Source organism: Streptomyces sp. NPDC001980 (assembly GCF_040296885.1).
Lineage (GTDB): Bacteria > Actinomycetota > Actinomycetes > Streptomycetales > Streptomycetaceae > Streptomyces.
Window position 1 is genome coordinate 1 of the sequence record NZ_JBEOYD010000060.1, and the last position, 50062, is coordinate 50062.

Below are 50062 nucleotides of genomic sequence, written 5' to 3' on the forward strand. Positions count from 1 at the left end.
ACCAACAATCCCACCATATAAAAAACCACTAACAATCGGGATTGGGTGAAAGTTATACCCACAAATGTCACCAAAACAAATAGAGTATGTCATGGCGGGGGCACCCTGTGCTTCGGTTGTACTTCGGCTGTTACTCGCCGCCCTCCTCCACCTGCACCTTCTGCGACGTCGGGGCCGTGACCCCGTTGAGGACCGGTGAAGTCCCGCCCGGCGCCTGCCCGTTCTGGTTCATCGACGCGAGGAGCTGACGGGCGAGACCGAGCCCCGTGCCGCCCATGGTGAGCGCCTTGGCGAACAACTCGGACATGCCGTCGGCGCCGTTGAGCAGCACCATGTTGTCGACGTTGCCGAAGGCGGAGGCACCCGCCTTGACGATCTCCGGCCAGTTCTCGGCGAGTTGCTGGGCGACGACCGCCTCCTGGTTCTCCGCGAGGGCGGCGGCACGGGCCTTGATGGCCTCCGCCTCCGCGAGCCCCTTCGCCTTGGCCGCCTCGGCCTCCGCCAGCCCCTTGGCCTGTGCGGCGGCCGCCTCGGCCTCACCGGTGGCCCGGGTCGCCGCCGCGGTGGCCGTACCCCGGGACTTGGTCGCCTCGGCCTCGGCACCCGCGGCCGCCTTGACCCGGGTCGCCTCGGCCGCGGCCGCCAGCTCCGTCTCCTTCGCCTTGGCCTGGGCCGCCGAGATACGCGCGTCACGCTCGGCCTCGGCCAGTGTCCGCTTCTCGTAGGCCTTGGCGTCGGCCGGCTTGCGGACGTCCGCCTGGAGCTGCTGCTCGCGCCGGTGCGCCTCCAGTTCGGCGACCCGTGTCTCCTGGACGACGACCTCCTGCCGGGCGGCCGCGTCGGCGAGCGGACCGGCCTGACGGGACTGGGCGGCCGCCTTGTCCCGCTCGGCCTGGTAGCCGGCCTGGAGGATCTCGCTGTCCCGGGTGGCCTCCGCCATCCGGGCGAACGACGCCTGCTCCGCCTCCGTGGCGAGCCGGTTCGCCTCCGCCTGCGCGATCCGTGCGTCCCGCTGCACGGCCGCCGCGTGCGGCATCGCCAGGTTCTGGATGTACCCCGTCGGGTCCTCGATCTCGTGGATCTGCAGGGAGTCCACGATGAGCCCCAGCTTCTCCATCTCCGTGCCGCAGGCGGCCCGGGTCTGCCCGGTGAGCTTGTCCCGGTCGCGGATCATGTCCTCGACCGTCAACCCGCCCACGATGGACCGCAGATGACCCGCGAACACGTTGTGCACCCGCTCGGACATCATCTTCTGCTGGTCCAGGAAACGGCGGCCCGCGTTGGCGATCGACACGAAGTCGTCGCCCACCTTGAAGATGACCACACCCCGCACCTTCAGCGGAATGCCCTGCTGGGTCACGCAGTCCACCGACAACTCGGTCTCGTTGAGATCCAGGGAGAGCTTGCGCACCGCCTGCACGCCTGGCAGCACCAGCGTGCCGCGCCCCGTGACGATCCGGAACCCCATGCCCTCTTCGAGCCCCTCGGTCCGATGCTTCGAACCGGAGATGATGAGAGCCTCGTTCGGCTCGGCGACCCGCCACATCATCTTGAACACACCGATCAGCACGAGAACGGCGAGAACCGCCACCCCCGCAACGACGCCGACAACCATCGGCATACGCCCCCTTTGAATGGTGCCCTTTCGGCACCGAACGAAGGGAGTGTGCGCCCGCGTGAGCGCCGGGTGAAGACGCTGACGATTCCTTGTTGCAATCTTGACGCATACGCCCCTCACCTGGGGCTATGGTCGCTCAACTGTCGTACGCGGGTGTGACGTAGACCGTCCGCGGCGGCAGGTACTCGACCACCATCACCACCGTGCCCCGCTCGATCCGGCCGGTGCCGTCGGCGGCGTACGCGAGGAAGTGCTCGGCGCCCCCGCGCACCCGGACGATCACCTCGCCGACGAGCCCGGGCCCGATCGTTCCGCTGACCCGACCCACGAGCCCGACCATCGACGCATCGTCCATGGTCAGAGGGTACGGGCAGGTCAAGCGCGGGGAAAGTGGCCTGCTCCTACGCCGCCGGGGCGTCGACGGTCGCGGCGCGCGGCGGCCAGAGCTCGTGCCAGCGCAGTGCGGCCTCCAGCTGGGCGGCGACGGAGACCAGCAACGGCTCGCTCTCCGCCGGCCCGAGCAACTGCGCGCCCACCGGCAGCCCGTCCCCGACGAACCCGGCCGGCACGTTGACCCCCGGCCACCCCAGCACGTTCCACGGCCAGGCGTAGGGGCAGGCGGCGATCATCGCCCGGTCGGTGGCGAACTGTCCCAGGCCGAGCAGCGCGCCGACGCGGGGCGGGGGAGCGGCGGTGGTCGGCGCGAGGACGACGTCGTACGACGTGAAGAAGGCGCCGATCCTGGCCCGCAGGGCGGCCTCCGCGCGCCGGGCGGCCCGCAGCGGGGCCCCGCCGAGCAGCCGGCCCAGGCGGGCCGCCTCCAGGGTGCGCCGGTCGAGGAGGTCCGGGTGCGGCGCCTCGCGGACGCGTTCGGCGATCCCGACCGTGGCGCGGGGGACGAAGGTGAGTCCGATCTGGCCGTAGGGCGGGTCGGCCTCCTCGACCGTGTGGCCCAACGCGGCGAGCTTCTGGGCGAGTTCGAGGACCCGGGTGCGCACCTCCGGCCGGAGGCGGGCGGGGAGCGCGGTGAACGGCGGCTTGAGGGAGAGGGCGATGCGCAGCCGCCCCGGGTCGCGGCGGACCGCGTCGAGGAGGGTCAACTGGGCGGGCCGGTGCGGGTCTTGCGGATGATTCCCGCTCGCCGCGTCCAGCAGCAGGGCCGCGTCGGCGACCGTGCGGGCCAGAGTGCCGTTGACCGTGATGCCCTGGAACGACTCGCCGCGCGGCCAGGTGGAGATGCGGCCGCGCTGCGGTTTGATGCCGACGAGGTGGGTCCAGGCGGCCGGGATGCGCACGGATCCGGCGCCGTCCGAGCCGAGCGCGGCCGGCACCAGACCCGCCGCGACGGCGGCCGCCGACCCGCCCGAGGACCCGCCCGGAGTGTGCTCGGGCTGCCACGGGTTGCGGGTGGCACCGAAGGCCGGCCCCTCGGTGAACGGCCACTGCCCGAGCTCACACGTATTGGTCTTGCCGACGATCACGGCCCCGGCCGCGCGCAGCCGCCGTACCGCCTCCCCGTCCTCGGCCACCGGCGGGAACTCGCCCGGGCAGCCGAAGGCGGTCGGCTCGCCGGCCACGTCCGTGTCGTCCTTCACCGCGACCGGCACCCCGAGCAGCGGCCGGCGCACCCCGGCGGCCAACTCCCGGTCGGCGGCGTCCGCTTCGGCGAGGGCGGCCGTACGGCGCACGATCCGGAAGGCGTTGAGGGAGCCCTGGGTGGCCTCGATGCGCGCGAGACTCTCCTCGGTGAGCTGACGCGAGGTCAATTCTCCGGCGGCCAGGGCACGTACGCACTCGGCGAGCCCTGCGGAACGGTCGTACGACATACGGTGCCCCACCTCCGGGGCGCAGCGTTTACCGGAGAGTAACGTCGATCCGGCTCCCGCAGGACAGGTTTCGCACAGCCGGCGTCCAGCTGCGCCCCAGTCCTGCCCAAAGCATTGACGTGCACCTGGCGCAACTTCTACTTTCTGCGACGACTTATCGAACTCAGTTCGAAATACCGGACGCATTGCAGTGCCCGCGTCTGCACGAGCCCCGGAGAGCCGCCGTGACCACACGTCCCCCCGCCCCGTCCCGTCGCACCCTGCTCCGCGCGCTGGCCGCCCTGCCCGCGACGGCCCTGGCCCTGGGCGAACTGCCCGGCCTGCTCGGCACGGCCGAGGCCGCCGCCCCCGCGAGCGGCTACGCCACCCGCTACACCATCGTCCCGTTCCTCAACAGCGACGACGGCACGGTGAACGTCTATCAGTCCGACGACGCCAGGGACTTCCGCCTCCTGCAGTCCTCCGCCTACACCCCGCCCAGCAACCGCATCCGCGACGCGAGCATCTTCAAGCACACGGACGGCTACTACTACCTCACGTACACCACCCACACCTGGGAGGACGAGAGCACCACGATCGGCTTCGCCCGCAGCGCCGACCGGGTCAACTGGACGTTCCTGTACGACTACACGATCCCCATCACCGACCTGTCCCGGGCCTGGGCGCCCGAGTGGTTCGTCGACAGCGACGGCAGCGTCAACGTCATCGTGTCCTGCTCGACGACCGACGACGAGTGGATCTTCACGCCGTACGTCCTGACCGCGACCAACTCCGCCCTCACGGCGTGGACTTCACCGACCGCCCTCTCCGGCATCGGCTCCAACCACATCGACACGTACATCGTGAAGGTCGGCTCGACGTACCACGCCTTCACGAAGAACGAGACGGCGAAGTACATCGAGTACGGCACGGCCGCCAGCCTCAAGGGCCCCTACACGATCTCCAGGACCGGCGACTGGGCGGGCTGGGGCAGCTACCGCGAGGGCCCCTCCGTGATCCAGCTCGACAACGGCGGCTGGCGGATCTTCTTCGACGGCTACGGCGACGGCACCTACTACTACAGCGACAGCTACGACACGTTCGCCACGTGGTCCGCGCCGACCGCCCTGCCGACACTCTCGGGCACGGCCCGGCACTTCACGGTGATCAAGGAGACGGTGTCGGGCGGCACCTCGGTGACGAAGAACGCGACCCGCTCCTTCCAGTCGGCCAACTACACCACCAGGTACTGGGAAGAGGTGTCCGCCCTCCTCAACCTCCCGGTGGTGACAAGCTCCAGCGCGACCGCCGACAAGCAGGCGGCCACCTTCACCGTGGTCGCGGGCCTCGCCGACGCCAACGGCTACTCCTTCCGCGACGCCTCCGGCAACTACCTGCGCCACTACGACTTCCGGGGCCGCTTCGACGCCAACGACGGCACGACGACGTTCGCCCAGGACGCCACGTTCATCGCCCGCACGGGCTCGACCAGCGGCTCGGTCCGCTTCGAGTCGTACAACTACCCGGGTTACTACCTGCGCCACTACAACTACCAGCTCCGCGTGGACATCTCGAACGGCACCGACCTGTTCCGGCAGGACAGTTCGTTCGTGCCGGTGACGTCCTGGGCCTGACCTGCACCGCTGCTGACCTGTGTTGTGCACTGGGCGCGGGGCGGGGGGGCAGGGTGACCTGGTGGGAAGGGCCCGGCGAGGCCCTCGACGTCCGGGCATGGGTGCGGCCCCTGTGCGAACCAGGCGTACCGGGCCACTCTCGACTGCGCAATGCTCCGGGTGGACAACCTCCTTGACCTGGTGACCCTCCTGGAGTTCCCTCGCCCCCGTCAGTCGGGAGACCTCGCCGGCAGCCATGGTTCGTACCATCGCGGATATCCGGCGACGAGCTTGCTCGCGCCCGCCGGGCCCCAGGTCCCCTGCCGGTAGAGCTCGGGGTCGCCGGGCGCCTCCAGCAGTGGCTGGACGATTCGCCACGTCTCCTCCACCGAGTCCTCCCGGGTGAACAGGCTCGCGTTGCCCTGCATCGCATCACTGAGCAGGCGCTCGTACGGCTCGGGTGCCTCACCGAGCTCGGCCGCGAAGAGGAGGTCGAGATCCACCAGCTGCGTGTCCTGCTTGCCCGGCTGCTTGGCCTGGATGCGGAAGTTCATGCCAGGGCTCGGATCGATCCGCAGGATCCACTGGTCGGGCTCGGGCGCGAACCGCTCCGCGAACGCAAGCCGCGGCGGGCGCTTGAACACGATCCGGATCTCGGTCACTCGCTCGGGGAGCGACTTGCCGGCGCGGATGAAGAACGGCACCCCGGACCAGCGCCAGTTCTCGACCTCCAGCCGCAACCCGACGAAGGTCTCGGTACGCGAGCGCGGCCGCACGCCGGGGACCTGCAGGTACCCCTCGTACTGCCCGCGGACGTAGTGGGCCGGGTCGGCGTCGGGGATCGCCCGGAACACATCAACCCGGCGGTCTCGGAGCGCGTCCGCATCGGCGGCTGATGGCGGCTCGGACGCCACCAGGGCGAGCAGCTGCAGCAGATGGTTCTGCACGACGTCGCGGAGCGCGCCGACCGGGTCGTAGAAGTGGCCGCGGTCCTCGACCCCGAAGTCCTCGGCCATGGTGATCTGTACGCAGGAGACGTGGTCGCGGTTCCACACCGGCTCGAACACGGAGTTGGCGAACCGCAGGAACAGGATGTCCATCGCCGGCTCTTTGCCGAGGAAGTGGTCGATCCTCAGCAGCTGATCCTCGTCGAGCAGCTGACGCAACTCGGCGTTGAGGGCGCGCGCCGACGCGAGGTCATGCCCGAACGGTTTCTCCACGACAACCCGGGCGTCCTTGGTCAGCCCGGCGCCTGCCAGGCCCCCGACCACCCGGGCAAACAGCGACGGTGGGATCTCCAGATAGAAGACGGGGCGCCGACTGCCGTTGACCGCCCGGGCGAGACGATGGAACGTCTCCTCGTCGGCGTAATCGCCCTGCACATAGCTGAGTCGGGCGGCGAACCGGGCAAAGACGCTCTCGTCGAGCGGCTCGCCCGCTGCCTTGATCGCCGCGCGGGCGTGGTCACGCAGCGCGTCGTCGGACCAGCCGTCGCGCGCCAGTCCGACGATCGGGCAGGTCAGCAGCTTGCGCCGCTCAAGCCGATAGAGCGAGCGAAACGTCATCTTTCGCGCGAGATCGCCAGTGATCCCGAAAATGACCAGCACGTCTGCGGGAAGGTTCGACGAGTTCAAAGCCATCTGATCCCCCTTACGGGGCCGGAACGGCAACAGGGTTGGGCGTCATGGTCATGCTGGCGACTGGGCGTCGGCGCGAGCCGGGCCCTGGCCGGCCGCCGCGTCCGCGAGGATGAGCGACGCCGCCGCCTCGACCCGGCCGGCGGGAATCGACCGGTCTCCCGCAACGAGCCTTGAGAGCGGTTCGCGCTTGTCCGCTCCGGTGATGAGCCAGAGCACCTGCTGGGCGCGAGCGAGCGCAGGGTAGGTGAGTGTCATGCGCTGGTGGCCCATGTAGGGCGCCGTCAGGGCCACCAGCCGGTCCGAGACTTCGAGCACCGGGTCCCGTGGCACCAGCGAGGCGGTGTGCCCGTCCGGGCCGAGGCCCAGGTGAACGAGGTCGAAACGCTCGGGCAGCGACCGCCCGTAGGCGGCGGCCGCCGCGTCGAGGTCGGCGTCGTTCACGGGCATCGCGATGACCTCGGCCGGGGCCGCACCGAGGCTCTCCCGCAGGTGGGTGAGGTTGCGGTCCGGGCCGCCGTCGGGCGCGACGCGTTCGTCGACCTGGAACACCGCCACGTGCTCCCAGGGGACGTGCTCATGTGCGAGCCGCGCGAACATCGCCCAGGGCGTGTGTCCCCCGCTGACGGCGAACGTGAATCGGCCGTGGGCTTGCACGCAGGCCCGGGCCAGCCGCGCCACGAACGCCGCCGCGGCGCCGGCGACCGCATCGGGGTCGGCGACGACTTGGAGTTCGTGATGCACAGCCCTCAGCCCTTCTTTTCGGCGTGCCCGCCGAACTCCGAGCGCATCGCCGAGAGGATCTTGTCGGTGAACTCCCCGGCCTGCCTGGACTCGAAGCGCTCGAAGAGCGAGGTGGTGATGACCGGTGCCGGTACGCCTTCGTCCACCGCGGCGAGGACGGTCCAGCGGCCTTCCCCGGAGTCGGAGACCCGCCCGGCGAAGCCGTCGAGGGAGGGCGAGCGGGCGAAGGCGTCGGCGATCAGGTCGACCAGCCACGAGCCGACGACCGAGCCGCGCCGCCAGACCTCGGCCACTTCTCCGACGTCGATGTCGTACTGGTAGGCCCACGCATCGCGCAGGGGCGTCGTCTCCGCGTCGACCTCTTGCCGGCTTGCGCCGGCGTCCGCTCGCTTGATGATGCTCAGGCCCTCGGCGATCGCGGCCATCATCCCGTACTCGACCCCGTTGTGGACCATCTTCACGAAGTGCCCCGCGCCGTTCGGCCCGCAGTGCAGGTACCCGAGCGGGGCGGTGCCGTCGGTCCGGGTCCGGCTCGGCGTCGGCTCGGCGCTGCCCTCGCCGGGAGCGATCGTCTTGAAGATCGGGTCCAGATGGGCCACGACCTCGTCCTCGCCGCCGATCATCAGGCAGTAGCCGCGCTCCAGGCCCCAGACTCCACCGCTGGTCCCGCAGTCGACATAGTGCAGCGACTTGTCGGCAAGACGCTTGGCGCGTGTGATGTCGTCGCGGTAGTAGGAATTGCCGCCGTCGATGAGGATGTCGCCGGGCTCCAGCAACGGCTCGAGCTGGTCGAGGATGGAGTCGACGATCGCAGCCGGAAGCATGAGCCATACGGCCCGTGGCTTGTCCAGTTTCGCAACGAGATCCCGGAGTGAGTCTGCGCCCGTGGCGCCCTCGCCGGCCAGTTCGGCGACTGCGTCCGCGTTGACGTCGGACACGACGCATTGGTGGCCGTCCCGCATCAGCCGACGCACCAGGTTCGCCCCCATCCGGCCGAGCCCGATCATCCCGAGCTGCATGGGCTTGTCTGTCGCCATGTGGTGCCTCCTAGTCCTTGAGCGTGCGGTAGTGCCGGATCAGCGCGTTCGTGGACGAGTCGTGGCGGAGCTCAGGTTCGGTGTGTCGATGCCGAACTCGGTGACCCGTTGCGCGTTCGTGGACGCCGCCACGAAATGCCGGGCTACCGCCGCCTCGTCACCGAGCTGCGCCAGGACCCATTCACGCGCGGAGAGGGCATTGGTCATCGTCTCCAGCGTCCCGAACGTCTTCGAGGCGACGATGAACAGCGTCTCTTCGGCGGCCAGATCACGGGTCGCCTCGACGATGTCCGTCGAGTCGACGTTGGACACGAACCTGAACGTGAGATCGCGCCGGCATTCTCCAGCCGCTGGAAGCGCTGCGAGCCCATCACTTCGCGGTAGGCCCGGTACACGTCGAGGCCGACGGCGAGGGCGAGGGTGTCGGTGAGGCCGGCTGGTGCGGCGTCCTTGACCGCCACGTCCCAGCGTGACATGAACACCGACGCGACCGAGCCGACAGCGGGGTCGTGGCCGGCCTGTACCCGGCGCTCGACGCCACGCAGGTAGGCGTCAGCCGCGGCCCGGTAGTGGTCTGCCGAGAACAGCAGCGTCACGTTCACCGGAACGCCCGAGGCGATGGCCTCCTCGATCGCCGGCAGCCCCTCGGGCGTCCCGGGGATCTTGATGAAGAGGTTGCGCCGGTCGGCCCTGGCGTGCAGCGCCTTGGCGGCCGCCACCGTTCGCTGCGTGTCGTAGGCGAGCAGCGGCGAGACCTCCAGCGAGACCCAGCCGTCGACGCCGTCGGTGCGTTCGTGGATGGGCAGGAACAGGTCGGCGGCCCGCTGCAGGTCTTCGACGGCCAGCTCGAAGAACAGCTCCTCGCCCTTGTGCCCGCCCGCCGCCTTCGCGCGGATCGCGTCGTCGTAGTCACCGGAGCCGATCGCCTTGTCGAAGATCGAGGGGTTGGAGGTGAGCCCTGTCACCGAGTACTGGTCGATGTAGTGCTGGATCTGGCCCGTATCGAGCATCGAACGGGTGATGTTGTCCAGCCAGATGCTCTGGCCCTGCTCATGGAGCGCCTGGGTCACGTTCACGCCTGCTCCCTACCGGCGGCCACGCACTCGCGGGCAACCTGGGTGACCTTCTCGGGAGTGAAGCCGAATTTGGTCAGCAGCATCTTGAGCGGCGCCGATGCCCCGAACGTGTGCATGCCGACGACCGCGCCGCCGTCGCCGACGTAACGGTCCCAGCCGAGGGTCGCCGCCTGCTCGATGGCGACCCGGGCCCTGACCCCGGGCGGGATGACCGAGTCGCGGTATTCCTTGGGCTGGCGGTCGAACAATTCCCAGCAGGGCATGCTGACCACGCGAGCCGCGAGGCCCTCGGCGGCGAGCTCGTCACGGGCCGCGAGCGCGAGTTGCACCTCCGACCCCGTGGCGAGCAGGATGACGTCGGGCTTGCCGTCCACCGCGTCGACCAGAACATAGGCTCCCCTGGCCACCCCGGATGCGGCCCCCATCTCGGAGCGGTCGAGGGTCGGCAGTGCCTGACGGGAAAGGACCAGCACCGCCGGCTCGTGCCTGAGCGGGGCGACGACCCGCCAGGTCTCGACGACCTCGTTCGCGTCGGCCGGGCGGAACACCAGCAGCCCCGGCATCGCGCGCAGCGACGCGAGCTGCTCGACCGGCTGATGGGTGGGACCGTCCTCGCCGACCCCGATCGAGTCGTGGGTGAAGATGTGCACGACCGGGATCTCCATCAGCGCTGAAAGCCGGATCGCGCCGCGTGCGTAGTCCGAGAAGATCAGGAACCCCGACCAGTACGGGCGCAGCTTGGTCAGCGCCATTCCGTTCGTGATCGCGGTTGCGGCGTGCTCGCGGATCCCGAAGTGGAGGTTGCGCCCCGAGCGGTCATCGGCCTGGAAGTCGCCGGCGCCGGAGAACGTGAGGTTGGTCTTGGTCGACGGTGAGAGGTCCGCCGACCCGCCGAGCATCCACGGCACGGCTTGGGCAAGCGCGTTGAGCACCCGGCCGTTGGAGTCACGGCCGGCGATGCCCTTCGGGTCGGCCGGGAAGGTCGGCAGCGCCGACTCCCAGCCCTCCGGCAGGTCACGCCGCTGCATGCGCTCCAGCTCGTCGGCGAGGTCGGGATGGGTGGTTCGGTAGGCCTCGAATCGAGCCTCCCAGCTCGTCCGGGCTTCGCGACCGCGCGCGCCCATGCCTGCGGCGAAGTGCTCGTAGACGCCGTCGGGAACGAAGAAGTCCTTGTCCTCCGGCATCCCGAGGAATCGCTTGGCCGACTTGACGCCCTCCACGCCGAACGGAGCGCCGTGCGCCTTCGGGGTGTCCTCGACCGGTGACCCGTAGCCGATGTGGCTGTGCACCACGATGAGCGTGGGGCGCTCGTTCTCGGACTTGAAGGTGTGCAGCGCGCGGGCCACGGCGTCGAGGTCGTTGGCGTCGGCCACGGTGGTGACGTTCCAGCCGTAGCCGATGAACCGGGCCGCCACATCCTCGGTGAACGTGATGTCGGTGTGGCCCTCGATCGTCACCCGGTTGGAGTCGTAGATCCAGCAGAGGTTCGACAGCCGCTGGTGGGCCGCGACCGAGGCGGCCTCCGAGGAGACCCCCTCCATCATGCAGCCGTCGCCGGCCATCGCGTACACGTCGAAGTCGAAGGCGGTGAAGTCGTCGCGGTTGTACCGGGCGGCGAGCCACTGCCCGGCGATCGCCATCCCGACCGAGGTCGCAACGCCCTGGCCGAGCGGGCCGGTGGTGGTCTCCACGCCGCTGGTCCACCGGTACTCCGGGTGCCCGGGGCAGCGCGAGCCGAGCTGGCGGAACGTCCTGAGGTCGTCGAGGGTCACGGAGGGTCGGCCGAGGACTTCGTAGTCGGGGTCGACAGCCCGCACGCCGGTGAGGTGGAGCAGCGACCAGAGCAACGCGGAGGCGTGTCCTTCCGACAGCACGAAGCGGTCGCGGTTGGGCCAGATCGGGTCGGCCGGGTCGAAGCGCAGGAAGCGTTGCCAGAGCGTGTACGCGACCGGGGCGATTCCCATCGGTGTCCCCGGATGGCCGGAGTCGGCCGCCTGGATGGCGTCCATGCACAGAGTGCGGATCGTGTTGACGGAAAGTGTTTCCAGGTCGTTGCTGCTCAATGCGAGCCTCCCTGAAGGTGCTGCCCCTGCGCTCATATCGAGCGCGGCAGACTAGGGTTGAGCTTTCCCGGCCGGGGCGAAGAGCGCCGCGCCGACAATGCCCGCATCGTTCAACAGCTGCGCCGGCACGATCTCGGTCCTGAGCTGGATGTACGGCAGGAACTTGTCGGCCTTCTTGCTGACGCCGCCGCCGATGACAATCAGGTCGGGCCACAGCAGCCGCTGGACGAGGTCGAGATACGTCTCCAGACGGTGCGCCCATTTCTTCCAGGACAGGTCGTCGTGCTCGCGCACCGACTCCGCGGCCCAGTCTTCGGCATCCTCGTGGTGCAGCGGCAGGTGCCCCAACTCACTGTTGGGCACCAGGTACCCGTCGGAGAAGACGGCGCTGCCGATACCGGTGCCGAGCGTCACCATCACGACGACGCCCTTGCGTCCCTTGCCGGCGCCGAAGCGCATCTCGGCGATCCCGGCCGCGTCGGCGTCGTTCACTACCCTCACGTCACGGCCGGTCGCCCGTGCGAAGAGCTGGGCCGCATCCGTCTCCATCCAGGCCGGGTCGATATTGGCCGTCGTCTGGACTCTGCCGCCCCGGATGACTGCCGGGAGCGTCAGCCCGACCGGTCCTGGGACGCCGATCTGGGAGAGCACCTGCACGACCACGTCCGCGACTGCCCCCGGGGTCGCCGGATGCGGCGTCGGGATCCGGACCCGTTCACCGATGAGGCTGCCGAACTCGAGGTCGACCGGCGCTCCCTTGATACCGGTCCCGCCGATGTCGACCCCCAGCACGCGGGCCGTCTTGTCTTGACTTGCCTGCGCCACTGCCCGCTCCCCTCACAGAGGCTGGCCCAAAATGTGTTGCTTGAATTTTGGACATCAAACGCCGTAAGAGCTTCGCCACACAATTCTCAATAATCCCACAAATCCTTTATATTCGCCACATCGCTCTTGTGGGGCTATTTTGAAGGCTGAGGGGTATATTCAAGAATTGCGCGCCCTGAAGGGCGTCGACCTTCCCCTCTGCTCAAGAGGAACGCGACTGCGACTCATGCCGGCCGCGACGGTATTCTCCAGCAACTTTCAGAAATCAAGCCGACCGGGAATCCGTCACTCAAATCCCCCGCATCCACGAGCCGATGCCTCTCCCCACCCGGACCGGCAGCGACCAGAGCTTCCGGAGGCGTGATGCCAACCCGCCCGATCCGCCTGCTTCTTGCCGACGTCGACGGCACTTTGGTCACGAGCGACAAGGTCCTCACCGACCGCGCCGTCCGTGCGGTCCACAAGCTCTACGACGCCGGCGTCCTCTTCGCGGTGACCAGTGGGAGACCGCCCCGCGGCATGTCCATGATCATCGAGCCCTTGGCGCTGGCCACTGAACTCGCCGCCTTCAACGGTGGTCTCATCGTCAACCCGGATATGACCGTTGTCGAGCAGCAGGTCATTCCCGCGGAGGTGGTGGCCCCGGTCGTCGCGTTGATGGAGTCGTTCGGCCTCAGCGTCTGGATCTACCGGGGTGCCGACTGGTACGTCCGCGACGTGAAGGGGCCGCACGTGGATCGCGAGAGCTGGACGGTGCAGTTCGCGCCCACGCTCGTTCCCGCCTTCCACGGGCTCGAGCAGGGCACCGCCAAGGTCGTCGGGGTCAGCGATGACCACCAGGTCGTCGAGGCGGCCGCGGTCGCAGCTCGCGCGCAGTTCGGCGAGCATGTCTCGGCCGCCCGCTCGCAGCCCTACTACCTCGATGTGACCCATCCGCAGGCCAACAAGGGCAGTGTCGTCAAGTACTGGTCCGCCAAGCTTCAGATCTCCCCCGAACAGATCGCCACGATCGGCGACATGCCCAACGACGTACTGATGTTCGCCCACTCGGGACTGTCCATCGCGATGGGCAACGCCAGTCACGAGGTCCAGCGCGCGGCGAGGCGGGTTACAACGAGCAACGAGGAGGAAGGCTTCGCGAACGCGGTCGAGCAGTTCATCCTATGACCCGCGTCACCGCATGCCCGGGCCTGGCGTGCCCTGAGGACGCCATGGTCGTGGGCCTCGGCGCCGGCTCGACCGTCGCCTGGCTCCAGCCTGCGCTGGCCTGCCGCGGTCTGTCACTGCGGCAGACGGGATGGGCGTTGGGTGGGTCGGTGTGTGTGGGCAGACGAGCCGACGGACTTTGGAGGCTGATCGGTGCCTTTTCTCAAAGAAGGGGATATTCCGTTCGCGCGGGGCCGCAGCCAGTTCGGAGCCTCACTGTTCCATCTCGGCGTGTCCCTCGCCGAGACAGGCGCCGGCGCTGTTTGAATCGTCATATGACTAAGGGTGATGATGCGGCTCTTTTCGGTAATCGATTCTTGACCGTGCCCGCTCCCTCGGAGACCTTCCCCGAGCAAGGCATGGCTGCGACGGACGCAATGAGGCTGCTGGATGTGGACCTCGCCATGGAGGGTGACCCGCAGCGTAACCTTGCCACGTTTGTCACCACTTGGATGGAGCCGGAGGCGCAACGGATCATCGCCGAGAATCTCCACCGCAATTTCATCGACCATGCGGAGTACCCGATTTCCGCCGAGATCGAGCAGCGTTGCGTGCGCATGCTCGCCGGCCTCTTCCACGCGCCGGGCAGGACAACCGGATGTCGGACCCAGGGCTCGTCCGAGGCGATCATGCTGGGGGCGCTGTCGCTGAAGTGGAAGTGGCGGGAGCGCCGCCGGGCGGCCAATCTGTCGGTCGACCGACCTAACTTGGTCTTCGGCGGGGATGTCCACGTCGTGTGGGAGAAGTTCTGCCGCTACTTCGACGTCGAGCCGCGGATCGTGCCGCTTGCCGAGGGCAAGTACACGATCGGCCCGGAGGACGTGGAACCTCACCTCGACGGGAACACGATCGGCGTCGTCGCCGTCCTCGGCACCACGTTCACCGGCCACAAGGACGACGTCGTCGGGATCGACAAGCTGCTGCGGGACGTCCGCAAGGAGCGGGACCTCGACATCCCGATCCACGTTGACGGAGCCAGCGGCGCATTCGTGTGGCCCTTCCTCTACCCGGACTCGAAATGGGATTTCCGGCTCGAGCACGTCCGTTCGATCAACGTCTCGGGACACAAGTACGGCCTGGTCTACCCCGGCATCGGCTGGCTGGTCTTCCGCGAGGAGTCCGACCTGCCCATGGACCTCGTGTTCCACGAGAACTACCTGGGCAAGACCGACGCGACGTTCACGCTGAACTTCTCTACCGGCGCGTCGATGGTGCTCGCGCAGTACTACAACTTCGTCCGGCTCGGTCGCCAGGGCTACACCTACGTCATGAAGATGTTGCAGGAGAACGCCCACGTGCTGGCGGACAACCTGCGTAGCAGCGGCCGCTTCGAAGTGATCGGGAGCGACCTCGAGCAGCTGCCGCTCGTCGCTTTCCGCCTCGCCGGCCAGCATGCCTACGACGAGTCCGACGTCGCCTGGCAACTCTCGGCCGAGCGCGGTTGGATGGTGCCGGCGTACACGCTCCCGCCCAACGCGGAGCGGGTGAAGATCATGCGTGCCCTGGTCAAGGAAACCCTGAGCCGCGAGCAGATCGATCGCCTGAGTCAGGACATTATCGACGCGTGTCGCACGTTGGACGACAAGGGTGCGACCCACGAGATCGAGCGGGCCCAGGTCAAGCGTGGCACCGGCTACTGACGTACCTCTGCCTCCCGGTTGCACGCACCTGCCGGCTCTGAGGGCGTCTCCACCGCGAACCTTGACCTGCGGTGAACCAGTCGGTGTCGCCGGTCGAAGAGCGAGCGCCCGGCGTACTCCCGCGTGCTCGTGTACGACACGGCATTCACCTGCCGTGCCCACCGCGGCTCCCGCTCCGACCGCGTCCCCCTCACCTCGGTGTGGGAGGACGCCATCTCGTGCCGCTGACATTTCATGGGCATGCCGGAGGCGACTCGGCGGAGAGCTGCGGCGACGGCGGGCGGCACCCGCTCAACGGGCGGTGGCGAAGTCCTGGGTCCAGTAGCTGTTGGGCTGTGCGAGACCGACGCCGATCTCCTTGAACGTGCAGTTGAGGATGTTGGCCTTGTGGCCGGGGCTGGCCATCCAGCCGGCCATGACCTGCTCGGGAGAGGCGTAACCGTAGGCCACGTTCTCGCCGTAGGCGCTCCAGGTGTACCCGGCACTGGTGATCCGGTCTCCGGGGGAGGAGCCGTCGGACCCGACGTGCGACATGTTCTGGTGAAGCGCCATGTCCTCACTGTGTGCCTGTGCGACCTTGGACAGGGTCGTGTTCAGGGTCAGGGCCGAACAGCCGACCTTGCTGCGCTCGGCATTGACGAGTTCCAGGATGCGAGCGACGACTCCGGACGCCGTGGCGGTGGCCTTCGGGGTGCTCGACGGCTTGGGGGCCGCGGACGCCGTGGCGGTGGCCTTCGGGGTGCTGGGCGACGCGGTGGTGCGGGGCTTGGGAGCGGTGGTCCGTACGGTGTGCCAGGGCGCTGTGGCCTTCGGCCTCGGCGCGGTGGTCTTCCCGGCGCTCGCAGGGGAGTGGGAAGTCTTCGTGGCGCTGGCGGAGGCGCTCGGGGTCTTCGTGGCGCTCGGCGCCGCCGAGACCGTCCGCGAGGGCTCGCCGGCCGGGCTGGCGTTCCAGGGGCGGCCCCAGTTCGCTTCGTTCCACCAGCCCGTCGTGTTCCACGAGTCCTTCGTTGCGCTCTTCTCGGCGCTGTTGGACCGGTGTCCGGCGTTGTCGGGCCAGTTGGTACAGGCCATGGCGGCGGACGGTATGCCCACGGTGCCCACGGCGACGGCAGCGATGACTATCCGCCGGTAATGCGTGTTCTTGCGATGTCTACCCATGCGTAACCCGCTCCTGAGCTGCGGCGTCGTCCTGCGGGTCGTCATTCTTAGGACGCCTTCACATGGAGCGCAAAGGGCCTCGCTACTAGCTCGCTTCGTAGGCTTGGGCGGGCTCTTGCCATGGGAGTGGGGCGCGCTGGTCCGCTTGCCGGGGCCTCTGCGGAATTCTGTCGCCCCGTCAGGATCCCTGCGTGTACGCAGAACGGATGAAGGTGGCTGGCGGGAAGAGAGCCGCGAATCCAGGCGCGACGCATGCGTGCCCCAAGCCGGACAAATCCCATATGTCGTGAGGGTGACCTCTACTATCCCGCACGCCTAGGTCCCGATCCGGTGTGACGGATGTCACGGAATCATGCACTCTGGTTCTGCACCAGGACGAGGGCGCCCGCGAAGGCCGCCAGTGGCGGCGGCACACGGTTCAGGCGCAGCGGACAGAACAGCAGGAGGCTGACCGCGACTCTTGCCAGAGTCGTCGGGCGCAGACGAAGCGGCCGCCGTGGAGGGGCGGGGCCTTCTCACCAGGGCTGTTCACCTGAGGACAGATAACCCACTGTGTAGGTGTCGTAGATCTCCAGGAGGGGGTCGCCGCAGACGGTGCAGCGGAAAAGCATGGCGGTCGCCCCCTCGCCCAGGTTGGCGAGGAAGTGCTCAAGCTGGCTTTCGCCGTGCCAGCCGGCCATGCGCATGTCGTCCCTCAGTTGGTCGAGAGCTTCGGGATGCGCCGCCAGCCCGGTGTACCCGACTTCGCCCACGAAGGCGGCCGCGTCCTGGCAGTGAACAAGCCAGTGCGGATCCTGCCAGGCGTGAAAGCCAGGAGTACGGCGGGTGACCTCATGCACGCTGCTCAAAGGCGTGTTCTCCGATCGGGGTGCGGTGTTACGGGCGCAGGGCGAAGCAGGCCAGATGGTCGAGGTCGACGACCTTCACGGTGGACCAGCGGGAGGTGAGGAGTTCGATGTCGGACGCGGTGATGCCCAGGCTCTTGAGGGGATCGTCGTCGGCCCGCCGGTCGGCGAGCTCGGTGACCACCCAGAAGATCCCGCCGGGGGCCAGGAGCTGACGGACCCGGTCCACGAAGGCGCCCTTGTCGGTGATGAACCGGAAGACGAGTCGGCAGGTGATGACCGGGTACGCCGGATCGCTCAGCTCGCTCAGATCGTCGGTGGCGAAGTCCATGACCTGGAACTGGGGTTGATCGCCTGCAACCGGCCCGGTGGCAAGAGCGATGGCGCTGGGTGCGCAGTCGATGCCGGTGGTCCGGTAGCCGAGGCGATCGTGCAGATGGCGGCACAGGGAACCGTCGCCGCATCCCACGTCGAGGGCCGGCCGTCCGCGGCCCGGCCCGAGGTGTTCGGCAAGGAGTTGGTCTTCGGCGTCGGTGATCTGCCGGTAGCGGCGGCCGCGGGCCCACAGCGGCTCCCAGTAGGCGATGGGGGAGTCGATCACACGTCTGTCCCTTCGGTCCGGTAGGCGGCACGGTCCTGCTGGAGGCGCCACAGCTCCTGCATCAGTCCCGGCTGGCTGACCAGCTGGTGGAAAGTGTCCTCCTGAACCACGCGGCCCTCGCTCATGACGACGATGCGGTCGGCCACGGAGGTGTTCGCCAGGTTGTGGGTCACGAGCCCCGCCGATTGTCAGTGCCGTGCCCGAAAGTTCCTCCCGCGCCCCACACCCACCGAACCGGAGTCGGCCGGCCTCGTACCAGGCCCCACCGTGTTCTGGCGGACAAGGCCTACACGTTCCGGAAGAACCGCCGCTACCTGCGACGGCGCGGCATCCCGCACACCATCCCTGAACGTCTCGACCAGCAGAGACACCGCAAGAACCGAGGGTCCCGAGGCGGTCGACCCACCGGTTTCGACAACGAGCGCTACAAGAAACGCAACACCGTCGAACGCACCATCAACCGTCTCAAGGGCTTCCGGGCCGTTGCCACCCGCTACGAGAATCGCGCCTGCATCTACCTCGGCACCGTCACCTTCGCGGCCCTCATGATCTGGCTCCGAGCATGAGCCGAGAACCATGGCCTGGCTCCAGCTCTGCGTGCAACGAAGGTAGGTTTTCTGCACCCACAGGGGTGATCACCGTAGAGGCAGGGCCATGAGGAAAACGGATCTGGCGACCGTCAAGCAGGTAACGGCGGATTGGGCGCGAGCCTTCGACGGCTTCGACATTTGGCGTCCTTTGCGGCTGTTGCGCCGGGTTGGGCCCTTGGTTCAGGGGATCACTCTTGATCGTTCCACTTCGGGTGACGCCTATTTCCCGACAGCACACATTCACGCATTGACGCGACCATTCCCAGTCGTCTCTCTGGCACTTGACCAACGCTTGGCATCAAGATCGGGGATGCCGGAAGCCATCAAGTTCACCGACCATGCGGAGGACTATCTCGACGCCGCCCGGCGCCTTGCTGGCCAGGCCAGATTGAGTCTCGATGTTCCGCCTACCGTCGCAGACGTCGCCACCGAACTGCGCGCTTTCGCGACAGCCCAGCACGGTTTGGGCAGCTGGCCCGCAGTAGGTGCGGTTGAGGACAGCATCCTCATCCCGTCGGCGAGTGGGGACAAGGGCCTGGCGGAGGAGGGGCTGCAACTTGCTCGGGATCTGGTGAAGAAGTGGCCTAAGCACAGGCTGCCGCTGGACTGGGTCGGCGAAGAGGTATGGATTACTTCCTTGCGCAAGAGCGCGGACAATGCCGAGGACCTGCGCGCCATCGTTGAAAGCCAGGTTAGAGCCCACAAATTGGCGAAGATCCGACAGAGCTAACGTGTCGGCACAGGAGCCTCGTGTTGTACGGCTCCATCGCAATCCCGAAGGGGCATCGGCTCGGGCCAGATGGTGAATGCTTGATCCAAGAAACAGGGCCTAAGGCTTGTCCCGTAACCCATGCGGCGGGGCGAAACAGCCCTGGAGTGCGGGTCAGTTGGGGGATTCGGTCGCATTCAGGAGTTGGTGGTGGAGGCCGGGTCTGGCGAAGAGGGCTGCGCCTGTGTCGGTTCGCCGCTGGCCGGAGAGGTCGCTGAAGGTGCCCCCGGCCTCCTCGACGATGGGGATCACTGCGGCAATGTCCCAGGGGCCGGCGCCCAGCAGGAGGAAGGCGTCGACCTTTCCCGTCGCGACCAGGAGGGCTCCGTGGCAGGTGCCGGATCCGGTGGACGGCTTGCTGGGAGGCGGTGCGGTGGTGTCCACCGTCGACCAGTCGAGCGCGGGGAGTACGGTTGCGGTGCTGGCCACCAGCCGCGCGGCAGCGGCGCGTTCGGTTTCGCTCAGCCGGGGCGGTGGAGGCCAGATTCCGATAGCAGCATCCTTGGCCTCTCCTCCTGTCGTGAGCGTCAGCCGGTGCGGCGGTGCTGACGGATCTGAGGGGCATGGCCCCGTCCAGGCCCCATTGCCTGGTACTGCCCACCAGCGGCGCCCGAGTGCAGGGGCGGAGACCATGCCCAGCGTCACAACGCCGTGTTCTTCCAGGGCGATGAGGGTGCTCCATTCCGGCTCGCCTGCGATGAAACTTGCCGTGCCGTCAATGGCATCGATGATCCATCGGCGGCTGCCGCGGCCATGAGCACCGAACTCTTCACCGACGAACGCATCGCTGGGATGCTCCATACGGACTGACGCGCGCAGGGCACGTTCGATCTCGCGGTCTGCTTCGGTGACCGGACTTCCGTCGCGTTTGTCCTCGGCGCCCAGGTCGGGTGCACGGAAGTAGCGCCGGGCGATCTGGTCTGCCTGATCGGCCAGGCGGTGCGTCAGCGCCAGATCTGCTGAGTCCGTCATACCACTCACCCTAATCCGGTGATAGCGACAGCTCGTTGGACGTGCGTCCCAACGGGCTGTTCGAGCAGTGAACGATGATCGCGGTGGCGGTCACGTGGGCGCCGGGCTGACGCCTTGAGCCGTCCGGGCACTTGATCCCTCTATCCAGAGCGGCGATGTCCGGCGTCCTCGCGACCACCACCATCGTCAACACTGGTTACATGATCACTCGTTGGTGTCTTTGGTGCGAGCCTGCCGCACGGTGCCCCCTCGTAATGCCCGAGCCGCTTCAGCTCCAACGCAGACCGGGGCCCGTGGGGTGAGCTGGTGCCACGAACAGCTACTGAGGTGGCGGACCGGCCCCGTGTCGAGTCCTGGGATTAGGTCGCTGCGTGGTTCCGCATGAGCTCGTGACCAGCGGAAACAGTCCATGAGGAGGGAAAATTTGATCTGCTGCGGCATCGACTGGGCGGAAAAGACGCATGACGTTGCTCTGGTCGACGACACCGGCCAGCTCCTGGCCAAGCGGCACATCACCGACGATGCCGCCGGCTACAAGATCCTGGTGGACCTGCTCGCCGAGTACGGCGACACCGAAGAGATCCCGATTCCGGTCGCGATCGAGACTTCCCGCGGCCTGCTGGTCGCCGTGCTACGGACCGGCAAGCGGCAGGTGTTCGCGATCAACCCGATGGCCGCCGCCCGCTATCGCGACCGTCACTCCGTTTCGCGCAAGAAGTCCGACCCCGGCGACGCCCTGGTTCTGGCGAACATTCTTCGCACCGACATGCATGCCCACCGGCCGCTCCCGAACGACAGCGACCTTGCCCAGGCCGTCGCCGTCCTCGCCCGGGCCCAGCAGGATGCCACCTGGAACCGGCAGCAGATTGCCAACCAGCTCCGCTCCCTGCTGCGCGAGTACTACCCCTCCGCCCTGGCAACGGCCGACGGGTGGAAGAACGGTCTGTGCCGGCCCGAGGTTCGCGAGGTCCTCCGTTCGGCTCCGACCCCGACCCGCGCGGCCCGACTGACCCGCACCCAGCTCCAGGCCGCCCTCAAGCGGGCTGGCCGACAGCGCGGGGTCGAGGCCGAAGCCGAACGGCTTCGCGACGTCTTCCGGGCTGACTGGGCCCATCAGCCTCTGCCCGTCGAGAACGCGCTCGGCAAGCAGATGCTCGCTCTCCTCATCCAGCTGGAAGCCGCCTGCACTGCTGCCGACGACCTGGCTGAGGCGGTCGAAGAGGCTTTCCCTCAGCACCCGGACGCTGAGACCATCCTCAGCTTCCCCGGTCTGGGCGTTCAGCTCGGCGCTCGGGTGCTCGCCGAGATCGGCGACGACCGCAACCGGTTCGCCGACGCCCGCGGCCTGAAGGCGTACGCCGGCTCCTCACCCATCACCAGGGCCTCTGGCAAGAAGTCGTCCATCACCCGCCGGTGGGTGAAGAACGACCGCCTCAACCACGTCCGCTACCTCTGGGCCTTCTCCGCGATCACCGCCTCACCGGGCGCCAAGGCCCACTACCGTCACCGTCGCGATGAGCACAGCGACTGGCACGCCGCTGCACAGCGCAACCTTTTCAACCGCATGATCGGTCAGCTCTACCACTGCCTCCAGCACCGCAAGCTGTTTGACGAAAACACCGCCTTCCCAGTCCACGTGGCTGTCGCCGCATGACCGCGGCGGCGCCTCTGCCATGCTGACCATCTCGCAAGGACGGGAGAGACATGACTGAGCCGATCGCCGGATTGATCATGGGCCGAAACCTGCGCGCCTTCCTGGAGCTGCTGTCCAGCTACGCCGACTACGCCTTCGACGAGACCGACTGGGACACGATCGAACTCGGCATTTTCGACACCGACGACGAGAAGCCCGACGGCTGGTACGCGTATCCACTGGTGGGCTCGAGTGCCACGCTGGAGATCAGCCTGGCCCATTCCGTCGGCAGCGAGGTGATGTCCATCCGCGTCGCGGGGGCTGAGAGCCCCGAACTCCGACTCCGGACCGACACCCTCCTGACCGCATTCTTCAGCATCTGACCACCGTCATGTTCGACTGAACCACCCGAAGCCCGCTGCCACTTGACGAGTTGGACCCCTGAGGTGTCTGGATACCCCCGTTCACCGGGCTGAGCCCACGCAGCTTCGCGAAGTTGGTGACCGCGCTTCGCCGTGAAGGTGCGGCCCACGTGCGCAAGGGCCGGCCGTGGGGGCTACCGCTGGAGGATCGGGTATTGCTGGTGACGGCGTATTGGCGCACGAACCTGACCATGCGCCAGCTCGCCCCGCTGTTCGGCGTTTCGAAGTCGGCTGTCGACCGAATCATCGACCGCCTCGGCCCGAAGCTCGCGCTCCAGCAGCGCAAGCGGTTCGCCAAGGACACCGTGCTGATCGTGGACGGCACCCTCGTGCCCACCCGTGACCATTCAGTGGCGGAGCAGTCGAAGACATCTCATGTCGCTGGCGAGTCAAGTCGAGCCCATTAGCCGACCCCAGGTGAGCGTTGCTCCCGGGCGGTCGCTCGCCGGGCGACGCGGTAGCGTCCTGGGCATGGTGGATGGTCCTGATGTGTCGATGGCGCTGGGGGGCGGGGTGACCGACCGCTCGCAGGCCTGGGGCTTTGTGCGCTGGTTCAGTGGTGAGTGGATCGGCCGTCCTCTGCGGCCCGAGGACGGTTGTGCTGCGGACGAGTTGATAGCCGCGGAGAGTGTTCTCGGCTTCGAACTCCCCGCAGCCTTGCGCGAGGGATACGCGCTCTTGGGCCGCCGAGACGACCTGACCCGACAGCAGGACCCCTTGGTCCCGCCGGCCGGGCTCTATGTCGACGACGCCCTTGGCGGAGTCCTGGTTTTCCGCCGCGAGAACCAGGACTGTGCGGCATGGGCGATTCCCCTCACCGCGATCGAGCAGGACGACCCTCCGGTGGTGGTGGAGTCACACCGGGGTTGGATTCCCTTCCTCGACCGGATGTCCCTGGCGTGGGTCGAGTTGGTGCTGAGCGAATCGCTCTTCGCCGTCGGCAGCCTGTACGACGCCTGCGAGTTGCCAGACGCGCTGGTGCCCAGCCTCCAGGCTCGCTACGCCCGCATCGACCTGCCTGACCATCCGATGTGGGCGAGCGAAGAGGACTCACCCGTGCGCTGGTACGCGGCTCCTGGTCGATTGCTGCGCCGGGACGGCTTGCAGGATCACTGCTGGGTCCATGCACGCGGTCAGGCAGTCGCCGATCTTGAGATCATCCGCGCAGACCTCCCCACCTCTTGGGTGGGCTGACCTCTTTGACGCAGTTCCGACTGCGCAGTGGATGGTCATGCGACCAAGGTGACGGAGCTGGCGAAGGCATGTTCGGGGTCGTAGAGCGTGCCGGCTTGCAGGCAGCGGTAGAGGCAGCCGAGCAGCTTGTTGAACAGGTTCCGAAGGGCGGCGGTGTGGCGTTCACCGCCGTCACGCCGGCGGTCGTAGTGGGCCCGCGGCCCTGCCGATCGGAGAGCAGCGAAGGCCCACATGTGACCGGCTGCGGCCAGGCGCTGATTCTTCACCGTGCGGGCTACGACGACGTGGCTGCGGCCGGAAGCTCGTGTCACCGGGGCGGCGCCGGCGTATGCCTTCATCGCTCTGGCGTCCGCAAAGCGTCCGCGATCGTCACCGATCTCTGCGAGGACGCGTGCGCCGGACAGTACTGACAGGCCCGGGAAACTGGTGATGATCTCGGCGTCCGGGTGAGCGAGGAATGCATCCTCCGTCGCGGCGGCGAGCTGGTCGACGCTGTTGCAGGCGGCGTCGAGCTGTTGGATGAGAGCCAGTGCCTGGTGCCCCATGGCCTGCTCGACCTGGGGCAGGTGGTGAAGGTAGTCGGCACGGAAGATGTCCCGAAGCCGTTCGACCTCGGCCTCGATGCCGGACCGCGGGCGGGCGGCACGCTTGAGCAAGGCACGCAGCTGGCTCCGGGTAAGTCCAGCGGCGTCGATCGGGGTGGGTGCCGCAGCGAGAACCACGCGGGCGCGGGGCGAGTCGAGTCCGGGCTTGCCGGGGCCCTGAAAGGCGGCGAGGGCGGCCGGATAGTCCTCACGAAGGTGAGAGCGGAGCCGGTTGATCATCTGCTGCCGGTCCCAAATGGCGTCCTGATGGGCGCGAGCGAGGACTGCGACGCTCTGCCCGGCTTCGCTGTCCGCAGGCAGGGGCCGGTGGGCATGACGGTCAGTGCGCAAGATGTTGGCCAGGACACGGGCGTCGGCCGCGTCGGACTTGGCCCGGGAAACGCTCCCGCGGTCGCGGTAGCGGGCGGCTGCAAGGGGGTTGATCGCGTAAATCTCGCGGCCGGTAGCCCGCAAGCAGGCGACCAGCAATCCGCGCGGGGTCTCGATGGCGACCGGGATCGGGGCCTCGGCACTGTCGCCGTGCCTGGCCAGCAGCTCCATCAGTGCGTGGAATCCTGCACTGTCATCGCTGATTCGTAGCTTGGCCAGCTGGACACCATCCCCGTCCACCAGAGCTATGTCGTGGTGTCCTTCCGCCCAGTCGATGCCGCAGAAAATCGCGCTCAATGTCTCTACCTCTGTGCCAACGTTCGGTTTCGCTTCCAGGCGGAGCACGCGGCGCTCTAATAGAAGTGCTCAAGGCACGCCATCTCATGAGCCGTTCGTTTCTCCAGCGACCGGCAGGGACCTCGGTCTGCTGAAGAGCTCTCGGGCTCGCGAACTGCTGAGAGGTCGGCCCCTGCCAGCGGGCTGGCGACATGAGACCTGTGATGCCCACGCTTCTGCCGGGCGGGACCGGTCTTTGACAAGAGATCGCGGTCCCGGAACTACCGAAGGTCTCCGCCCGACAGGGCGAGTGGCGAGGCGGAGCCGGTCTGACTACGGGGATCCAGTCCCGGAACGGGGGCAGGCTCCACCTCGCACAGCGGACCCTTGCACTCCCGCGCTCGGGCTCACCGATGAGCTATTAGAACTACGGGTATTCCACCAACCACCAAGTCGTCATCGACGCCGACACCCGCATGGTCGTCGTGGTCGGCCAGCCTCCCGGGCAACCGGAACGACTGCAAGGCATGGGAGGAATCCGGGGCCAAAGCCGCCATCGGCAAGACCATGACCATCGCCGACGGCGGCTATCCCGGCACCGGACTGGTGATGCCACACCGCCGCCGGCCCGGCGAAGAACTCCCCGCCTGGAAGCAGGAACACAACCGCTCGCACAAGCAGGTCCGCGCCCGCGTCGAGCACGCATTCGCCCGCATGATGACCTGGAAGATCCTCCGCGACTGCCGACTCAAGGGTGACGGCGTCCACCACGCCATGCTCGGCATCGCCCGCCTGCACAACCTCAACCTCGCCGGATAGGCGCAGCAACCGTCAACCGAGCCGGCATGCTTCATCGACTTGAAGATCATTTACGGGACAAGCCTTAGGTGAGGCTGCGCTCCGGGATATGTTCGACGGCCACTTCCGAGGCGAGACCGCACGCGATCACTGGGGGCACGGCGGTTCTGGGTGGTGCGTCTCGGCCGACCTTTCAACCGACCCTATACGGCGTAAGTTCGTGGAGATCGCTGACGAATGTCACGCGAGTGCCGTAACCGGCGGCCCCCAGCCGCTGCCGATCGGTACTTCGATACTGCTCCACGAGCTTGTCATTTGAGGTCCGGCGTCGAACGCGGCTCGAACTTGGTCGGCTTTCCCGTTCAGCGGACGTGAGGGCGGCCTCCGTCTGAGCCTGTGCTCCGTCACAGAGGCCGAGGAACCAGCACGAAGGCCGTGGTCGTGAGTCTGGAGCATCAAGGCGTCCTGCGGGATGCGTCCGCGGAAGCGTCACGGTTCCGGACGGAGTTGTACGCGTGTCTGACCGCCCGGGGCGACGTGCTTCGAGCTGTGCGACGCCCTGCTGCGCACGGACGGCGCGCCGGTTGTCGTGCGGCTGCCGGGGCGGCCATGGCTCGCCGTCGGCACAGGCCGCCACATCCGCCTTGATGAGCGCCGCTGTCCCTGCTTCGGCCGTCGCGGCGGAAGCAGGGACGGACCGGCGCCCGGCGGACTCGGCCCGGTCCCCGTCGGCAGCCTGGAAACGGCGTCACGTTCGCGGTGGCCGAGGTGGGTTTCGGTGCGTATGGCACCGGTGCTCGTGCGGTGGTCGGCAGCCACGAGAAGGGTTCACGGTCGTCCCGGCACATGCCGTGCCAGGCCAGGAGTACGGCACCGGCGGACGCTGTCGGAAGCGGATGGCGGCTCGGGCTCCGGCTTGAGGCCGTCGGCGATCGGATAGACAGTGAGAATCATGAACCGGCACCGGCAGCCATCGAGGCGGGCTCCGTGGATAGCGGGCGGAGCGGCCGTGGTCGCCCTGGGGGGCGGTTTGGCAGCCTGGGCGCTGCTGTCGTCCGGCGGCGGCAGCGCCCCCCACCCGACGCCGTCACCGACGGTGACGGCGTCGCCGTCGACGCCGAGTCCATCCCTGTCCCCTTCGCCGCGGCCGTCGGCCCCGAGTTCACCGGCCCCGTCGACGCCGAAGCCCACACACCCCCCCGCGCCCAGGCCGACCCGGACCGTACCGCCGGTGCCGACCGTCACCCGGCCGGCGCCCCACCGAACGACCCCGGTTCCCCCGCCGCCGGTGCCGACCGCCATCCGGCCGCCGGCGCCCCACCTGACGACCCCGGTTCCCCCGCCGCCGGTGCCGACCGTCACCCGGCCGCCGGCGCCTCATCTGACGACCCCGGTTCCCCCGCCGCCGGTGCACACGCCGACCACGAAGCCGGCTCCTCCCCACACACCGACGCCCAGACCGTCCGTGACCCCGCACTGGCCGCCCTCGCCCCCGCCCCCGCCCTCGCCCCGGCCCTCGCCCCGGCCCTCGCCCCGGCCCTCGCCCCGGCCCTCGCCCCCGCCCTCGCCGTCCCCCACGACGACGCAGCCGAGCCCGCCCCCGTTCACCTCGCAGCCTTCGCGGACACCAGTGCCCATGCCTCCGGCCCCGACGACCACCGGCAATGGACCGGGAACGACCACCTGGGTCACGTCGCCGGAGGCCGTGGCAGCCGCCAAGCGGATGGCGGCTGCCGAAGCGGTCGGCGACCCGGTCTGCTCGCTGTCGGCCGTGGGACAGCCGAACCCGAACCTCGTGCCGCCGGTCGGGCGTATCGGCATCGGGCACTATGGCAACTACTGGTGCCTGATCTGGTAGCCCGCCACGGGCACAGCCGCGGCCGGGCCGCGCCGACGCGCAGCCATTCTGGCCGGGGGCGACGGGGGTGGGCAGGGCGTCGCGCGGGGCGCGTCCGGTGACGCGTTCACTCGACTGGGCGACTGGGCGACTGGGCGACTGGGCGACTGGGCGAGCGGGCACCTGCGCATCGCACGTGACCGTGCAGTACACCGGTGCAGAGGAGTGGAACACCGTGACTGGCAGGCCCGCCCCCGTCTCGGACGGAGACCTCGCTGCCTACCACTGCGACCGCTCGGCCGGATCCGCCGCGGCCGAGCCGCCCAGGCCACCTGACTCCTGGGACGGCCTACGCTCCCTTGCCCCAGCCCTGTGCTGCGGCAAGGGCGCCCGCGGGCGTCTCATCCATGCCCTGGCCGCCGAACCCGCCCCGGGTCCAGGATCCTGGCCGCCTCACCGCGCAGTAACGACCGGGATCCGGGGTCAGTAGCCGACGGTGAAGCGCTCGCCGATGTGCCGTGGCTGTTCGATCTCGTCGAGCAGGGCGACCGCGTAGTCCTCGGCGGAGATGCGGCTGCTGCCGTCTTCGTCGACGATCAGATCGTCCTTGGCGATGCGGTAGATGCCGGTGCGCTCGCCCGGCTCGATCGTCGCAGCGGGGCTGAGGCTGGTCCACCGCACGTCGCTGACGGTGCGGCAGAAGTCCAGGGCGTCCCCGTGGGCGTGCATGATCTGGAGCAGAAAGTCCGGCAGGCCCTCTGCGTCCCAGACCTGCGTGCCGTCCGGCTGACGCAGGGAACCGGCGCCGCCGACCAGGACGAGCCGGGGTGCGGATCCCTCCAGGCTGCGGATGCCGGCGACCAGGGATTCGACGCTGGGCCTGATGGTGGCGATGTGGCCCGGCCCGTCGCCTCCGCCGACCGCGCTGATCACGACGCCCTGTCCCTTGGCCGCCTCGGCGACGGACTCGGGATCCAGAACGTCGCCGGTGACCACGGTCATGTTGGGGTCGTGCCGGGTGAGCTTCGCCGGGTCGCGTACGACCGCTGTGACCATGTGGCCCCGACGGAGTGCTTCGTCCAGGATGCGGGATCCGATGGTGCCGGTGGCGCCGAACAGGGCGATCTTGGACATGCGAATGAATCTCCAGTTCCCGTTGATCGTCTCAGGGGCCGCAGATTACCGAGACCTCTCGTGACGGACATGAGGCATCGGGCCGCTTCCGGTGAACACGACCCGATCAGTCCACACCGTCCGGCCGGGCCGGTCGAGGATCGCCGGCTCGAACCCGGCGTGATCGGGCTTCCACGGCACGCGCTTGAGGTGCGGTGGCGGGGGACGGATTCGCTGTGACGCGCGGCCGCTCCGGGGCGCGTCATCCGCCCGGCGCGTCCTCGGTCTCCCAGCGCAGCAGGTCGCCCGGCTGGCACTCGAGTACTTCGCAGAGTGCGGCGAGCGTCGCGAAGCGCACCGCTTTGGCGCGGCCGTTCTTGAGCACCGCCAGGTTGGCGGGTGTGATCCCCACGCGGTCCGCGAGCTCGCCCACGGACATCTTCCGCCTGGCCAGCATCACGTCGATGTCGACGGCGATCGGCATCAGATCACCTCGTCCAACTCGGCCTGCATCTGCGTCGCTTCGATGTCGCGCGCGACGGCCTGGGCGAGCAGCATCCGCAGTACGAGCACGATGAGCGCGACCCCGAGGATGGCGAAGCCGATCCCGCCCATGATGACGGTGACCCCCGGGTCGTCCCGCTGGCCCGGCGCGTTGACGGCCGTGACCGCGAACCACACGAGGGCGGCCGCCACGATCGCGCCGATCACGCCGTCCACGTACCGGAAGGCGGCGTGGGAGAACACGGTTCCGCGTCGCACCATCGTCACCAGCCGCCATACACAGACCAGGGCGACCTGGGCCGAGACCATGCCCAGGATCGTGATGAGGCGCAGCGAGGTGAGCGGGAGCGTCCCGTCCTCCGGGTCGTTCCCGCTGGTCAACGCCCACACCATCATTGCCTGTACGAGCACGGTGCCGGCGAGCACCATCGCGAGCACGGTGCGCAGCGCACGCACGGTCAGCTTTCCCACGGCCCATCCTTCCATCGACTTGCGATGGGAATCTATCGATAGTCGATAGGTGAAGTAAGGGGGTGGGGGCGATTCGACTGCTGCGCTCGGGAGGGAGTGGCCGGGCTTCGCCGTTCTGGTGCCCGGCGCCTTGCGGGCCCTCATGCGCTCGGGTGCGGTGTCCAGGAGCGAGCCGCGCGACGTCAGCCCGGCCGCATTGACCAGGCAGTCGATCCGGCCATGCGCGTCCAGGGTGCGTATGACGGAGTCGCGGGCCTGCGCCGGGTCGGCGAGGTCGACCTCGACAACACCCGCCTGCTGTGCGGGCGCCGCCTGTCCGTGGTCCTCCACCACGACCTGGGCCAGGACACGCCGCGCCCTGCCGGACCGTCATGCGGGCCCACAAGGCACTCCCCGACATCGGCCCGACGCTGCCCTCGGCGATCCAGGTGGTCACGCCGTTCAGCCTGTCGCCCGGGACCTCGCGGGCAGCAGTTGCCACCCAGGGCGTCGCCGAGCGCACGGTCGTGGAATGCGTGATCAGCGCCGCCTCCGGTACGACCAGCCGGTGCCGATGCCCGCCACGTGCAGGGCCAGGGCGGTCAGTCCCAGCAGCATCACGTTCGTGGAGGTGAACGTGTCGTTGGTGCTGATGTCCGCCGCGTTGATCAGAAAGGCGATGAAGAACAGAACTGCGGCAACGATGCCGGGCATGAACGGGCTCCTCTCGAAGGGGTGACATCCCGTATGCCCGCACATCACCTCCACAAGCCCGTCGCCGGGTGATCACAGGGGTGCGCATCGGCTCCGCATGGGGCCGGAGTGGGAGGCCGAGATTGTGTCGAGCCATCATGTGCTGGCCGGCACTCCGACGTTCGAGAACGGCTCGCACCTGGTGCGTGACGAGTGGGTCGCCGCGCACAACCGCTTCCACCTGGCCCTCGTCGCCGCCTGAGGCAGCCCCCGGCTGCTCGGCGTCGTACGGACGATGAGCAGCGCGGCGGAGGTGTACCGGCAGTGGGCCGTCGAGCCCGGGCTCCAGGAGGGGTGCGACGTCGCCGCGGAACACCGGCAGCTGATGACCCTGACCACGGCCCGCCGGGCGAACGAGGCGACCGCGGCGCTGCGTGCGCACTTCGAGTCGACGGCCCCCGTGCTCCCCACCAACGCGGAGTGCCGCGCGATCGGGTGACCGCGCCCGAGCGGCAGGCCGGCCGGGGACAATCGGTTGTTTCCTGTGATACCGGGTCAATTACCTTGCGGATTTCGCAATTCGGCGCGACAACCGTGGAAGACGGCCAGAATGTGGCGGTGAGGCCGGTGGTGTGGGGCGCCGGCTGTCGCGTGTTGTGAAAAGAGAGTTCAGTCCTCGGGCAACGGCGTACGCTCCGCGTCGAAGGAGGGTGCCATGGCCGCTCACGCGAAAGCGATCGGGATCTGGTGGCTGGCCACGATGGCTGCCCTGACCACGGCGGTCATCGCGGTCGTCCTCGTCGTCCAGGCCGACTCGGGGGAGGCGTCCCCGCCCTCGCCGTCCCCCCTCACCGCACCGCCGGCGAACTCGCCCGGGACGACGGGCGCCACGCCCTAGGTGCCGTCGCCGAACGGTGCCGTGCTCGTCGCTCATGCCCGCGGTTCGTGGCTGCGGTTCGTGGTCGCGGCTCGTAGTCGCGGGCATGAGCGACGGGCTGCGCCTCGTCAGACCGTCGACAGGTCGATCGCCCGGTCCAGGTCGTGGGGGCGCAGGACGCGCAGGATCGCTTCGAGGAGGTAGTAGTCGGCGTAGGGGAGGGAGATCTCTATGCCGTCCTCGGCGGGGCGGTTGCGGGTGCAGCGGGCTACGACGGCCTCGGCGCGGGTGGAGTGGGTGGTGAGGCAGGTCGCGCACAGTGCGCCGAGGATGCGCAGCGCGGTGGTGCGGTAGGGCCCGCTGCCCGTGGCGGCGGCCAGGTCGAGCAGCCCGCAGGCCATGACGGTCGCAGCGGAGGCGTCCTTGACGTCGTACGGCTGCTGCGGCGCGCGATAGTCCCAGATGGGCACGTGGTCCGGGCCGAGGGCCTGGAGGGCGTAGTCGGCGAGGGCACGGGCGGTGGCGAGGAACTGGTGGTCGCCGGTGCGCCGGTACATCGTGGTGAAGCCGTAGATGCCCCAGGCCTGTCCGCGGGCCCAGCAGGAGGTGGGGCTGTAGCCCTGGACGGTGTTCGGGCCGACGGGGGTGCCGGTGGCGGGATCGAGGTCGTAGGCGTGCGGGGTGGATCCGTCCGGTCGCGGGAAGAGACGGCGGGTGGTCTGCGCGTGTCCCACGGCCGCGTCCATGAACGCGCTGTCGCCGGTCTGCCGGGCGGCGAAGACGAGCAGGTCGAGGTTCATCATCGTGTCGATGATCATGCGCCCCGCGTTGTCGGAGGTGTTGAGCGCACCCCAGGCCCGCAGGTAGCGGCCGCGGGGGTTGTAGCGCTGGAGCAGTGAGCGCGCCGCCTGCACGGCGCCGTCCCGCCAGGACGGGTCGCCGGTCAGCCGCCAGGCGGTGACCCAGGACGGGGTGAACAGGAAGCCCAGGTCGTGTGTGCTGGTGTCGTACTGGCGGGGGGCCAGTTTCGCGGCCGATGCGAGGGCGAGGGTGCGCAGGCTGTCGTCGCCGCTGTGGAGCCAGCTCATCCAGAGGATGCCGGGCCAGAATCCGCCGACCCAGTCGCCGTTCTGGGAGTAGACCCACTTCTCGAACTTCGTCCCGACGGGGAAGGCGCTCACCCCGGGCGCGACGGCACGCACCTTCGCGACCGCGTAGTCGGCCGCGTCACGCAGCACCGCCTCCGTCGCCGCCGGCACCTGGCCGGTGAGTGCCTGGGCGGACTGAGGTACGGCGGCGTACGCCACCGCGGCGCCGCCTGCGGTGGCCAGCACGGCCCTGCGGGACATGTGCATGGGTGCCTTCCTCTCCAACTGAACTGGTGAGTGGGGGAGTTGAAGGAGTCTCGCATGCGGCGACGCTCGCGTATATACATGTGCGCAAGGTTCAGATATGTGAATATCTCCCGTGAGGCGAACCTCCGTTGCTCAGAGCGGACACCCGCGCACGGCCCCGGCGACGGCCGAGAACCCCTTCCGCGGGATCGCCCCGTGGTTGGCGGCGACCTTCGCGGCGACGGCGATGTTCGTGTTCCGGGCGGCCGCCGCCTCGAGGTCGGTCCGTATTTGTTCCTGCTCGTCACCGCGGCTGCCGAAGGGCGTCCCCGAGGCGACCACGTACCGCACCGGCACCCTGATGCCGTCCAGCACGGGGCCCGGTTCGGCGACGACCGCCGCCAGTACCCCTGGGTGGCGAACTGGCCGTTGAGGTAGACCACCGGGACGCCGGGACCGCCGGTGCCGGTGGACGACACGGCCCTGGCCGTGTCGTCCACCGGCACCATGCCGGCCCACTTCGTTCCGGCTGGTCCGGCTGGTCCGCCTGTTCCGGTCGCGGGGCCCCTCGGGACGGACGGGCGATCGGCCTGTCTAGAGGCTGCGGGCGGTGATGTCGCCGCGGGACGTGGTGGCGCGGATGTCGAGTTCGGCGGTGCCGTCGTTCTTGAGGGCGTTGCTGATACGGCCGTAGCCGGTGCCGGCGTCCAGGGCGGCGGAGACGCCGGCGGCGGCACCGACCGAGATGTCCCCGTCCTGGGTGCCGAGGACGACCGTGCCGCGCACGGCCTCGGTGACGCGGATGTCGCCCCGCGCGGTGCTGATCTCCGCGGGGCCGCCCAGCCGGCCGACCTCGACGTCGCCGTCGGTCGCGGTGAGCCGGAGGCTCGCGGTCTCGTCGATCTTGATCCTGCGGTACGCGCCGTCGAAGACGACGTCGCCGAGACGTCCGACACCGCGCAGCTCGGTGCCGGCCGCCTTGGCCTCGACGCCGGAGCCGGCGGGCAGTTGGACGGTGACCTCCACGGAGCCGGAGGGGCCGAAGAGCTGGTTGCCGGGGGTCCCGGCCGTGATCCGCAGGACATCGTCGGCGTACGAGACGGTGGTCTGCTCCGCCGCCTTGACGTCGCGGCTCTTGGCGGGGTCGGCGGGCAGGACCTCGACGGTGGTGTCGGCGCGGTCCGCGGCGATGAACTGGACGCGTCCGGCGGGGATGTCCAGGACGGCGGAGATCGGGGCGGGGGTGTCGAACTTCTGCATCGCGGTCTCCCGTTGTCGTTCGTCGTTTCTGACATTGGAAACGCTACGTTGCTTTCCGGAGTGCGACAACATATTCGTTGCGTGCAGTGTGTAAAACTGCAGCTCAGTGAACCAAAACTGTTGCAACGGGCTGCAAGATAACGCAACGGGAGATTGTCATTCATTGCAATGGTCAAAGAGTGAACGCTATGCTCGTGAGGCCAGGGACCGCCCTGCGGGAAGGTGCTGGCCTGTCTCTGCATCAGCGACGCGGCCGGTCTCACCGCGTCCGAACTCGTCCAGCGGCTCCAGGTCGGCCCGGCGTCCGTCTCCAAGGCGGTCGCGTTCCTCGAGGAGCAGGGGCTGGTCCGCCGGGAGCGCGACGAACGCCGCCGCGAGCGTTACTTCGTCGACGACGTCTGGTACCAGTCGATGATCGCCAGTGCGCGCGGCACCGCCCAGGTCGCCGAGACCGCACGTCAGGGTGTCACCGTCCTCGGCCCGCGCACCCCCGCCGCCAACCGCCTGGAGAACATCGCCCGCTTTCTCGACTTCGTCAGCGAGAGCATCGCCCGCGCCGCCGAGCAGGCCCGCGAAGTCCTCCACGGCAAGCCCGGGGCGGCGACCTCTGACGGTACTGGTCGGCCGGGTCAGGACCGCGACTGGATGCCCGGCCGGGCGGCGGAGTTCACAGGTGTCTCCCAGTCCGTGCTCATCGTCCCTGGCCGGAGGCCGTCGCGGCAGGGCAGGATTGGCGACAATATCGTTGCCATTCTGAGCGTTCCGTCGCGGAAAGGGGCACCACGTGCCGGCAGCACCCAACATCCCGTCCGGGTCCGACCCGGTCGTCGAGGCCGTCCGCGCGGCGATCGTGCGCGGGGAGTACGTGCCGGACCAGCGGCTCGTGGAGGTCGACCTGGCGGAGCGGTTCGCGGTCAGCCGTGGCGCCGTGCGCTCGGCCCTGCTCCAACTGGGCAACGAGGGGCTGGTGGAGCGCATCCCCAACCGCGGGGCCCGGGTGCGCGCGGTGCCGCTGGCCGAGGCGATCGAGATCACCGAGGTCCGGATGGTGGTCGAAGGCCTGTGTGCCGCCAAGGCCGCCCAGCGGGTGACCGACGCGGAGATCGCCGAACTGCGGGAGATCCGCACGGGGATGATCGGGGCGGTGGAGGCCGGGGAGGTCATGGCCTACTCCGAGCTGAACAACCGGCTGCACCGCCGGCTCGTCGAGCTGAGCGGTCAGGCCACGGCCGGGGGAGTGCTGGAGCGGCTGCGCGGCCAGTCGGTGCGGCACCAGTTCCGGCTCGCCCTGCAGCCGGGGCGGCCGGCCGTCTCGCTCCCGGAACACCTCGCGATCATCGATGCCGTCTGCGGCCGGGACCCGGTCGCCGCCGAACAGGCCGCCCGCGGGCACCTCGGCAGCGTCATCCACGCCCTGCGAAAGATCGCCAACAAGCCTTCATCGGTGGCGAGTTAGCGTGGCAGTGTGCCGCGCGCCGGGCCCGGGCAGCGGTCGGTACCGCTTGAGACGCACCGCCTGCCCATCTCACGGTCGCGTGCGCTGCGCATGCCGGCCGGGATCGCGACGGTGGTCACGGCGGCGCCGCTTCTGGCGGCGCCGCCCGCCGCATTCTTGAGGGCACCGGCCATCTGCTGTTCCTGATTCCCGCCGGTGCCGACCGCGCAATTCTCCGGCTTTTCCCGGGACGTGCGGCCTCGCCGAGAAGCACCTTTTCACCTCTCGATCGGCGCTCGGACCCGCGGGATTCAATGCCGGTATCGAATGCGTGCGACTCGTCCTGGTCGCCGACTCCGTCGCCCGCTCGCCACGGCCTGGACGGCCGCCATCGGCCGCCCGGATCGATCTTGGCGGTTCGCTCACCGTTCATAACCCCCTCACCTGCGCGAAGGCGGCCGTTCGGGCTACGCCGGAAAGGTCCTGGCGGCCTGTCACAACGAAACCCCAGGACGGATTTGGTGACCGAATCACGCGTTCGCCGGTGGCGCCGCAGCCTCCGTGTTCTGCTCGTCGCCGTCGCCGGACCGACGCTCGCCGTCGGCGCTCTGACGGCGTCCCCCGCCCACGCGGCGGCGGCCGACGACATCCGCATCAACGAGGTGGTGACCACCGGGGACGTCAACGACTCCGTGGAGCTCTACAACAAGGGCACCGCCACGGTGGACCTCTCCGGCTGGATCCTCCGGGACGACAACGACAGTTCCAAGTACGCGATAGCCTCCGGGACCACCCTTGCGCCCGGCGGCTTCGTCGCCTTCGACGTGCACAACGCCTTCGGCCTGGGCTCCGACGACGAGGCGCGCCTCTACCTCGCGGACGGCACCACCCTGGTCGACAGCTTCGGCTGGACCCAGCACTCCGACCCGTCGTGGTCGCGCTGCCCCGACGGCACCGGTGCCTTCGGCTCCGCCACGCTGACCCTCGGTGCCGCCAACGACTGTGGCTCCGGCGGCATTTCGGCGACGGCGTGGCCGGGCGGCAGCTCGGTCGCCACCGCCGACACCAAGAACGCCTTCGGCTCGGACATGAGCGGCCTCTACCAGGAGGGGAGCGTGCTGTGGGCGGCACAGAACAGCGGCAAGCTGTGGCGGCTGGTGCCCAACGGCTCCACCGCCTGGAAGGCCGACACCAGTAACGGCTGGACGTCCGGCAAGACGCTCAAGTTCCCCAGCGGTTCGGGCACGCCCGACGACGAGGGCGTCACGCTGACCGGCTCCGGTTCCAGTGGCGGCGTGTACGTGGCGAGTGAGCGCAACGCGGACTCGTCCGGCACCAGCCGGCTCTCCGTCCTCAAGTACGACGTGAGCGGCACCGCCACCACCATCACCGCCGCCACCGAGTGGAACCTGACCTCCGACCTGCCGTCGGTGGGCTCCAACCTCGGCCTGGAGGGCATCACCTGGGTCCCGGACGCCACCCTGACCGCCGCCGGGTTCAAGGACGCCTCGACCGGTGCCGCCTACAACCCGGCGAACTACGGCTCGCACACCGGCGGGGTGTTCTTCGTCGGCGTCGAGGGTACCGGCATGATCTACGGCTACGTCCTCAAGGACGGCGGCACCTTCACCCGCGTGGCGTCCCTCAGCAGCGGCATGGCCGGCGTCATGGAGCTCCAGTGGGAGCCGCAGGCCTCCCGCCTGTGGGTGGTCTGCGACGACACCTGCTCCGGCCAGCACCGCACCATGCAGATCAACTCCTCCGGCGTCTTCGCCACCACCGCCATCTACAACCGCCCGACCGGCATGGACAACTTCAACAACGAGGGCTTCGCCGTCTCCGGCTCCGACGCGTGCAGCGGCGGCACCAAGCCGGTGTGGTGGTCCGACGACAGCAACGACAGCAGCCACGCGCTGCGCAGGGGCACCATCACCTGCTGAGGCCCTGCCGGGCCACCCGGGCCGCGCAGTATCGTACGCGCGGCATCACACGTACCACCGGAACATGCGTCAACTCCCTTACCGGCACGTCGACTTCACCGACGTGCCGGTTCCTTTCGCCGCCCCCCCGGAGGAACCGTGGCAACCAGCCGCCCCCAGCGTTTCCGTGTGCCGCTGACCCGACGCAGATCCCTCGCCGTGACGGCCGCCCTCGCCGCCGTCTGCGGTGTCGGCCTCACCCAGCCGACCCCCGCCCGCGCGGACGCCGCCTCCGACCGCGCCGCCCTCGCCCAGTGGTGGGCCCCGGTCAACTTCCAGGACGTCGACTCCACCGGCGAGACCGCGCTCGGCGGCAAGTCCGACTACATCACGTCGTACGACTACGACGGCGACCTCAACGGCCGCAACAACTGGGAGAACACCAGCCAGTTCCCGCTCGCGGCGCACGTCTACTACTCGGTCGTCCAGACCCCGTCCTTCTCCTACCTGCTGTACACGTACTTCCATCCGCGCGACTGGTCGGACGGCGTCCTCGACAACTACCAGGAGGACCTGACCGAGCACGAGAACGACGCCGAGGGCGTCCTGGTCGTCGTGGCCAACGACGGCTCCGCGCACGGCCAGTTGAAGGCCGCCATCACCGTCGCGCACAGCAACTTCTACTCCTGGGTGCCCTCCGGCAGCGACTTCACCAGCGGCCAGGAGAGCGTCGACGGCACACTGAAGCTCCAGGGCGACCCGCACGACGACGGCCACGGCCGCCCGTTCACCACCCAGCAGCCCAACACCCATGCCGCGTGGGCCGAGGGATACCTGTCCCAGGAACGCAGCCAGTACGCGAGCGGCGACGGCATCGTCTACTACCCCGGCTCCACCGCCGAGGTGCCGTCCGGCTCCAACGACCGCGACGTGCAGTACACCCTGACCGACGTCTTCGCCGCGAACGGCATGTGGGCGAACCGCACCCTCACCACGCTCTTCGCGACCACGAACAACTTCGCAGGCGACGACAGCTCCAACCCCTACGGGGCCAAGTGCGGCGCGGGCGGGGTCCTCGGCCCGGCCAACGGCGCCTGCGACACCGACGCGGCCAACCCGCCGTGGGCCTGGGACGACGGCAACGACCTGCCCGGCCGGGGCTACCTCGCCACCAACCCCGCCGAACTCGTCTGGGACTACTTCAACTGGCCCGGCAAGCCCTCCACGCCGGACCTCGCCTACACCTGGGACCAGTACAACGGCATCACCTCCTGATCAGGCGCCGGGCCCGCCCTGCAACACCGTGGGGCTGATCTGCCGTAGCTGAGGCAGCGTGGTGACCATGTGGGCGACCACGCGTTCACTGAGGCAGACATGGCGGTGGGGGATGTCCCCGGGGAACCGGGCGAAGTCCCCCGCCGCCAGGTCGACGGGTTCGGTGAGCGGGCCGGTGCGCAGCTTGCCGGTGATCACGTAGACGTGGTGGAGCGTGCCGGCGGCATGCGGGGAGACCGGCTCCGGCTGACTGCCGCTGCGCTCCAGACGCAGCACGAGGGTCCTGACGTATCCCGAGCCGTAGACCTCGTCCAGCAGCCGCTCCGACCAGTTGCCGGTGTCCGACCACTGCCCCTCGTCGTGCCGCTGGACGTAGACCGGTGTGCCCCACTCGGTGAGCAGCCGGCGGGCCGGCACGTCCAGGGCAGCGCCCAGCAGCGAGAGCGTCTCCACGGTCGGGTTGCCCGAGCCCTGCTCGATCTTCGACAGCGTCTGCTTCGAGAGACCGGAACGGCGCGCCAGCTCGCCCAGTGACATGGCGCGCTCCAGCCGGAACCGGCGGACATTGCGGGCCACCAGCTCGTTCTCATGGGCCAGGTCGTCACTTTTAATGTGCATCCCGTCATTGTTGACGGACGGCTGGCGGTCTGGCCATGCTTGTCACGTAAAAGTTTCCGGCCGGTCAACTGAAATTGACGCCGGACCCCCTCGAAGCTGAGGTGACCCGCCATGACCACCGCCTCCCTCGCCTCCCAGGCCCGCGACGACCGGGCCGCCGTCGACAAGGCCATCAGCCTTCTCGTCGCCTTCGGTGACAAGGCGAGCAGCGGAGTCGGCGTCAGCGAACTGGCCCGGCGGGCCCAGCTGAGCAAGTCGACCGCGCACCGGGTGCTGGGCATGCTGGAGCGCAACGGGGTCGTGGAACGCGTCGGCACGGACTACCGGCTCGGCGAGCGCCTCCACCAGCTGGGCCGCTCCGTGTACGCGGCCGGCCACGAGAGCCTGCGCGACCTGCTCCTGCCGTACCTGACCGATCTCTACGAGCTCACCCGGCACACCGCCCACCTCGCCGTCCTGCACGGCACCGACGTGGTCTACCTCGGCAAGCTCCACGGCCACCGCCCGGCCCCCGTCCCGTCGCGCATCGGCGGCCGGCTCCCCGCCCACGCCACCGCCGTCGGCAAGGTCATGTTCGCCTACGACGCCGAGGCCGCCGCCCAGGCGATCGCCGGACCGCTGCACCGCTTCACCGCCCGGACCATCACCGACCCGGCGGCGCTCTCCGACGAACTGGACCGCATCCGCCGTACCGGCGTCGCCTACGACGAGGAGGAGAGCCAGCTCGGGCTGAGCTGTGTCGCCGCGCCCGTCCTGGGCCGCTCGGGACGGGCGGTGGCCGCGCTGTCCGTCGCCGGGCGGCGCGGCCACATCGACACCCTGCGGCTCGGCGCCGACGTGCGCCGGGTCGCGGCGGCGGCCTCCCAGGCACAGCAGCGGACGGGCCGGCTGCCGCGCCCGTGACCCGGGCGTCTGCCGCGCCGTGACTCAGGCGCGCTCCGCCGTGGCGACCGCGAAGCCCGCGATCCACTCCGGGATCGGCGCGTAGAAGCGGGAGGACATCCGGTAGCCGCCGGCGGCGGCAAGAGATGCGAACGCGGCGATCCAGGTGCGGACCTCGTGGGCCGAGCCGCCGCCCTCCGCGCCCATCCATTCCACCGTCCAGGAGTCGACGTCCGCCAGCCGCCCGCTGTCGAACACGTCCAGGACCTGGTTGTCCCAGACCGGGTTGATGGGGATCATCCGCGTCGAGCCGGCCGCGTAGTCCCGGCCCGCCTGCACCACCCGCTCCTCACCCCGGGCCCGCTGCTCGGGGGTCGGCGGGTGTCCCTCGATCAGGGCGTCCGCGACCCGGGGCGGGGCGCCGTCCAGGACCGGGACGGGCGGGTCGTGGGAGAGGCCGCCGGAGCCGAGGAACAGCACCCGGCGGTCGAGGCCGGCCGCGGCCTGCCCGACGGCCGTGCCCAGCGCCCGGATGCGGCCGACCGGGCCGAGCGGAGTCGCGACCCCGTTGACGAAGACCGGCACCACCGGCACCTTGTCGATCCCGCCGAACAGCACCTCCAGCGGCTGCACGAACCCGTGGTCGACCGTCATCCGCGCCGAAACGGTCAGGTCGATGCCACGTTCCAGCACCCCGCGTGCCAGCGCCCCGGCTGCCTCCGTGTCGACCGACAGCGGACCCGCCGCCGACCCGAAGTCACCGACGGCGTGCGCCGCGGTGGCGAGGCAGAACGGCGGCATCTCCTTGTAGAAGAAGCCGTTGTAGTGGTCGGGGGCGTACAGGACGACCAGCTCGGGGTCGTAGGCGCGGACGAAGGAACGGGCCCCCTCCACCGCCTCCGCCACGGCGGCGAGCACCTCGGGCGCGGGGTCGTTCCTGCCGATCAGGGGGGAGTGGGACAGCCCGACGGCGGCGGCGTTCACGACGGTTCTCCCTCGGGGCGGGGCTGGGGGTGAACGACGAGCTTGCCGGTCAGCCGCCCGTCGATCATGAGCTGGAACCCCTTGTGGATCTCGGCCAGGGGCAGGGTGCGGTCGATGACAGGGCGCAGACCGGTGGCGTCCATCAACTTGAGCAGGGCGACCAGTTCGCTGCGCGTGCAGCCGGTCGAGCCGAGGATGCGCTGCTGGAGGTAGAAGACCCGGCCGAGGTCGGCGGGCGGGTTGGTGCCGCTGGTCGCCCCCGCGATCACGACCGTGCCGCCCGGACGCAGTGACCTGAGCGAGTGGGACCAGGTCGCCTCGCCGACCGTCTCCACCACCACGTCCACCCGCTCGGGCAGCCGTTCTCCGGTCGGTACGGCCCGGCGCGCGCCCCAGGACTCGGCCTGCGCCCGCTTCTCCGCGCTGCGGCTGGTGGCGTAGACGACCGCCCCGGCGGCGACCGCGAGCTTGATCGCGGCCGAGGCGACCCCGCCCCCGGCGCCCTGCACCAGCACCCGGTCGCCGGCCCGGATCCCGGCCTGCGTGAAGAGCATCCGGTACGCGGTGCCCCAGGCGACCGGCAGACAGGCGGCCTCGTCGAAGGTGAGCCACTCCGGCTTGGGGATCAGATTGCGGGCGGGGACGGAGAGGTACTCGGCGAAGGCGCCGTCGTGCTGCTCCGACAGCAGCGCCCGCCCCGGGTCCAGCGTCTCGTCGCCCAGACCGGCGTCCGCGTCGGCGATCACCGGGTGGACGAGGACCGCGTTGCCGTCCTCGTCGTACCCCGCCGCGTCGCAGCCCAGCACGACCGGCAGCCGTTCGGGCGGATGGCCCACCCCGCGCAGGGTCCACAGGTCGTGCATGTTCAGCGACGACGACACCACACGGACGGTCGACCAGCCGGGGCGCGGCCCGGGCTCGGGAACGTCTCCGACGACGAGGCCGGCCAACGGGTCGGTCGCGCTCTGGGAGACGGCGGTTGCGGCAAGCATGGGAGCACGCTCTCCCGCCGCCCCGGGCCGCCGACAGCCCGCGTGCCGCCGTACGGAACAGCCGATGGCACCCGTCTGACCTGCTGCTGTTCGCTGAAGCCATGACCTCGACGAACGAACCCAAGGGCGCTGCCACGGCGGCACCGCGCGGGGCGCTCAGTCGCCCCGCGGACCTGGCACGGAACATCGACGTCTCCGGGCTCGTCGACACCGAGGGCGGACTGCTGGACCGCGTGATCTTCACCGACCGGGAGCTGTACCGGCAGGAGCTGCGCAGGGTATTCGCGCCGAGCTGGCTGTTCCTCGCGCACACCGACCAGTTCCACCGGCCCGGCGACTTCTTCAGCACGTACATGGGCGAGGACCCGGTCATCGTCACCCTGGACCGCGACCGGCGGATCCGCGCCTACCTCAACTCCTGCCGCCACCGGGGCGCCCGCGTGTGCCGCGCCGACTCCGGCACCACCCGCAACTTCACCTGCACCTACCACGGTTGGTCCTACAACCTGGACGGCTCGCTGGTGAGCGTCCCCAACCGGGACGGCTATCCCGGCGAGTTCGCGCCGGCCGACTGGGGCCTGGTGGAGGTCCCGCACGTGGAGACCTATCGCGGGCTGGTCTTCGGCACCTGGCACCCGGACCCGGTCCCGCTGCGCGAGTCGCTCGGCGACATGGCCTGGTACATGGACGCCATGCTCGACCACGACGACCAGGGCACGGTCGTCGTCGGCGGGGTCCACAAGTGGGTCCTGGAGGGCAACTGGAAGCTGGCGGCCGAGCAGTTCGCCACCGACTGGTACCACGTGAACATGAGCCACGCCTCGGCACTCATGCTGCTCGCGCCGGCAGGCCAGAAGCCCAAGGACGAGGTGGTGCACCGCACCGGCCGCCAGTACGTGGACCCGAACGGCCACGGAGCCGGCTTCCCGGTGCACCCCAGGAACCGGTTCGACGCGCAGACCGTGCACAAGTGGACGGACTACGACGCCCTGCGCGAACGCCTCGGCGCGGCCCGGGTCGAGGGACCGCTGACGAACGGCCACGCCACCGTCTTCCCGAACTTCTCCTACCTCCCCGTCAACGGCTCCATCCGCGTCTGGCACCCCAAGGGCCCCGACCGCATGGAGGTATGGGCCTGGACGATCGTCGACAAGTCCATGCCCGAGGAGGTCCGGGAGGCCCAACGCCTTTACAACCTGCGGACGTTCGGGCCCAGCGGGATCTTCGAGCAGGACGACGGCGAGAACTGGAGCGAGGTCCAGGCCGTCTCGCACGGCTTCATCACGGGCGGCGTCGCCCTCAACTACCAGATGGGCATGGGCAGCGAGCGCCACGACGGCCGCCATCCCGGTCTGACCAGCGAGCTGTACAGCGACGCCGCGGGCCGCGCCTTCTACGGCCGCTGGCGCGAGCTGATGAACACCCCTGCCTGGCACGAGCAGCACGAGGAGAACAAGGCATGAGCAACGGCATCCGGGTCGCCGCCCTCGACGACATCCCCCAGGGTGAGGGCCTCGCCGTCGACAAGGCGATCACCGGCACCGCCGACGACATCGCCCTGCTGCGCGACACCGACGACACCGTGTACGCCCTCGACGACACCTGCACCCACGAGGACGCCTCCCTGGCCGACGGCTGGGTGGAGGACGGCTTTGTCGAATGCCCCCTGCACGCCAGCAGGTTCTGCCTGAAGAACGGCGAGGTCCAGGGGCTGCCCGCGACCAGGAACACCTGCCCGCACCGGGTCGAGGTCCGCGACGGCGAGGTCTGGCTCTACCCCGGGGAGACGCCGTGAACGTGGTCGTCGTCGGCGGCGGCATCGCCGGCGTCAGCACCGCCGCCGCCCTGCGCTCCCAGGGCTTCGACGGCGAGGTCACCCTCGTCGACGCCGGCGAATTCCCCTACGACCGGCCGCCGTTGTCGAAGGGCTACCTCGCCGGCACCAGGTCGGCACGGCAGCTCGCCCTCCAGCAGCCGTCCTGGTACGACGACCAGCGCGTCCGCCTGGTCAACCGCACCACCGTCACCGCGCTGCGCCCGGCCGAGGGCAAGCTCGAACTCTCCGACGGCACCCTGCTCCCCGCCGACCGGGTCGTCCTCGCCACCGGCGGCCGCGCGGCCCGCCCGCCGATCCCCGGCATCGACGGCGAGCGGGTGCACGTCCTGCGCACCGTCGGGGACGCCGACCGACTGCGCCCCGCACTGTCGCCCGGCGCCCGCGTCCTCGTCGTCGGCGCCGGCCTGATCGGCGCCGAGACCGCCTCGACCGCCGTACGCCTGGGCTGCGAGGTCACCCTGGCCGACCCGCTGGCCACACCGCTCGCCGCGGCGCTCGGCCCGGAACTCGCCACCTGGCTGCACGACATGCACACCTGGCACGGCATCACCACCGTCCAGGCGGCCGTCGAGTCGTTCACGGACCGCGGCGACCACATCGAGGTCCGGCTGACCGGCAGACCCGGATCGCGGTCGTACGACGCCGTCGTCGTCGGCGTGGGCATGGTCCCGCACACCGGACTCGCCGAGCGGGCGGGCCTCGACGTCGACCGGGGCGTCCTCGTCGACGCCGGACAGGTGACCTCCAACCCGGCCGTCCTCGCGGTCGGCGACCCGGCCCGCCCGCGCGGCCGGGCCCGGGCCGAGCACTGGGAGGCCGCCCAGCAGGACGGTGCCCGGGCCGCCGCCACCGTCCTCGGCGCTCCGGCCCCCGCCCCGACGGCGCCCTGGTTCTGGACGGACCGGCACGGCCGCCACATCGAGGCGGTCGGCCCCATGGCGTCCGCCGCCGAGACCGTCGTACGCGGCTCCTGCGCCGAGCCGTCCTTCGCGGTCTTCGGCCTGCGCGACGGGCGGGTGGTGGCCGCCGCCGCCGTCGACGACTCCGCCGCCGTACGCGCCGCCCGCCGGATGATCGACCGCCGGACACCGGTCGACGCCGGACGGCTGGCGGACCCCGCCGTGAGCCTGCGCGCCCTGCTGCGCCCCGAAAGGTGACCCCGTGACCACCACCGCCCGACGCGCCGACCGCGACACGCACTTCGAGGTCGAGCAGTTCTACTACGAGGAGGCCGCCCTCCTCGACGACGGCCGCTACGCCGACTGGCTGGAGCTCCTCGCCGACGACCTCGACTACTGGATGCCCACCCGCACCAACCGGCTGCGCCGGCAGCAGTCGCTGGCGGTGGCCGCCCGGGGCGAGGCCGCGTTCTTCGACGAGACCAAGGAGAGCCTGGCCTGGCGCGTCCGCCGGTTCGACTCGGGCATGGCCTGGGCCGAGGACCCGCCGTCCCGCACCCGCCACCTGGTGACCAACGTGATGGTGCGGCACAACGACCCGGCCGAGAACGCGGAGTTCACAGCCGCCGACCTGCGGGTGCGCTCCGCGTTCCTGGTCTACCGCAACCGCCTCGAACGCGAGGAGAACGTCTTCGCCGGCAGTCGTACGGACGTACTGCGCCGAAGTGAGGACGGCGGTCTGCGGGTGGCCCGCCGGACCGTGCTGCTGGACCAGAACATCCTGCTGGCCAAGAACATCTCGACCTTCTTCTGATTCTTGTGATTCTTCTGATGGGGAACTGTCTTGACCGAACTCAAGCACCATCGCGTGGCCACCTCGCTGGGCGAGATCGCCGTCGCCGAGACCGGTGAGGGACCGGTGCTGGTGATGCTGCACGGCGGCGGGCCCGGTGCCTCCGGTGTCAGCAACTACCACCAGAACCTCGCCGCGCTGGCCCGGCACTTCCGGGTCGTCCTGCCCGACCAGCCCGGATTCGGCGGCAGTTACCGCCCGACGGAGGCCGACCTGGCGGAGCGTTCGATCACCGCGATCACCGTCGACGCGCTGTACCAGGCCCTCGACTCGCTCGGCATCGACGGCTTCCACCTGCTCGGCAACAGCCTCGGGGGAGCGGCCGCGATCGCCATGGCCCAGCAACGCCCGGAGCGGGTCACCCGGTTGGTGCTGATGGCCCCGGGCGGCGGCTGGCTGCCGTTCGGCCCGACGCCCACCGAGGGACAGAAGGAGATGTTCCGCTACTACAACGGCGGCGGGCCCAGCGAGAAGAAGATGGCCGCCTTCATCCGGACCATGGTCTACGACCACAGGCAGTTCGGCGCGGACGTGGTGAAGGCCCGCTACGAGGCATCCCTCGACGAGAGCCACATCGACTTCTACCACCGCTACAACGCGGCCTTCGCCCGGCGCGGCGGAATGGACCCGCTCTGGCGCGACCTGCACCGGATCACGGCGCCCACGCTGCTGCTCTGGGGCCGCGACGACCGCACGATCACCCTCGACGGCGCCCAGCTGATGCTAAGGCAGATCCAGGACGTGCAGCTGCACGTGTTCGGCCGCTGCGGGCACTGGGTGCAGCTCGAACGGCAGCCGGAGTTCGAGGAGTTGGTCGTCGGCTTCCTCGGGGAGCGGTGATGGGCTGGCTCGACGGGTACGCCGCCCTGGTCACCGGCGGGGGCGCGGGCATCGGCCGCGCGGTCACCGAGAGGTTCGTCGCCGAGGGCGCCTCGGTCACCGTGTTCGGGCGGGACAAGGGCCAGTTGGACGAGGTCGTCGCCGTCGCGCCCGACCGGATCCACGCCGTCACCGGTGACGTCCGCGACTCCGGGCGGCTGCACACCGCCGTCGCCGAGACCGTGGAACGCTTCGGCAAGCTCGACACCCTCGTCGCCAACGCCGGTGTCTGGGACTACCAGCGGCAGCTCACCCGGCTCGCCGCCGCGGACCTCGACGCCGCCTTCGACGAGGTCTTCGCCGTCAACGTCAAGGGCTATCTGCTGGCGGCCGAGGCGGCCTGGCGGGAGCTGGTGACGAGCCGCGGCAGCATCGTCATGACCCTCTCCAACGCGTCCTTCTTCGTCAACGGCGGCGGACCCCTCTACACCGCCAGCAAGCACGCGTGCCTGGGCCTCATGCGCGAGCTGGCCTACGAACTGGCGCCCAAGGTCCGCGTCAACGGCGTCGCCTGCGGCGGCATGAACACCGACCTGCGCGGCCCCGAGGCACTGGCGCTGGGCGACCGCTCGATCTCCGCGTCCTTCGCCAGGAAGGGTGCCGCCGACACGCCGCTCATTCCCCTGCACGACTCCAGCACCGACCCACGGGACTTCACCGGCCCGTACGTGCTGCTCGCCGCCCGCGAGCAGAGCGGCCCGATCACCGGCCACGCGATCTCCGTCGACGGCGGCATCGGCGTCCGCGGCTTCGCGCACGCGGCCGGCGGCGACCACCTCTGACGCCCGGACGATGACCGAGCGACGACCGAATGACGACCGATGACACTCGACGAGGAGTGCTGACCGTGCCCAGTCCCCACCCACGCAACTCCGGACTCCGGGTCGACCTCAACCCGGCCGCGGCAGTGGCCCGCCACGCCCGCCACCAGGCCGGCGACGTGGTCGTCCGCTACGCGGGCGGCGACCTCACCTACGCCGAACTCGACGACAGGGCCGCCCGGCTGGCGAGCGTGCTGGCGGACGGCGGTGTCGTGGACGGCACCCGGGTCGCCTATCTCGGCCTGAACAGCCCGGCGTTCCTGGTCACCATGTTCGCCGCGTTCCGGCTGGGTGCCGTGTTCGTCCCGGTCAACTTCCGGCTCGCCGAGCCCGAGCTGGAGCGGGTCCTGGCGGGCAGCGGTGCCGAGGCGATCGTCTGCGAGGAGGGCCACCGCCCGGCGGTCGACGCGGTGCGCGGGGCGACGGAGCTGCGGCGCCTCCTGCTGGTGGACGACGACCCCGAGGTACCGGCCGCCGACGGCGGCGCCGACGGCTGGGAGCCCTGGTCGCCGCTGATCGCGGCCGCCCCGCCGACCACCGTCCTCACCCCGAAGTACGCCGACGACCCGGCGATCCTGATGTTCACCTCCGGCACCACCGGGACACCCAAGGGAGTCGTGCTCACCCACGGCAACGCCTGGTGGAACTCCGTCAACGTCGACCTGCGCCTGGACACCCGCCGCGGTGACGTCACCTACGCGGCCGCGCCGCTCTTCCACATCGGCGCCCTCAACAGCTTCGCCCTGCGCACCCTCGTACGCGGCGGCACGGTCGTCGTACGCCGCTCCTTCGACCCTCGGGAGTGCCTCGACGACCTGGTCACCCACCGGGTCAACACCATGTTCGGCGTCCCGCAGATGTTCGCCGCCCTGGCCCGCGCCCCGGGCTTCGCCGACCAGGATCTCCGCGAACTGCGCGCGGTGGTGGTCGCGGGCGCCCCGGTGCCGCCGTCCCTGGTCGAGCTCTACGCCGGGCGCGAGGTGCTGCTGCAGCAGGCGTGGGGGCTGACCGAGACCGCCCCCTTCGCCACCCATCTGCCCGCCGAGCGCACCCTGGACAAGCTGGGGTCGGCGGGGATCGCCATGCCCTACACCGAGGTACGGGTCGTGGACGCCGTCAGCAACGAGCCGGTGAAGCCGGGGGAGCCCGGTGAGATCGTGGTGCGCGGCCCCAACGTGACCGCGGGCTACTGGAACAACCCGCAGGCCACGGCCGCGGCCTTCGACGCGGAGGGCTGGTTCCACTCCGGGGACATCGGCCATCTCGACGAGGACGGCTGTCTCTACATCGTCGACCGCCTCAAGGACATGATCATCAGCGGCGGGGAGAACGTCTACCCGGCCGAGGTCGAGCGGGTCCTGGCGGCCATGCCGGGCGTGGTGGACGTCGCCGTGGTCGGGGTGGCCGACGAACAGTGGGGCGAGGCCGTCGCGGCGGTGGTCACCGTCGCCGCCGACGCCGACATCGACCTGGAGGGCGTCCGCGCGTACGCGGCAGGACGGCTGGCCCGCTACAAGCTCCCGCGACGGCTCACGCTCGTGCCGGCGGTGCCGAGGAACGCCTCCGGGAAGCTCGACAAGGCCGTCATCAGGCGGCTGGCGACCGAGGAGAGCTGAGATGATCACGGTGCCCGCGGTCCCCGCCGACCTCGCCCCGGACCGGGGCTGGGAGGCCGTACCGACCGCCTGTGGCCGCACCACGGCCGACCTGAGGCTGCGCAGGGACGCGGTGACGGTGGACGTACGCCTGCAACGGTGTGCCGCGGGACGGCTGCGGGACGCGTATCCCGCCGGCGCCCACGACCTGGAGGTACGGGTGGGCGCCGGCTGCCCGGACGACCTGCTCCCGGCGCTGCTGCGCACCCTCACGGCGGCGGTCCGGGCAGCCGATCCGCGCTGCCGGCGGGTCGTCCTCGCCGTGCCCGTCGCCGACCGGGGCGGGATCACGGCCGCCGAGTCGGCCGGTTACCGTTACGCCGTGGACGTGGACCTCGGGACGGAAGAACTGGCCCTGCTGGTGGCGGAACCCGACTGGGTGACCGTCACCGACATCGACCTGGACCGCGTCCCGGGCGCCTGAGAACGGGGCACAGCGCATGACCGCACCCGTCCTCACCCCGGCGCAGCTGTCGTCGTTCACGTTGCTGCTCCACGACGTGCGGCGGGTGGCCGGGCTCGACCTCGTCGTGGGCACGTTCATGGACACCGACGCCGACCACTACGTCGTCGACCAGCTCGTCGGGGTCACCAGCGACGGCCTGCGCAACCTGCGGGTCACCGTCGGCGCCGGACTCGGCGGCAAGGCGATGCTGCTGACCAGGCCGGTCCTGGTCCAGGACTACTGCAGCGCGGAGGGCATCACCCACGACTACGACGCCGCCGTGCGCCGGGAAGGGGTCGCCGCCTCCTTCGCCGTCCCGATCCGGGTGCCCCGAGGGCCGCGGGGCGTGCTCGTGGGCGGCCTGCGCCATCAACACGTCTTCGGCGACCGTGTCATCGGCGACGTCCTGACGTTCGTCCGGGCCCTGGAACGGAACCTCGCCGAAGACCTGGCCCTGAACCGCCGCCTGGAGTACCTGCGGACGGCGCTCGGAGCGCGCGCGGACAGCGACGGCGACGCGGCGAGCAGTGTGGCGGAGCGACGGCGGGTCGTCGGTGTCTGCTCGGAACTCGTGCAGATCGCGTCCTCGATGGCGGACGGGCCGCAACGGCGGCAGATCGAGGCCCTTGCCCTGCGCCTGGCCGACGAGGCCGCGGGGGCCGTGGACGACGTGCTGACCGCCCGGGAGCGGGAGATCCTCGCCGAGGTCGCGCTCGGTGCGACCAACCGGGAGGCCGCCGCGCGGCTCGGCATCGGCGCCGAGACCGTGAAGTCCAGCCTCGCGTCGAGCATGCGCAAGCTCGGCGTGCCCAACAGGGCCGCGCTGGTGGCCGCCGCCCTGACCCCCCGAACGGGGGGCGTACGCAGCGGACGCGTTGCCGGGCCGCCGGGTCCGCTCCCAGGCTGATCACCGGCCAGTCCCCGCGGGCGCGTCATGGTTGCTCGCGCGGTTCCTCCCCCGGCCGAAGGCTGGGGGTGGTCGAACCGCGGACCGCCTTCGACAC

50 protein-coding genes and 7 pseudogenes are annotated in these 50062 nt (G+C 69.8%); 30 read left to right on the forward strand and 27 right to left on the reverse strand.

Translation table 11 applies throughout. The features are described from left to right. Positions 1 to 130 precede the first annotated feature (130 nt). From ABT137_RS46415 to ABT137_RS46425, 3 genes are all read right to left on the reverse strand, one after another. Positions 131 to 1621 carry a flotillin family protein gene (locus ABT137_RS46415; RefSeq protein ID WP_351719069.1) on the reverse strand — a complete coding sequence of 497 codons (1491 nt, stop codon included), beginning with the start codon at positions 1619 to 1621 and terminating at the stop codon, positions 131 to 133. Positions 1622 to 1754: 133 nt separating this feature from the next. Then, complete coding sequence (locus ABT137_RS46420) at positions 1755 to 1973, reverse strand: NfeD C-terminal domain-containing protein (protein WP_351497368.1); 219 nt, start codon at positions 1971 to 1973, stop codon at positions 1755 to 1757. Between the two features lie 46 nt (positions 1974 to 2019). Then, the gene (locus tag ABT137_RS46425; protein ID WP_351719071.1) at positions 2020 to 3444 is read right to left on the reverse strand and encodes an amidase; all 1425 of its coding nucleotides are present in this window, start codon (positions 3442 to 3444) and stop codon (positions 2020 to 2022) included. Between the two features lie 224 nt (positions 3445 to 3668). On the opposite strand from ABT137_RS46425, the gene ABT137_RS46430 reads away from it, so the two are divergent. Then, positions 3669 to 5057, forward strand: a complete 1389-nt coding sequence (locus ABT137_RS46430; RefSeq protein WP_351719073.1) for a glycoside hydrolase family 43 protein — start codon at positions 3669 to 3671, stop codon at positions 5055 to 5057. Positions 5058 to 5266: 209 nt separating this feature from the next. Here ABT137_RS46430 and zwf read toward each other — a convergent pair whose 3' ends face one another. From zwf to ppgK, 7 genes and pseudogenes are all read right to left on the reverse strand, one after another. Then, the gene (zwf, locus tag ABT137_RS46435) at positions 5267 to 6676 is read right to left on the reverse strand and encodes a glucose-6-phosphate dehydrogenase (RefSeq protein ID WP_351719076.1); all 1410 of its coding nucleotides are present in this window, start codon (positions 6674 to 6676) and stop codon (positions 5267 to 5269) included. A 48-nt stretch (positions 6677 to 6724) separates the two neighbouring features. Beyond that, positions 6725 to 7417: a 6-phosphogluconolactonase gene (gene pgl, locus ABT137_RS46440; RefSeq protein WP_351719077.1), complete on the reverse strand. Its 693-nt coding sequence runs from the start codon at positions 7415 to 7417 to the stop codon at positions 6725 to 6727. A gap of 5 nt (positions 7418 to 7422) precedes the next feature. After that, entirely contained in the window at positions 7423 to 8454 is a 1032-nt protein-coding gene (gnd, locus tag ABT137_RS46445; RefSeq protein ID WP_502984696.1) for a phosphogluconate dehydrogenase (NAD(+)-dependent, decarboxylating), read from the reverse strand. A 72-nt stretch (positions 8455 to 8526) separates the two neighbouring features. Beyond that, positions 8527 to 8787 (reverse strand): annotated as a pseudogene (locus tag ABT137_RS46450) (phosphoglucose isomerase-related protein); the annotation flags it as partial. A 50-nt stretch (positions 8788 to 8837) separates the two neighbouring features. Then, positions 8838 to 9530, reverse strand: a pseudogene (locus ABT137_RS46455) (transaldolase family protein); the annotation flags it as partial. Continuing rightward, entirely contained in the window at positions 9527 to 11593 is a 2067-nt protein-coding gene (tkt, locus tag ABT137_RS46460; RefSeq protein WP_351719079.1) for a transketolase, read from the reverse strand. The pseudogene ABT137_RS46455 and the gene tkt, both read right to left, overlap by 4 nt. A 51-nt stretch (positions 11594 to 11644) precedes the next feature. Further along, complete coding sequence (ppgK, locus tag ABT137_RS46465; protein ID WP_351719082.1) at positions 11645 to 12385, reverse strand: polyphosphate--glucose phosphotransferase; 741 nt, start codon at positions 12383 to 12385, stop codon at positions 11645 to 11647. A 396-nt stretch (positions 12386 to 12781) separates the two neighbouring features. Here ppgK and ABT137_RS46470 point away from each other — a divergent pair, with 396 nt between their 5' ends. Continuing rightward, positions 12782 to 13585 (forward strand): Cof-type HAD-IIB family hydrolase, encoded by an 804-nt coding sequence (locus ABT137_RS46470; protein WP_351719085.1) that lies wholly within the window; start codon positions 12782 to 12784, stop codon positions 13583 to 13585. Between the two features lie 314 nt (positions 13586 to 13899). Further along, positions 13900 to 15264 carry a glutamate decarboxylase gene (gene gad, locus ABT137_RS46475; protein ID WP_351719087.1) on the forward strand — a complete coding sequence of 455 codons (1365 nt, stop codon included), beginning with the start codon at positions 13900 to 13902 and terminating at the stop codon, positions 15262 to 15264. A 291-nt stretch (positions 15265 to 15555) separates the two neighbouring features. On the opposite strand, the gene ABT137_RS46480 is transcribed toward gad, so the two are convergent. Further along, a complete protein-coding gene (locus tag ABT137_RS46480) occupies positions 15556 to 15915 on the reverse strand; it encodes a CAP domain-containing protein (RefSeq protein ID WP_351719163.1) in 360 nt (119 codons plus the stop codon). Here ABT137_RS46480 and ABT137_RS46485 point away from each other — a divergent pair. Then, the gene (locus ABT137_RS46485) at positions 15914 to 16396 is read left to right on the forward strand and encodes a hypothetical protein (protein ID WP_351719166.1); all 483 of its coding nucleotides are present in this window, start codon (positions 15914 to 15916) and stop codon (positions 16394 to 16396) included. The two genes, ABT137_RS46480 and ABT137_RS46485, sit on opposite strands and share 2 nt — an antisense overlap. 541 nt (positions 16397 to 16937) lie before the next feature. Here the strand turns inward: ABT137_RS46485 and ABT137_RS46490 are convergent. From ABT137_RS46490 to ABT137_RS46500, 3 genes are read right to left on the reverse strand one after another with little or no spacing between them, the layout of a single operon-like run. Then, a complete protein-coding gene (locus ABT137_RS46490; protein ID WP_351719089.1) occupies positions 16938 to 17270 on the reverse strand; it encodes a CbrC family protein in 333 nt (110 codons plus the stop codon). Between the two features lie 28 nt (positions 17271 to 17298). Next, the gene (locus ABT137_RS46495) at positions 17299 to 17868 is read right to left on the reverse strand and encodes a class I SAM-dependent methyltransferase (RefSeq protein ID WP_351719091.1); all 570 of its coding nucleotides are present in this window, start codon (positions 17866 to 17868) and stop codon (positions 17299 to 17301) included. Then, the gene (locus ABT137_RS46500; protein ID WP_351719092.1) at positions 17865 to 18041 is read right to left on the reverse strand and encodes a hypothetical protein; all 177 of its coding nucleotides are present in this window, start codon (positions 18039 to 18041) and stop codon (positions 17865 to 17867) included. The genes ABT137_RS46495 and ABT137_RS46500 overlap by 4 nt, the downstream gene beginning before the upstream one ends. A 69-nt stretch (positions 18042 to 18110) precedes the next feature. On the opposite strand from ABT137_RS46500, the pseudogene ABT137_RS46505 reads away from it, so the two are divergent. Continuing rightward, positions 18111 to 18434 (forward strand): annotated as a pseudogene (locus ABT137_RS46505) (transposase); the annotation flags it as partial. 88 nt (positions 18435 to 18522) lie between these two features. Further along, complete coding sequence (locus tag ABT137_RS46510; RefSeq protein ID WP_351719094.1) at positions 18523 to 19188, forward strand: hypothetical protein; 666 nt, start codon at positions 18523 to 18525, stop codon at positions 19186 to 19188. Between the two features lie 153 nt (positions 19189 to 19341). On the opposite strand, the gene ABT137_RS46515 is transcribed toward ABT137_RS46510, so the two are convergent. Beyond that, positions 19342 to 20199, reverse strand: a complete 858-nt coding sequence (locus ABT137_RS46515; protein WP_351719097.1) for an inositol monophosphatase family protein — start codon at positions 20197 to 20199, stop codon at positions 19342 to 19344. A 409-nt stretch (positions 20200 to 20608) separates the two neighbouring features. Between ABT137_RS46515 and ABT137_RS46520 the strand changes: the two genes are divergently transcribed. From ABT137_RS46520 to ABT137_RS46535, 4 genes and pseudogenes are all read left to right on the forward strand, one after another. Then, on the forward strand, positions 20609 to 21853 hold the full coding sequence (locus tag ABT137_RS46520) for an IS110 family RNA-guided transposase (RefSeq protein ID WP_351719099.1): 1245 nt from the start codon (positions 20609 to 20611) through the stop codon (positions 21851 to 21853). A gap of 50 nt (positions 21854 to 21903) precedes the next feature. Then, complete coding sequence (locus tag ABT137_RS46525; protein ID WP_351719102.1) at positions 21904 to 22215, forward strand: hypothetical protein; 312 nt, start codon at positions 21904 to 21906, stop codon at positions 22213 to 22215. Between the two features lie 71 nt (positions 22216 to 22286). Beyond that, a pseudogene (locus ABT137_RS46530) lies at positions 22287 to 22710 on the forward strand (helix-turn-helix domain-containing protein); the annotation flags it as partial. 15 nt (positions 22711 to 22725) lie between these two features. Further along, the gene (locus ABT137_RS46535) at positions 22726 to 23448 is read left to right on the forward strand and encodes an SMI1/KNR4 family protein (RefSeq protein WP_351719168.1); all 723 of its coding nucleotides are present in this window, start codon (positions 22726 to 22728) and stop codon (positions 23446 to 23448) included. A 35-nt stretch (positions 23449 to 23483) separates the two neighbouring features. Here ABT137_RS46535 and ABT137_RS46540 read toward each other — a convergent pair whose 3' ends face one another. Continuing rightward, positions 23484 to 24719, reverse strand: a complete 1236-nt coding sequence (locus ABT137_RS46540; protein WP_351719104.1) for an IS110 family RNA-guided transposase — start codon at positions 24717 to 24719, stop codon at positions 23484 to 23486. A gap of 404 nt (positions 24720 to 25123) precedes the next feature. On the opposite strand from ABT137_RS46540, the pseudogene ABT137_RS46545 reads away from it, so the two are divergent. Further along, positions 25124 to 25517 (forward strand): annotated as a pseudogene (locus ABT137_RS46545) (transposase family protein); the annotation flags it as partial. Positions 25518 to 26873: 1356 nt separating this feature from the next. Here the strand turns inward: ABT137_RS46545 and ABT137_RS46550 are convergent. After that, the gene (locus tag ABT137_RS46550) at positions 26874 to 27134 is read right to left on the reverse strand and encodes a hypothetical protein (RefSeq protein ID WP_351719107.1); all 261 of its coding nucleotides are present in this window, start codon (positions 27132 to 27134) and stop codon (positions 26874 to 26876) included. Here ABT137_RS46550 and ABT137_RS46555 point away from each other — a divergent pair. Continuing rightward, complete coding sequence (locus tag ABT137_RS46555; RefSeq protein ID WP_351719108.1) at positions 27133 to 27354, forward strand: hypothetical protein; 222 nt, start codon at positions 27133 to 27135, stop codon at positions 27352 to 27354. The genes ABT137_RS46550 and ABT137_RS46555 overlap by 2 nt on opposite strands. Positions 27355 to 27816: 462 nt before the next feature. Here the strand turns inward: ABT137_RS46555 and ABT137_RS46560 are convergent, their stop codons facing one another. The 3 genes from ABT137_RS46560 to ABT137_RS46570 all read right to left on the reverse strand — a co-directional run bounded on the left by ABT137_RS46560 (position 27817) and on the right by ABT137_RS46570 (position 29421). Further along, positions 27817 to 28467, reverse strand: a complete 651-nt coding sequence (locus tag ABT137_RS46560) for an NAD(P)-dependent oxidoreductase (RefSeq protein WP_351719110.1) — start codon at positions 28465 to 28467, stop codon at positions 27817 to 27819. 241 nt (positions 28468 to 28708) lie between these two features. Next, positions 28709 to 28930 carry a helix-turn-helix domain-containing protein gene (locus ABT137_RS46565; RefSeq protein ID WP_351719112.1) on the reverse strand — a complete coding sequence of 74 codons (222 nt, stop codon included), beginning with the start codon at positions 28928 to 28930 and terminating at the stop codon, positions 28709 to 28711. Further along, the gene (locus tag ABT137_RS46570) at positions 28930 to 29421 is read right to left on the reverse strand and encodes a DUF2975 domain-containing protein (protein WP_351719113.1); all 492 of its coding nucleotides are present in this window, start codon (positions 29419 to 29421) and stop codon (positions 28930 to 28932) included. The genes ABT137_RS46565 and ABT137_RS46570 overlap by 1 nt, the downstream gene beginning before the upstream one ends. A gap of 270 nt (positions 29422 to 29691) precedes the next feature. Here ABT137_RS46570 and ABT137_RS46575 point away from each other — a divergent pair. Then, positions 29692 to 29879: pseudogene (locus ABT137_RS46575) on the forward strand (LacI family transcriptional regulator); the annotation flags it as partial. A 61-nt stretch (positions 29880 to 29940) separates the two neighbouring features. Here ABT137_RS46575 and ABT137_RS46580 read toward each other — a convergent pair. Beyond that, the gene (locus tag ABT137_RS46580) at positions 29941 to 30114 is read right to left on the reverse strand and encodes a hypothetical protein (protein WP_293996021.1); all 174 of its coding nucleotides are present in this window, start codon (positions 30112 to 30114) and stop codon (positions 29941 to 29943) included. Between the two features lie 97 nt (positions 30115 to 30211). On the opposite strand from ABT137_RS46580, the gene ABT137_RS46585 reads away from it, so the two are divergent. The 3 genes from ABT137_RS46585 to ABT137_RS46595 all read left to right on the forward strand — a co-directional run bounded on the left by ABT137_RS46585 (position 30212) and on the right by ABT137_RS46595 (position 30991). Further along, the gene (locus tag ABT137_RS46585) at positions 30212 to 30355 is read left to right on the forward strand and encodes a hypothetical protein (protein WP_351719115.1); all 144 of its coding nucleotides are present in this window, start codon (positions 30212 to 30214) and stop codon (positions 30353 to 30355) included. A 33-nt stretch (positions 30356 to 30388) separates the two neighbouring features. After that, positions 30389 to 30592, forward strand: a complete 204-nt coding sequence (locus ABT137_RS46590) for a hypothetical protein (RefSeq protein WP_351719117.1) — start codon at positions 30389 to 30391, stop codon at positions 30590 to 30592. A 216-nt stretch (positions 30593 to 30808) separates the two neighbouring features. After that, positions 30809 to 30991 (forward strand): hypothetical protein, encoded by a 183-nt coding sequence (locus tag ABT137_RS46595; protein ID WP_351719119.1) that lies wholly within the window; start codon positions 30809 to 30811, stop codon positions 30989 to 30991. A gap of 107 nt (positions 30992 to 31098) precedes the next feature. Here ABT137_RS46595 and ABT137_RS46600 read toward each other — a convergent pair whose 3' ends face one another. The 3 genes from ABT137_RS46600 to ABT137_RS46610 form a co-directional block, all read right to left on the reverse strand. Then, entirely contained in the window at positions 31099 to 32325 is a 1227-nt protein-coding gene (locus ABT137_RS46600; RefSeq protein WP_351719121.1) for a YyaL domain-containing protein, read from the reverse strand. A gap of 132 nt (positions 32326 to 32457) precedes the next feature. Continuing rightward, positions 32458 to 32679 carry a hypothetical protein gene (locus tag ABT137_RS46605; RefSeq protein ID WP_351719122.1) on the reverse strand — a complete coding sequence of 74 codons (222 nt, stop codon included), beginning with the start codon at positions 32677 to 32679 and terminating at the stop codon, positions 32458 to 32460. A gap of 219 nt (positions 32680 to 32898) precedes the next feature. After that, positions 32899 to 33564 (reverse strand): DUF4097 family beta strand repeat-containing protein, encoded by a 666-nt coding sequence (locus ABT137_RS46610; RefSeq protein ID WP_351719124.1) that lies wholly within the window; start codon positions 33562 to 33564, stop codon positions 32899 to 32901. Between the two features lie 219 nt (positions 33565 to 33783). Here ABT137_RS46610 and ABT137_RS46615 point away from each other — a divergent pair. From ABT137_RS46615 to ABT137_RS46630, 4 genes and pseudogenes are all read left to right on the forward strand, one after another. Continuing rightward, a pseudogene (locus tag ABT137_RS46615) lies at positions 33784 to 34194 on the forward strand (MarR family transcriptional regulator); the annotation flags it as partial. Between the two features lie 154 nt (positions 34195 to 34348). Continuing rightward, positions 34349 to 35020 (forward strand): GntR family transcriptional regulator, encoded by a 672-nt coding sequence (locus ABT137_RS46620; RefSeq protein ID WP_351719126.1) that lies wholly within the window; start codon positions 34349 to 34351, stop codon positions 35018 to 35020. A gap of 500 nt (positions 35021 to 35520) precedes the next feature. Further along, positions 35521 to 36939: a lamin tail domain-containing protein gene (locus ABT137_RS46625; RefSeq protein WP_351719128.1), complete on the forward strand. Its 1419-nt coding sequence runs from the start codon at positions 35521 to 35523 to the stop codon at positions 36937 to 36939. 168 nt (positions 36940 to 37107) lie between these two features. Continuing rightward, on the forward strand, positions 37108 to 38193 hold the full coding sequence (locus tag ABT137_RS46630; protein ID WP_351719130.1) for a hypothetical protein: 1086 nt from the start codon (positions 37108 to 37110) through the stop codon (positions 38191 to 38193). Here the strand turns inward: ABT137_RS46630 and ABT137_RS46635 are convergent, their stop codons facing one another. After that, the gene (locus ABT137_RS46635) at positions 38194 to 38811 is read right to left on the reverse strand and encodes a helix-turn-helix domain-containing protein (protein ID WP_351719131.1); all 618 of its coding nucleotides are present in this window, start codon (positions 38809 to 38811) and stop codon (positions 38194 to 38196) included. It lies immediately after the preceding gene. A 111-nt stretch (positions 38812 to 38922) separates the two neighbouring features. Between ABT137_RS46635 and ABT137_RS46640 the strand changes: the two genes are divergently transcribed. Next, positions 38923 to 39714 (forward strand): IclR family transcriptional regulator, encoded by a 792-nt coding sequence (locus ABT137_RS46640; RefSeq protein ID WP_351719134.1) that lies wholly within the window; start codon positions 38923 to 38925, stop codon positions 39712 to 39714. Positions 39715 to 39738: 24 nt separating this feature from the next. Here the strand turns inward: ABT137_RS46640 and ABT137_RS46645 are convergent, their stop codons facing one another. Both ABT137_RS46645 and ABT137_RS46650 read right to left on the reverse strand, forming a co-directional pair. Next, the gene (locus ABT137_RS46645) at positions 39739 to 40677 is read right to left on the reverse strand and encodes a 3-carboxyethylcatechol 2,3-dioxygenase (protein ID WP_351719137.1); all 939 of its coding nucleotides are present in this window, start codon (positions 40675 to 40677) and stop codon (positions 39739 to 39741) included. Then, positions 40674 to 41669, reverse strand: coding sequence for a zinc-binding dehydrogenase (locus ABT137_RS46650; protein ID WP_351719139.1), 996 nt, complete (start codon positions 41667 to 41669; stop codon positions 40674 to 40676). The genes ABT137_RS46645 and ABT137_RS46650 overlap by 4 nt, the downstream gene beginning before the upstream one ends. A 101-nt stretch (positions 41670 to 41770) precedes the next feature. Here ABT137_RS46650 and ABT137_RS46655 point away from each other — a divergent pair, with 101 nt between their 5' ends. The 9 genes from ABT137_RS46655 to ABT137_RS46695 all read left to right on the forward strand — a co-directional run bounded on the left by ABT137_RS46655 (position 41771) and on the right by ABT137_RS46695 (position 49965). Beyond that, entirely contained in the window at positions 41771 to 43132 is a 1362-nt protein-coding gene (locus tag ABT137_RS46655) for an aromatic ring-hydroxylating dioxygenase subunit alpha (protein ID WP_351719141.1), read from the forward strand. After that, positions 43129 to 43464 (forward strand): non-heme iron oxygenase ferredoxin subunit, encoded by a 336-nt coding sequence (locus ABT137_RS46660; protein WP_351719144.1) that lies wholly within the window; start codon positions 43129 to 43131, stop codon positions 43462 to 43464. The genes ABT137_RS46655 and ABT137_RS46660 overlap by 4 nt, the downstream gene beginning before the upstream one ends. Beyond that, positions 43461 to 44663: an NAD(P)/FAD-dependent oxidoreductase gene (locus tag ABT137_RS46665; protein ID WP_351719147.1), complete on the forward strand. Its 1203-nt coding sequence runs from the start codon at positions 43461 to 43463 to the stop codon at positions 44661 to 44663. The genes ABT137_RS46660 and ABT137_RS46665 overlap by 4 nt, the downstream gene beginning before the upstream one ends. 4 nt (positions 44664 to 44667) lie before the next feature. After that, positions 44668 to 45219, forward strand: coding sequence for an aromatic-ring-hydroxylating dioxygenase subunit beta (locus ABT137_RS46670; RefSeq protein ID WP_351719148.1), 552 nt, complete (start codon positions 44668 to 44670; stop codon positions 45217 to 45219). Between the two features lie 30 nt (positions 45220 to 45249). Further along, a complete protein-coding gene (locus ABT137_RS46675) occupies positions 45250 to 46098 on the forward strand; it encodes an alpha/beta fold hydrolase (RefSeq protein WP_351719151.1) in 849 nt (282 codons plus the stop codon). Then, a complete protein-coding gene (gene hcaB / locus ABT137_RS46680; protein ID WP_351719153.1) occupies positions 46098 to 46919 on the forward strand; it encodes a 3-(cis-5,6-dihydroxycyclohexa-1,3-dien-1-yl)propanoate dehydrogenase in 822 nt (273 codons plus the stop codon). The genes ABT137_RS46675 and hcaB overlap by 1 nt, the downstream gene beginning before the upstream one ends. Before the next feature lie 65 nt (positions 46920 to 46984). After that, on the forward strand, positions 46985 to 48574 hold the full coding sequence (locus ABT137_RS46685; RefSeq protein WP_351719156.1) for a long-chain-fatty-acid--CoA ligase: 1590 nt from the start codon (positions 46985 to 46987) through the stop codon (positions 48572 to 48574). Between the two features lies 1 nt (position 48575). Further along, positions 48576 to 49037: a hypothetical protein gene (locus tag ABT137_RS46690; protein ID WP_351719158.1), complete on the forward strand. Its 462-nt coding sequence runs from the start codon at positions 48576 to 48578 to the stop codon at positions 49035 to 49037. Positions 49038 to 49053: 16 nt separating this feature from the next. Then, positions 49054 to 49965 carry a LuxR C-terminal-related transcriptional regulator gene (locus ABT137_RS46695; protein ID WP_351719159.1) on the forward strand — a complete coding sequence of 304 codons (912 nt, stop codon included), beginning with the start codon at positions 49054 to 49056 and terminating at the stop codon, positions 49963 to 49965. Positions 49966 to 50062 lie beyond the last annotated feature (97 nt).

Coding starts and splice junctions, on each gene's coding strand:
- hcaB (WP_351719153.1), top strand. CDS start 46,098: ATGGGCTGGCTCGACGGGTACGCCGCCCTGGTCACCGGCGGGGGCGCG.
- ABT137_RS46515 (WP_351719097.1), bottom strand. CDS start 20,199: ATGACGGACTCAGCAGATCTGGCGCTGACGCACCGCCTGGCCGATCAG.
- ABT137_RS46585 (WP_351719115.1), top strand. CDS start 30,212: ATGGGGCCGGAGTGGGAGGCCGAGATTGTGTCGAGCCATCATGTGCTG.
- ABT137_RS46520 (WP_351719099.1), top strand. CDS start 20,609: ATGAGGAGGGAAAATTTGATCTGCTGCGGCATCGACTGGGCGGAAAAG.
- ABT137_RS46690 (WP_351719158.1), top strand. CDS start 48,576: ATGATCACGGTGCCCGCGGTCCCCGCCGACCTCGCCCCGGACCGGGGC.
- gad (WP_351719087.1), top strand. CDS start 13,900: ATGACTAAGGGTGATGATGCGGCTCTTTTCGGTAATCGATTCTTGACC.
- ABT137_RS46640 (WP_351719134.1), top strand. CDS start 38,923: ATGACCACCGCCTCCCTCGCCTCCCAGGCCCGCGACGACCGGGCCGCC.
- ABT137_RS46635 (WP_351719131.1), bottom strand. CDS start 38,811: ATGCACATTAAAAGTGACGACCTGGCCCATGAGAACGAGCTGGTGGCC.
- ABT137_RS46550 (WP_351719107.1), bottom strand. CDS start 27,134: ATGGGCACTGGTGTCCGCGAAGGCTGCGAGGTGAACGGGGGCGGGCTC.
- ABT137_RS46470 (WP_351719085.1), top strand. CDS start 12,782: ATGCCAACCCGCCCGATCCGCCTGCTTCTTGCCGACGTCGACGGCACT.
- ABT137_RS46535 (WP_351719168.1), top strand. CDS start 22,726: ATGGTGGATGGTCCTGATGTGTCGATGGCGCTGGGGGGCGGGGTGACC.
- ABT137_RS46600 (WP_351719121.1), bottom strand. CDS start 32,325: ATGCACATGTCCCGCAGGGCCGTGCTGGCCACCGCAGGCGGCGCCGCG.
- ABT137_RS46595 (WP_351719119.1), top strand. CDS start 30,809: ATGGCCGCTCACGCGAAAGCGATCGGGATCTGGTGGCTGGCCACGATG.
- ABT137_RS46560 (WP_351719110.1), bottom strand. CDS start 28,467: ATGTCCAAGATCGCCCTGTTCGGCGCCACCGGCACCATCGGATCCCGC.
- ABT137_RS46695 (WP_351719159.1), top strand. CDS start 49,054: ATGACCGCACCCGTCCTCACCCCGGCGCAGCTGTCGTCGTTCACGTTG.
- ABT137_RS46485 (WP_351719166.1), top strand. CDS start 15,914: ATGCGAGCGACGACTCCGGACGCCGTGGCGGTGGCCTTCGGGGTGCTC.
- ABT137_RS46580 (WP_293996021.1), bottom strand. CDS start 30,114: ATGCCCGGCATCGTTGCCGCAGTTCTGTTCTTCATCGCCTTTCTGATC.
- zwf (WP_351719076.1), bottom strand. CDS start 6,676: ATGGCTTTGAACTCGTCGAACCTTCCCGCAGACGTGCTGGTCATTTTC.
- ABT137_RS46590 (WP_351719117.1), top strand. CDS start 30,389: ATGAGCAGCGCGGCGGAGGTGTACCGGCAGTGGGCCGTCGAGCCCGGG.
- ABT137_RS46565 (WP_351719112.1), bottom strand. CDS start 28,930: ATGCCGATCGCCGTCGACATCGACGTGATGCTGGCCAGGCGGAAGATG.
- ABT137_RS46425 (WP_351719071.1), bottom strand. CDS start 3,444: ATGTCGTACGACCGTTCCGCAGGGCTCGCCGAGTGCGTACGTGCCCTG.
- ABT137_RS46510 (WP_351719094.1), top strand. CDS start 18,523: ATGAGGAAAACGGATCTGGCGACCGTCAAGCAGGTAACGGCGGATTGG.
- ABT137_RS46415 (WP_351719069.1), bottom strand. CDS start 1,621: ATGCCGATGGTTGTCGGCGTCGTTGCGGGGGTGGCGGTTCTCGCCGTT.
- ABT137_RS46650 (WP_351719139.1), bottom strand. CDS start 41,669: ATGCTTGCCGCAACCGCCGTCTCCCAGAGCGCGACCGACCCGTTGGCC.
- ABT137_RS46555 (WP_351719108.1), top strand. CDS start 27,133: ATGCCTCCGGCCCCGACGACCACCGGCAATGGACCGGGAACGACCACC.
- ABT137_RS46420 (WP_351497368.1), bottom strand. CDS start 1,973: ATGGACGATGCGTCGATGGTCGGGCTCGTGGGTCGGGTCAGCGGAACG.
- ABT137_RS46660 (WP_351719144.1), top strand. CDS start 43,129: ATGAGCAACGGCATCCGGGTCGCCGCCCTCGACGACATCCCCCAGGGT.
- ABT137_RS46525 (WP_351719102.1), top strand. CDS start 21,904: ATGACTGAGCCGATCGCCGGATTGATCATGGGCCGAAACCTGCGCGCC.
- ABT137_RS46610 (WP_351719124.1), bottom strand. CDS start 33,564: ATGCAGAAGTTCGACACCCCCGCCCCGATCTCCGCCGTCCTGGACATC.
- gnd (WP_502984696.1), bottom strand. CDS start 8,454: ATGGCGACAGACAAGCCCATGCAGCTCGGGATGATCGGGCTCGGCCGG.
- ABT137_RS46655 (WP_351719141.1), top strand. CDS start 41,771: ATGACCTCGACGAACGAACCCAAGGGCGCTGCCACGGCGGCACCGCGC.